Genomic DNA, 57,118 nt, shown 5'->3' on the forward strand with positions numbered 1-57,118 from the left:
AAAGGCCGGAGCCCCCATGCCTGCGGTCGCAAGAATGCTTGAAATCATCGCGTAGTGCCGGATCATAATCGCCTCACCTCATAGAGTTGCGACAAATCCTATGCCCGCCCCGCCCCGGTGGAAAGGGAGGGGCGCGGCCATCCGCGAAGCTCCGCCTGTTTGCCGCCTCAGCGGCGGGTGCGGGTCACTTTGCGCTTGATCTTGTCCTTCTTGCGCTTGGCCTTCACGGCCTTGCCGCGCGGATTGCGGCCTGCCGGGCTGCGCCGACTGCCACCCCCGCCTTGCTTGACCTTTTTATCTTCGATCTCAAGCAGTTCCAGTGCGATGCCCCCGGTGACGGGCACCGCCTCGGCCAGCCGTACGGTCACCCGTTGGCCGATGCCGATGATCATGCCGGTATCGGACCCCATCAGCGTCTGCGCCTCTGGATCATGGTGAAAGTACTCGCGCCCCAAAGACCGCATCGGCACCAGCCCATCCGCTCCAGTCTCGTCCAGCTTCACGAAGGCCCCGAACCGGGCGATGCCGCTGATCCGACCGGTGAACTCGTTGCCCACACGCTCTGACAAGAAGGCGGCGAGGTAGCGGTCGGTCGTGTCGCGCTCTGCCACCATTGAGCGCCGCTCGGTGTCCGAGATATGCGCGCCGGTCTGTTCCAGCCCTTCGATCTCTTCCGGGGTCAGACCGTCCTTGCCCCAGCCATGCGCCGTGATCAGGGCGCGGTGCACAATCAGGTCGGCATAGCGCCGGATCGGCGAGGTAAAATGCGCATAGGACCGCAGGGCGAGGCCAAAGTGCCCGATATGCGCGGGCCCGTAATAGGCCTGCGTCATCGACCGCAGGGTGCTGAGGTTGATCAGTTCCGCATCATTCGTCCCCGCCGCCTGATCCAGCAGGCGGTTGAGATGCGCGGTTTGTAGCACCTGCCCCTTGGCCAGGGTAAAGCCTGCCGCCTGCGCCGTTTCGCGCAAGGACTCAAGCTTCTCCGGCGAGGGTTCCTCGTGGATACGGAACAGCAGCGGGGTTTTCTTTTTCAGCAGTGTCTCGGCGGCGGCGACATTGGCCAGCACCATGAACTCTTCGATCAGCTTATGCGCGTCGAGCCGTTCGCGGAAGTTGACCGATTTCACTTTGCCATCGTCACCCAACTCAATCCGGCGTTCCGGTAGGTCCAACTCAAGCGGCTGCCGCTCGGCCCGCGCGGTTTTCAGCGCGCCGTAGGCGGCATAAAGCGGTTTCAGCACAGGCTCCAACAGCGGGCCAGTGCGGTCGTTCGGGTTGCCGTCAATGGCGTCCTGCACCTCTTCGTAATGCAAGGATGCGGGCGAACGCATCAGCCCGCGATGGAACGTATGGCCGGTCTTGTTGCCCTTGGCATCCAGCACCATACGCACGGCGATACAGGCGCGCGGGACACCTTCGTGCAATGAGCACAGATCGCCCGACAGGCGATCCGGCAGCATCGGCACCACCCGGTCGGGGAAATAGGTCGAGTTACCCCGTTTGCGCGCCTCGATATCCAACGCCGAACCGGGGGTCACATAGGCAGCGACATCCGCGATGGCGACCCAGACAACATGGCCGCCTTCGTTCTTGGGGTCCTCATCCGCATGGGCATAGCAGGCGTCATCATGGTCGCGTGCATCGGACGGGTCGATGGTGACCAATGGCAGATCACGCAGGTCTTCGCGGCCCTTAAGACCCTGCGGTTTGGCGGCATCGGCCTGTTCGACCACCTTATCGGGGAAATTATCGGGAATGCCGTGCTGGTGGATCGCGATCAGCGACACCGCGCGCGGCTCGGACGGGTCGCCCAACCGCTCGACGATGCGGGCACGGGGGAGCCCATGCGCCCCTTTGGCCCGGCCTGCTCGGCTTCGACCAGTTCACCGTCTTTGGCCCCGTGGGTATGGTCCGCCCCGACGCGCCATTCACGGTCAGCGCCCTTGTCGATTGGCACGATCCGCCCGCCCTCGGCAGCCTTGCGGAAGATGCCCAAGACCTTTTTCGGATTGCTGCCAATGCGGCGGATCAGCCGCGCCTCATAATGGTGGTCTTCGCCTTTCACCAGCGTCAGCCGTGCCAGAATGCGGTCGCCTTCGCCAAGGGCGGGATCACTGTCGCGCGGGATCAACAGCACGACGGGCTCTTTCCCCTCGCCATGCCATTCCATCGGCTTGGCAAACAGATCACCATCCTTGTCCGGCCCGGTGACCAGCAGCACCGAGACAGGCGGCAAGCGATCCGGATCCTGATAGCTGCGCTGGCGCTTTTCCAGATGGCCCTCGGCCTCCAGTTCTTTCAACACGCGCTTCAGGTCGATCCGCGCCGCACCTTTGATGCCAAAGGCTTTGGCGATGTCGCGCTTGGCGGTCAGCGTGGGGTTCTGTTCGATCCAGTCGAGGATCTCGGATTTGCTGGGTATCTTGCTCATACCTCAGCAGGTAGCACGCAGCCCCCTGTCGTCATGGCAAATCGTGAATTTCGTCCACGTCGCGCAGGGTTGAGACTTCGGCGATGCGGTAGCCCGGCAGGGTCGCGCGGCTGTCGGCCAGCGCCTGCGGGCCGGACCAGCGCACAGCGTCGAACAGGCTAGGCGGTGCGCGGCGGGGGTGTTTCAACCCCACCAGCCAGTAGCCCCCATCGGGCGCGGGGCCAAAGACCGCGTCATGTCGTTCGAGCGCATCGAAGGCCCGCGCAAGTTCCTTGCGATTAATGCCGGGAATATCCGCCCCGATCACACAGGCCGGGCCGGGTGCGGCGCGTAGCATCCGTGCCATTCGGTCGCCCAGATTGCCCCTGCCCTGCGGCCAGCGGGCAAATGCGCAGGCCAAACCCGACTTTGCAGCCCTTCGACATCCGGCGCGACAGCCAGCACCACCTGCCAACGTGGATCTTCAATGCGGCGCAGCAGGCGGCGCGTCTGGTGGCGAAACCACCATGCCGCGCCCACCATGCCAAGGTCACGGCCCAGCCGGGTTTTCACCCGACCGGGATGCGGTTCTTTTACCATAACGATGAGCGTTGGTTTCACGTAAAATAATTCCGCAGCACACGGGTGTAGATGGATTTGAGCTGTTCGATATGCTCAACCCGCACATGCTCATCAACTTGGTGCATGGACTGGCCGACCAAACCGAACTCGACCACCGGGCAATGCGCTTTGACAAAACGCGCGTCCGATGTCCCGCCGGTGGTCGAGAGTTCCGGCTTCACCCCAGTCTCCGCCTCCACCGCGCCCGAAACCAGATCGGACAGAGCGCCCGGCGGGGTGATAAAGCTCTCGCCGGAGATCTTGATCTCCACCTCCACCTGTAGGCCGAATTCCTCGGCGATTTTGTCCGCTTCGCCGCGCAGCCAATCGCTGAGGCTTGCGCCTGAATGGTGGTCGTTGAACCGGATATTCACCGCGCCGCGGCACTGCGCCGGGATCACGTTGGTGGCTTTGTTGCCAGTGTCGACCGTGACAACCGCCAGTGTCGACGGATCGAAATGATCGCTGCCCTGATCCAACTCATAGCTGGCCAAACGGTCCATCAGCCGCATCATCGCGGGCAGCGGGTTGTTGGCCCGGTGCGGATAGGCCGCGTGGCCCTGTTTGCCCGTCACCTTGAAATGCGCGTTCATCGACCCGCGCCGCCCGATCTTGATCATGTCGCCCATGGTTTCGGGGCAAGTCGGCTCACCCACAAGGCAGACATCCATCCGCTCGCCGTTCTCGGCCATGTAGTCCAACAGCGCCGTGGTCCCGTCGAGCGCGTCGCCCTCTTCGTCCCCGGTGATCGCCAGCACGATGGAACCATCGGGCGGTGTGTCTTTGACGAAATCAACCGCCGCCGCGACAAAGGCTGCCACGCCGGATTTCATGTCGGTGGTGCCGCGGCCATACATGATGCCGTCTTTGATCTCGGCTCCGAAGGGGGAATCGACCAGTCGGCCTCATCCCCGATGGGGACCACATCGGTGTGACCGTTAAAGCCGAAAGACTTGGTGTTGCCCTTGTTGCCCCAGCGGGCAAAAGGTTGCAAATGCCGCCCCGGTCCACGCGCGTACAGTCGAACCCAGCCGCGCCCAGTACCTCTTCCAGCACTTCCAACGCACCATCGTTGACGGGGGTGACAGAGGCGCAGCGCACCAGTTTTGCGGTGAGATCAACAGGGTCGAGACCGGACATATCGGCTCCTTTTCAGGGGTTATCGCTTGTCCGGTAACTTGTGTGGGCAAATCGCGCCGATGCCAAGGGGGCGCACTGCAATTCCCCGTGTGGGACCGTGGTCAGTCGAAAAACGGGGTCATTTGGGCGACGATGACCGAGTTTTCCTCTAGTGCGCGCTGCATCAACTCACGCTCTTCGCCGTCGATCTCTTGGCCCTCGGCCTCGCGCTCTTCCAGAGTGCCATAGCCGGTCACGTCCAGCGGGTTGGTGTCGGCCTGTTTGAGGATCGCCACGGTCTCTCGCACGGCTTCGGCCTCGTCGATACCAGAGGCGAAACACATCAGCGCGGCCCCGGTGGCCTTGTCGGGCAGGCCATCGCCATCCTTGCGACCGATCTGAACCAAAAGGGTAAAGACCTGCTGGCGCGAAGGTTTCTTGGTTTTCTTGGGTTCAGACATGATAAGGGCCGCCGATTGCTTTCGGCAGCCCTAACCTTTTCGCTCAGATTTGGAAAGGGGCCGCGCCCCTGCCCTTAGGTCTTGGCAATCAAGTCTTGCCGCGGACCAACCGTGTGACCCAGATCAGCAGGCAGGCACCGATAATACCGACCACCAACTGACCGAACCAACCGCCCAGCGTGCTGCCAACGATCAGCATCAACAGCCAGTTCGCGACCAAGGCACCAACGATGCCGAGGATGATGTTCATGATCAGACCCATGTCCGATTTCATGATTTTTTCTGCGATCCAGCCTGCAAGGCCACCCACGATGATTGCGGCAAACCAACCGATACCCGTCATGTCGTTAATCTCCTTTGAATTCAGGTCTCAACGCTATGAAGGGGCATTTGGTTCCCTCAGTCGCGCAGCAACTCGTTGATCGAGGTTTTGGAGCGGGTCTTGGCGTCCACCCGTTTCACGATCACGGCGCAGTAAAGGTTCACGTTGTTCTTCGATGGCATGGTGCCTGCGACGACGACCGACCCTGCGGGCACTTCGCCATACATGATCTCACCAGTTTCGCGGTCGACGATCTTGGTCGACTGGCCGATGAAGACACCCATGCCCAGCACCGAACCTTCGCGCACGATGCAGCCTTCGACGACTTCCGACCGCGCCCCGATAAAGCAGTTGTCTTCGATGATAGTCGGGCCTGCCTGCATCGGTTCCAACACACCGCCGATGCCGACGCCGCCCGAGAGGTGCACGTTTTTGCCAATCTGCGCGCAGGAGCCGACGGTGGCCCATGTATCAACCATGGTGCCGCTGTCGACATAGGCGCCGATGTTCACGAAAGACGGCATCAGCACCACGCCGGGCGCGATATAGGCCGAGCGGCGCGCGACGCAGTTGGGCACGGCGCGGAAACCGGCCTCTTTCCATTCGGCATCGCCCCAGCCTTTGAATTTGCTGTCGACCTTGTCCCACCAGCCAGCGCCCTGCGGGCCGCCTTCTTGATGTTCCATATCCTTGATGCGGAAGCCCAGCAGCACGGCCTTTTTGGCCCACTGATTGACATGCCACTGACCGTCGTCCTGCTTTTCCGCCACGCGCAGCTTGCCGCTGTCGAGCGCGTTCAGCGTCTCTTCGATGGCGTCGCGGGTCTCTCCGGTGGTGGCGGATGTGATCTGGTCGCGGGTATCCCAAGCGGCTTCGATGGCGGTTTCAAGTTGGGCGTTGGACATGGGGCAAGTCTCCGAATGATGAAAAGGCCTTTTGAGGGCTATAGCCTTGCACCGCCAAGGGTGCAATTGCCGGGCGATGAGGGGCGTGGTCATTCTGTGATCAACAATGCATGTTGACCTGAGCGGCCATCGCGCCACCTGAGCCAAGCCCTAGACCAAGGAAAGACCCGAGGATGACCGAGGAACACCGCCACCCCCTGCGCCGCGCCAATGTTGACCGCGCCAAGGCCCAAGACGCCCCCGACACGCCGCAAACCCGCGCGCCCGCCTACCGTCTGGCCTTTACCGACGACGACTTCATGTGCCGCGATGAGCTGCGCCCGGTGCGCCTGCAACTGGAATTGCTCAAGCCCGAACTGCTGCTCGATGCCCACGGCATCCAATCGACCATCGTGCTCTTTGGCGGCGCGCGCATTCCTGCACCAGCCGAGAAACACACCGCCCGCACCAAAACGTTGGCCGATCTGTCGCGTTTTTATGACGAGACGCGCACCTTTGCCCGGCTGATGACTGAAAAGTCGATGGAAACCGGCGGCGTGGAGAACGTCATCGTCACCGGCGGTGGGCCGGGTGTGATGGAGGCAGGCAACCGGGGCGCGCTGGACGCGGGCGGCCATTCCATCGGCCTGAATATCGTGCTGCCGTTTGAGCAGGCGCCCAATGAGTATGTCACGCCAGAGCTTTGCTTTAACTTCCACTATTTCGCGATCCGCAAGATGCATTTCCTGATGCGCGCCCGCGCGATCTGCGTCTTCCCCGGTGGTTTCGGCACCATGGACGAGCTCTTTGAGGCCCTGACGCTGATCCAGACCGGCCGCATGAACCGCGTGCCCTTCCTCCTGTTCGGGCGTGAGTTCTGGGAAAAGATCATCAACTGGGACGCGCTGGCCGATGCTGGGACGATCTCTGCCGAAGACCTCGACCTGTTCCGCTTTGTCGAAAGCGCGGATGAGGCGATGGAGGTGATCGAGAATTGGGAGACCGCCCCCGCCCGCGAACATGTGCCGGGCCGGGAAGAGGTCGAAGATCACGGCTGATCGGGCTTTGCCCGGCCCCGTCACCGGGTAAAGGTCTGGCCCAAGGCCACTTTGGCCCCTTGGACAATATCGCGCAGGATATCGGCGGCGGGTTTGACCGCGCCGATCAACCCTGCGACCTCTCCGACAAAGGCGTTGGCGGTGCGAGCATCGCCCTCTGCCACCGCCGCCTGCCAACGTGGCAACTCCTGCGCCAGCGCGGCGCGCAGCCCGTCGGGGTCATCATGCCAACGGTCGGTGAACTCATTGCGCAGCACGCGGCCCGTGTAGCGTTTGGGCCAGTCATAGCCGCGCATGATGTCGGTCACGGTGCTGCGCAGCGTATCATCGCCACTGGCCTCAATCGCGGCCTTTAGCATCGCGGGATGCACCAGCGCCTCTTCCGAGGCCCAGAAGCGCGAGCCGACGACCACCCCATCGGCCCCGAGCATCAGCGCCGCCGCCAACCCGCGCCCGTCACCCACACCGCCCGCCGCACAAAGCAGCACTTCAGGCGCATGGCGGGCGATGTGATCGGCAATTTCGGGCACAAGGGTAAAGGTCGCGCGTTTTTCGCCGTGGCCGCCAGCCTCGGCCCCTTGGGCGACGATGATCTCGGCCCCCAGATCGATCGCATGGGCGGCATCGCGCAGGGTTTGCACCTGACAGATCAGCGGCACTTTGGCCGCTCGGATCGCGGGGACGAACTCTGCCGGATCGCCGAACGAAAGAAAGACCGCCGCCGGGTCGCGGGCGAGAACCTGCTCCAACGCCTGCGGATGCTCCCGCAGTTTCCAAGTGATAAAGCCGCAGCCGACCGATTGGTTGCCCGCCAGATCTTGCTGCTCAGCGATCCATTCGCCGGAATCGTAGGCCCCGCCGATCATGCCCAAGCCCCCGCGCTTGAGACCGCCGCCGCCAGCCGCCCGCCCGCGGCGAAAGCCATGGGCGCTTGGATGATCGGATGGCTGATCCCCAGCCGTTTGGTCAAACGCGTGGTCAGCATCCCCTACCGCCCCGCCAGAATGGCGTCAGCGGCCTTTTCGGCAATCATCACCGTCGGCGATGCCGTGTTGCCCGAGACGATCTTGGGCATGATCGAGGCATCAATCACCCGCAGTCCCTGCAACCCATGCACCCGCAGATCGGCATCGACCACGGCCATCGGATCACTGCCCATCTTGCAGGTGCCAACGGGGTGAAAGATCGTCGTGGCAATATCGCGCGCCTTGTCGAGCAGGTCTTCATCGCTCTGCACGACGGGGCCGGGCAAGATTTCCTCGGGCTGATAAGGGTGCAGCGCCTTGGCCGTCATGATGTGTCGCGCCTGTTTCATGGCCGCGACCGCGACACGCTTGTCGCTCTCAGCGGAAAGATAGTTCAGACGGATGTCGGGCTGCACCGCGCTGTCGCGGCTGGTCAGATGGCAAGAGCCGATACTCTCGGGCCGCAGGTTGCAGACCGAAACGGTAATCGCCGGGAACGGGTGCAACGGATCGCCCAGCTTGTCGGTCGACAGGGGCTGCACGTGGTATTCCAGATCGGGCGTCTCAAGCGCCGGATCGGACTTGGTGAACATGCCGAACTGGCTGGGCGCCATCGCCAAGGGGCCGCTGCGCCGCATGAGATATTCCAGACCCATCCGCCCCTTCCCCCAAAGCGAATGGGTCATCGTGTTGAGCGTCTTGGTGTTTTGCACTTTATAGACGGTGCGGATCTGCAAATGGTCCTGAAGGTTCTCCCCCACGCCGGGCAGTTCATGCAGCGTGGTGATACCCATGCCGCTCAAAAGCTCGCTCTGCCCGATGCCCGAGAGTTCGAGGATCTTGGGTGAGTTGATTGCCCCCGCCGACAACAGCACTTCGCCCTCGGCCACGGCCCGCAGGGCGCGGCCTTCGTGGGTAAAGCGCACGCCGGTCACGCGCTTGCCCTCTAGGATCAGCCCATTGGTATGGGCATGGGTCATCACCCGCAGGTTGGGCCGCTGCATCGCGGGGCGCAGGAAACCGCGCGCCGTGTTCCAGCGCACACCGCCATGTTGGTTCACCTCGAAAAAGCCCGAGCCTTCGTTATCGCCATCGTTGAAATCGGCACGCGGTTCGATCCCGAACTCCCGCGCGCCGTCCTGCACGGCCTCCAAAATGTCCCACCGCAGGCGCTGTTTGCTGACCTTCCACTCGCCTCCGGCGCTGTGCATGTCATTGCCGCCCGCGTGGTGATCCTCGGACTTGAGGAAATAGGGCAGCACGTCGTCCCAGCTCCACCCGGCGTTGCCAAGCTGCCGCCAATGGTCATAGTCCGCCGCCTGCCCGCGCATGTAGATCATGCCGTTGATGGAGCTACAGCCGCCCAGCATCTTGCCGCGCGGGTAGGTCAGAGAGCGCCCGTTCAACCCCGGCTCGGGCGCAGTTTTCATCATCCAATCGGTGCGCGGATTGCCGATGCAATAGAGATACCCCACCGGCACCTTGACCCAGTGGTAGTTGTCATCCCCCCAGCCTCGAGCAGCAGGACGTTATTGGCTGGATCAGCGCTGAGACGGTTGGCCAAAACACAGCCCGCGGTGCCAGCGCCGACAATGATATAGTCATAGCGACCCTCTAGCTGTGTCTCGTCGTGCATGGTGATCTCTCCCGATATTCTGGCCCGCCTCCCCGGCGCGTTATTGGTAGAGCGCCCGGCGACAGGTCACAATCCCTGCCGTAAGTCGCCCGCCCACCGCGGCATTTACCGCAAAGCCACATTCCTCGCGCTTTGCCCGCGCAGCGCATCCGTTTGTTGATTTTTTCGGCTCTTAGGTGAATATGGCCGAACTGGATATATTGCCCCGATGCGTTAGGTTTTGCCTTGGGGTTAAAATTTCGCCGCCTTCTGGTGGCCAGAGACAAGGGCTATAATTAGTGCGGCGACCCGAATTTATACTGTTTCTCGGATGTCTCGCCATCACCTTTGGGGTGTTTCTTTATAGCAATCGCAGCAATGATCTCGCCACCGAACGGGCCTTTGACCGGATCGCCGAGGAAAGCCTGCAAAGCCTCGACGCGCGGATGCACACCTATTTGCAGAGCCTCAACGGCATCGCCGCCTTCATGAACGCCTCTGACGAAGTGACCGCCAGCGATTTCGCGCATTACGTCAATACGCTGGAGATCGACACCTTTCTGCCCGGCATCAACGGCATCGGCTTTGTCGCCCCGGTCGCCCGAGGGACCGAAGAGGCTTTCATCGAAGAGGTAACCGCCCTCGGGATAGAAGATTTCCGGATCCACCCCAACACCGGCAACGCCGAGAAGATGGTGATCCAATATATCTACCCCCAAGGGCCGAATGCAGAGGCCGTGGGCCTTGATATCAGCTTTAACGAGGACCGCCGCCGCGCCGCCCTGCGGGCCCGCGAGACCAGAGAGCCGCAACTGACACCGCGCATTCTGCTGGTGCAGGACAAATCCCGTCAGCCCGGTTTTCTGTTGCTACGTCCAGTCTATGCCGCCGGCAACCGTCCGGCGCAGGATACGGCAGGCTTTATCGGTTGGGTCTATGCGCCCTTTGTCGGTGCAAACCTGCTGAACGCGCTGACCCCGGCTCAGGGGGAGGCCTATGAAATCAAAGTCTTCGATGGGCTGACCACCGCCCCGGAGAACCGGATTTTCGACAGCACGCCCGAAGGTGTCGAAAGCGGGCATCACAGCATTACCCAAACGATCGAACGCTTTGGCCGCCCTTGGACCGTGGTCCATGTCAGCACGATCAGTTTCGACAGCGCCACGCACAGTGCCGTGCCGGAGATCCTGTTGATTTCCGGCATATTGCTGGCGATCCTTTTCTTCGTCGCCTTCCGCAGCCTGCGCCAGCGCAGCGCGGCCCTGAGCGAGCTTGCCGTGCTGCGCGAACGCCAGATCGACGCCCATGAAGAGGAAAACCGCGCCGTCATCGATAACGCTGTGACGCCTGTATTCCTGCTTGACGGCGAGGACCGCGTGCTTTTCGCCAACCAAGCGGCGCTGGTCTGCTTTGGCTATGGGCATGAGGCGCTCAAGGGGATGGATTTCCGCAATCTCGTCACCGACTTGATCGAAGACCATGACCACGAGCAGGTCAACGCGGCAGGCAAGACCTGCTTTGGCCAAGACCTGAAGCTTGATCTGCAACGCAACAGTTGGACCACCCATACCGGCGAGCGGCGCGTGACGGCAATCGTGCGCGATCTGACCTCGGAACTTGCGGTGCAGGATGAACTGGCGAAGAACAAAGCGCTCTATGACCTCGCCCTCGAAGGCGCGCAGATCGGCGTTTTTAACATCGACCTGCGCACCGGGAAATCCGAGGTGTCCGACACATGGCGGCGCATTCTGGGGATGGCCGATTTCGAGCGGTTGACCGATCCGCAGGCGGAATTCCTCAAGCGGGTCCATACCGAAGACCTGCCGCTGCTGAACCAGACCGATCAGGCCTGCATCTCAGGGCAGCAACAACGTTCCGTCACCGAATACCGGCTGAAGATTGGCACCGGGGAATGGCGCTGGATGCGCTCGGACGCGGTGGTGACCGAACGCGATGAAAACGGCACTGCCTTGCGGATGGTGGGCACCCAAACCGATGTGACCGACATCGTCCATGCCCGCAATGCGCTTGAAACCAGCGAGCGGCGGTTTCGGCAGGTGCTGGCAGCGGCCCCCGTGGGCATGGCGATTCTGGGCGAAGGGGGCGTGTTCAACAGCGTCAACAGCGCGCTTTGCACGCTCTGCGGCTATAGCGAAGAAGAACTGCTGTCGAATACCAAACTGGGCGATCTGATGCCCGAGGGCGATTTGCAAAAGCTCTATGGTGAGGTTCGCGGGCTCGTCGATTCGCGCAGTTCACAAAACTATCAGGCCGAATACCGCATCACCCACAAGCTGGGCTATGAACGCTGGGGCCTGTTCAACGTCTCGTGGACCTTTGACAAGAACACGCGCGGCTATGTCTTTATCGTTCAGATCAACGACATCACCGATCAAAAGAAGCTTGAGCAGATCAAGAGCGAATTCGTCTCGACCGTCAGCCATGAGCTGCGCACACCGCTGACCTCGATCAAAGGGGCCTTGGGTCTGATCGACACCACGGACAACAGCCGCTTCCTGCCGGCGCATATCCGGCTGATCGACATCGCGCGCAGCAATGCCGACCGGCTGTCGCATATCGTGAACGATATTCTGGACCTCGAAAAGATTTCGTCGGGCGAGGTGCAGTTCGATTTCCACGATGTCGATCTGAACAAGGTGATCAACGACTCGGTCAACGAAATGTCGCCCTTCGCGATCACTCATAACAACACCTTGGGCGTGCAACTGCCCGACAAACCGCTGACGGTTCGGGTGGATGAAAGCCGCACGCGGCAGGTCTTGGCCAATCTTATCTCAAACGCCTGCAAATATTCCGATGCCGAGAGCGAGGTGCAAATTCGCGCCGAGCGGCTGGGGGACCGGGCGATTGTCTTTATCCAGAACACCGGCCCCGGCGTGCCGGAAAACTTCCGCCCGCGCATCTTTCAGGCGTTCTCTCAGGCCGATGGGTCCGACACACGCGCCAAGGGCGGCACCGGGCTGGGGCTGAACATCACCCGGCAGATCATCAAACGTCAGGGCGGTACCATCGGATTCGAAAGCATCCCGAAAGGCGTCACCGTCTTTTGGTTCACCTGCCCCATCGCCGAGGCCGAAACCGTGCAATCGCCCGCCGCCCCCGACGCGGAAATCGGGGAGCGGGACACGAAGCTGCGCGTGCTGCATATCGAAGACGATATCGACTTTGCAGAGGTGATCCGCACCGGTTTGGACAGCGTGGCAGAGGTGACCAATGTCACCAACCTCGCTCAAGCGCAGAAGTTGATCGGCCAAGAAGAGCTTGATGTGGTGATCCTTGATTGGTCCCTGCCAGACGGCGATGCCCGCTCTTTGTTGGAGGACATCATCCGTCTGCACCCAGAGGCCAAGATCATCAGCCTATCCGCCGACAACAACCGAGAGCCCGATCCCCGCGTCGGGATCAACCTTGTCAAATCACGGAGCGGGATCAGCTCGGTGGTCAACTCAATTACGGGAACAACCGCACGCGCATCTTAACCTGTCGCACCACGGCGAAGTGACGCTAAAGTGCGACACGCCATATTATTGCCAATATGCTCTGGCATTTTGTTTAAATTACAACGCACATGTCATGCTATAGTTCGAGCATGTCCGCTTCGGGGCGAGGAATTACGAGTGTCTTCAAAGCCATTTACCAAGCGTACCGCCGCCACATTTTTTCTGGGCACTGCCATTTCCGGCAGTTGGTACACCGCAACCTCCGCGCTTTTCGCGGGTCAAATGGGGGAGGTTATCCCCGTCGTCGGCGCGATCATTCTGGCGGGGCTAACGCCCTTCGCCGCGAACGCGCTCCAGTCAAGCCCTGAGAGGGGTACTGATAGTTTCGATATGGAACAAAGGCTTAGGGCATTTGATAGCCACGCCATTGTGAATATCGTCGATACCGGCGGAATGCTGGAACAGGTTAATGACCGTTTCATCGAACTGACGGGCTATACCCGCGATCAGTTGATCGGCCAGCCTGTGTCGATGCTTTACCAAGATGAGTTTCGCGAACTTCTGGCAGAAATCCGGGCCACCTTGATGGCCGGCAAGACATGGCAGGGAGAGACCCCGCTGCGCTGCGCCGATGGTCGGGTGATACAGACGCAATGCACCGTGATGCCCCTTTTCGACAACAAAGGGGCATGGTCCGGGTCGATCTCAGCCCGTACCGATGTGACCCACGCTAAGGAACTTCTGGCCGAACGCGACACGGCGGAAACGCTTTATGAACTGCGCGATGACATTTGGATCGTCGATGCCGAGACCGAGCGTTTCAGCTATATGAACCGCGTCGCCATGAGCCGAAGCGGCTGGTGTACCGACACCTATACCGAGCAAACGCTCGAAACCTTGGCAGAAAAATGCGACAATCCAGCCCTTCTTGAGGCCTGCCGGGATCTGAAAAAGTCGGGCAAGGCGATGACGCAGTTCGACACGCAACTGTTTGGCAATCATTTCCAAGTCACCATCAAACTTCTGCCCACCGGCGGCGCGGCAGGGCGATTCCTGGTCATGTTGCACGACGTTTCGGATATTATCAGCGAAGAGCGGATGAAGTCGGAATTCATCTCTATGGTCAGCCATGAACTGCGCTCGCCCCTGACCTCGATCAAGGGCTCTATGGGGCTGCTTTTGTCGCGGGCGGCGGGTGAATTGCCGAGCAAAGCGCGGGCGTTGCTAGAAATCTCCCACCGCAATGCCGACCGGCTTGTGCTGATCATCAATGACATCCTCGATCTGGAAAAGATCGCGAACGGGCGGCTGGAGTTCAACCTTGAAGAGGTTGATATCGCAGAACTTCTGCATGAGACCAGCGCCGCGAACGCCTCGCTTGAACAGCGCCACGGCGTGCGCATTCAAGTGGAAGGCACGGATGACCTGAACAAAGTGACCACAGATCCGAACCGGGTCATTCAGGTGCTGACGAACTTCTTATCCAATGCGTCCAAATTCTCCAAACCCGGAGAGCGCGTTACCATTCGCGCCGAAGAGAATGAGAACGAATTGCGCATCTCTGTAGCGGACCGCGGCCCGGGTATCCCGGCCTCTGAGCAGCACAAGGTGTTCCAGCGGTTTGCCGATCTGTCCAACTCCAACCGGGCCGACAATGGCGGCACCGGGCTGGGCCTCAGCGTCTGCAAAGCCATCGTCGAGAATCTTGGCGGTAAAATAGGTTTTGACAGCCGCGAGGGATTTGGTACGACATTTTACTTTACCCTGCCGAAGAAAAATTCTCAGGTAGCGGCAGAGGAACCGGCTGCGTTGCTGCGCGAAGCCTCCTAGAGAGAGTATGGAATGATCAAACTGCTGCACGTCGAGGATGACGCCGATATTCGTGAAATCGCGCTGATGGCGCTTGAGCTAAGCGGCGATTTCGACGTCGTCCAATGCGAGACCGGGGAAGCGGCGCTGAATCAGGTTCAGTCCTATACGCCCGATGTGATCCTGCTCGATATGATGATGCCCGGCATGACCGGCCGCCAGACCCTTGAGAAGATGCGCGAAATGGATAGCCTGCGTGACGTTCCGGCGATCTTCATGACCGCCCGCGCCCAGCATAACGAGATCGAAGAGCTGCGCGATTTGGGGGCCGCTGACGTGATCAGCAAACCCTTCGACCCCATTGCTCTCGCGGATCAGGTCAAGGCGGCGATGCAGGCCAACTAGGCCAGCGACCACTTGGCCTGCCCTATTGGGCAGCTTTTTGATAAATTGTCTGTAGGAATGGGGTCGGCGCAAAGCACGGCCACCGTGTCCTTAGGCTTGGGCGTCGATTTGCTGCCTGCAATGCGCGACGAAACCATCCAGTTCCGAGATGATCTCGATCGGGCAATCCGCGCGTTCAGCGCGAGGTCCGGCGAGATGCTCGACGATTTGGGTTTCGCACTGACGCGCCAGCCGGCCAAGCTCTTCAAAGCCGAGCGACCCGGCGCTGCCTGCGATCTGGTGCAGAATGGCCTGCGCGCTGGCCAGATTGCCTTTGATCTCATCCACGGTCGTCCCGTCCCAAGCGGCCAAGCCATGGGTTGCGATCAGCGTCTGGCGTTCGTCCAGCATTTCGACAAAGCGCTTGCGAATGCGCTCTATGCCGGGAAGTTCAGCTAACATTTTAGTCATGCCTGTTGATCATTCTGCCAAAAGTCATTGAGCGATTTCGTATGTGCCTCACTGGCGGCTTCTGCGCTTGCATGAGCCTGCGCCAGCGCATCCATGACGGAATTGCCGCTCTTCCAGATCAGCCGCACGGCCTCCCCGCGCTGACACGCGGGTGAACACGTTCGCCATTATTGTCGAACAATTCGGTTTGAGACAACTCCAAGTTAACCGCATCCATCAAACCGCCCATATTCGGACGCCATCCGCTTTCCGTAACGCACACGAAAGTGCCATTGCCCGCGTAGGACATGAGCACCTGATGGTCGACAAGCGTATCAGACAGGATCTCGGCCACATCGGACACAAGGCTATAGAACTCGAAAGAGGTCATCGTCGCGTGGAAGGCGTCAACCTCGCGGATGGTAAAGGCAAAGGCGGTGGAGCCGAAAAGCGCGCTGCGCGACAGCTGCGCGACGTAGTTTTCCATCGCGGTGTAGTCGATCACATTGTCCACGTCGTAGATCGGGACCGGCTCGAACAACTCCATATGGGTGGCCTGATCGGCGATGGTCTTGGCGGCGAAAATCTTCTTGGTCCGCTGCTGACGCTCTTTCACCATGCCTTCGACCAGCCCGATGCGAGATTTCAGCTCGGCAATCTCAAAAGGCTTGGTCACATAGTCGGTTGCCCCGGCGGCAAAGGCCGCATCGATATAGCGTTTGTCGGACATCGCGGTGAGCATCAAAATTGGCGTATCGGCATGGCGCGCCGAGTTGCGAATGTGCTGCGCCAGTTCGATCCCGTCCATGCCCGGCATCTGAATATCAAGCATGAAGCAATCAATCGGACCGAGGTCGGGATCCCCCAACATATCGACCGCATGCAGAGCAGATGGGGCGGTCGTTAGTTCATGCGCACCGATAATCTCTACAAATTGCCCGAGCAATTCGAGGATAATCGGGTCGTCATCCACCGCCAGAATTTTCATTACATCTCTCCACAGATCAAAATCTTAGGGGCCCAAACTGGACGGACCGCTGCTTTGTCCTAATTTCTCTGGGAACTGTGGCCTAATTTTGACGAATTCTTAGTAAATAGGCGACAAACCGGGGCACTGTTTCCATATCGAGAGAATTTGACCCGAAAAACGGCCATCTTTACCGCATTTTCATTTGTGATCGGACGACTCGCCACTTCGCGTCCAAGGGTGATTCCCCTCAACGCAAACGGCCCGACGTTTCCGCCGGGCCGCTCTATCCTCATCCCCTTAGGTCTTAGCCCAAGCTTGCCTTGATCGCCTCGGCGGTGGCGCCCACGACCTTATCCGCTTCTTCGCGGGTCAGGCAGAAGGGCGGCGCAAAGCCGATGATGTCGCCTTGGGGCATGGCGCGGGCAATGACCCCGGCCTTGAGCATATCGCCGACGATGGTCGGCACCACTTTGCGCGCCGGATCAAACTGCGTGCGGCCATCGCGGTCTTCGACCAATTCCACGGCGCAGAGCATCCCTTCGCCGCGAATGTCGCCCACCTTGGGGTGGTCGCCCAATGCGGCCTTCATCTGCGCATTCAGATAGCCGCCCACGTCCGAGGCATTCTCGATCAGCTTCAGATCGTCGATCAGCTTGAGGTTCGCGATCCCCGCAGCCGCGCCGATGGGGTGGGCCGAATAGGTCCAGCCGTGGCCGATGGGACCGTTTTCATCGGTTCCCTGCTCCAGCACCTTCCACATCTTGTCACCCACAATGGAGCCCGACAGCGGCGCATAGGCCGAGGTCAAACCCTTGGCGATGGTGATCAGATCAGGTTTCATACCGTAGTGATCCGAGCCGAACATCGAGCCCAGACGGCCAAAGCCGGTAACGACCTCATCCGCGACCAGCAGAATGTCGTGCTTGTTCAGCACCTCCTGCACGGCGGCCCAATAGCCTTCGGGCGGCGGCACGATGCCCCCGGTGCCCAGAACCGGCTCCCCGATGAAAGCGGCGATGGTGTCGGCACCTTCGCGTTCGATCAGCGCCTCAAGCTCACCTACCAGATGCGCGGTGAACTCCGCTTCGCTCATGTTCGCGTCGGGGCGGCGGTAGTAATAGGGCGCGTCGGTGTGGACCACCTGTGCCAGCGGCAGGTCGAACTTCTTGTGGAACAGCTCCAGCCCAGTCAGCGAGCCCGTCACCAGACCAGACCCATGATAGCCACGCCAGCGCGAGATGATCTTTTTCTTCTCGGGGCGGCCAAGGATGTTGTTGTAATACCAGATCAGCTTGACGTTGGTCTCATTCGCGTCCGAGCCACCAAGGCCGAAATAAACCTTGCTCATGCCTTCGGGCGCGCGGTCGAGGATCATCTTGCTGAGCGTGATGCTCGCCTCGGTGCCGTGGCCGACGTAAGAATGGTAATAGGCCAGTTCATGCGCCTGCTCGGCAATCGCCTCGGCGATCTCGGTCCGGCCATAGCCCACGTTCACGCAATAGAGACCGGCAAAAGCGTCGAGCATCTGGTTGCCGTCGCGGTCGGTGATATGGCTGCCTTTGGCGGTCTTGATCACACGGGTCGGGCTTTCGCCGCGCGCGTGCTGCGCCAGATGGGTGGAGGGGTGAAAGAAATTTTCACGGTCCCATTGTTCGAGCATATCGTTCTTCAACATTGGTCTTTCCTTTCTTCCGACGCGCCTTTGCGCCGTATCTTCAAATCTTAGGCCCAGTCACGGCAGACGTATTTGACTTCCGTAAAGGCTTCGAGCCCCAGCCGCGACCCTTCGCGTCCGATGCCCGATTGTTTCGTCCCGCCAAAGGGGATCGGCGCGCCGGTCACCTTGGTGCGGTTCACCGCCACCATGCCGAAACACAGCGCCCGGCTGGCGCGGTAGATGCGGCGTGGGTCTTGGCTGTGGACATAGGCCACCAGCCCGTATTCCGTGTCATTGGCCCGTGTGATCGCCTCATCCTCACTGTCGAAGGCCGCGATGGCGGCCACGGGGCCAAAGGTCTCTTCGCGCATGATCAGCGCGTCGGCAGGCACATCCGCCAGCACCGTCGGTTCAAAGAACAGCGGCCCCGCCGCGTGCCGCTTGCCACCACTAAGCAGCCGCGCCCCACGGTCAAGCGCATCTTTGACGTGCTCTTCTTGTTTGGCGACGGCTTTCTCGTTCATCAACGGCCCGATGTCGGGATCATCCGCGCCGACGCCCACGGTCAGCGCCTGCGTCGCTGCGGTGAATCGCGCGCAGAAGGTCGCATAGCTGTCGCGGGCAATAAAGAAGCGGTTGGCACCGAGGCAGTCTTGTCCGGAGGTGGCGAACTTGGCCTTGATCGCCTCTTCGACCGCGCGGTCCATATCGGCATCATCGAACATGATGAAAGGCGCATGGCCGCCGAGTTCGAGCACCAAGCGTTTCACACTGTCGGATGCCTGACGATACAGCAGCTTGCCGATCTCGGTAGACCCGGTAAAAGAGATGGCGCGGACGCGGTTGTCCTCCATCCAGGGCTTCACGATCTCCGGCGCTTCGCCAGTGACGACGTTGAACACGCCTTTGGGCAGCCCCGCCTGTTCGCCCAATTCGGCCAGTGCCAGCGCCGAGAATGGCGTCTCTGCCGACGGGTGCGCCACCACGGTGCAGCCTGCCGCCAGCGCCGCACCTGCCTTGCGGGTCAGCATGGCAGAGGGGAAGTTCCACGGGGTGATCAGTGCGGCCACGCCCACCGGCTCGCGCCAGATTTCCACCTCTGCATCCGGCAGATGCGAGGTGACGCCTTCGATGTTGGGGCGGCGCGCCTCTTCGGAATAGAACTCAAAGAAAGACGCGGCATAGTCGATCTCTCCGCGCGACTCGGAGATGGGTTTGCCCTGTTCGGCGGTCATGATCCGCGCCAGATCCTCGCGGTTTTCCAGCATCAGATCGCGCCAGCGGCGCAGGATGGCACCACGCTCTTGCGGCAACAGCCCGGCCCAATGGGGGAAGGCGGCATGGGCGGCATCCACCGCGGCGCGGCTGTCGTCGGCGTTAAGCTTGGCAACCGACCCCAAGACCGCACCGCTTGCCGGGTCAGTCACCTTGAAGTCATCGCTCTGCGCGCCAGCGACCCATGCGCCGCCGACATAGGCGAAATGGCGGGCCAGCTCGCCCCGCGTCAGCGCGGGCAGACCATCGGCAGGGGTTGGGATCATCTTGGTCATCGGGCACCTCCTTGGGATGAATTGCCCCGAAGGTAACGCAGGATGTGGCGCGGGTTTGACCGAATATCAGCCCATCGGCAGGAGGTTTTGCGGCGCAGCACCCTGCCCGCCGCAAAAACTACGGCGGCTCAGCTTTCGTCTTCGGGCAAGAGCAGCGACAGCGGCAGCGGCGCCGATTTGACCGATTTGGTGACCACATAGGTGAAATAGCGCGTCAGCCCGGCCTGCTGATCCAGCAGCGCATCCATCAGACGTTGGTAACTGTCGATGTCGCGGGTGACGACCTGTAGCAGATAGTCAAAGCCGCCGCCCAAGGCCCAGCACTGGACGATCTCATCATGCTGCGCGATTACGGCTTCGAACCGTTGAAACGCCTCGGCACGATGATTGCCCAGTTCGGCCTGCACAAAGACGGTGACATGCGGGGCAATGCGGCGCAGGGCGACATGAGCCTGATAGCCGGTGATGATGCCCGCAGACTCCAACCGCGCCAGCCGTTCACCGCAGGCGGTGGGGCTTAGATTAACCTTGTCGGCAAGCGCAGATTTGGCGATGCGCCCCTCGCGAGAGAGGATCGACAGCACCGCGATATCGCGTTTATCCAGTTTGACAAAGCTCATGCCAGTTTCATGCGAGCGCAGGTCAGACTTGTCAATTGTCATGATTGTGGTGATCATCCAGATCATGACAAAATGGCGCCCAGACCCCGGATCCCTGACCCGACCTGCCTATCGATCACTGGTTCAGGCGATTGAAACAGCGATTCAGCATGGGGCGCTCAAACCCGGAGACCGGATGCCGACGCAGCGCCAAATGGCCTTTGACCTGTCGCTCAGCGTCCAGACCGTCAGCCGAGCTTATGACAAGCTGGTCGAGGCGGGCAAAATCGTCGGCGAGGTCGGGCGCGGCACTTTTGTGCGCGCGGCGAGCGATGATATCTCCATGCCCTTTGTCAGCCGCAAGGCCGCCGGGCGGTTGCTGGATATGTCGATCCTGAAGCCGGTGCTCGACCACGCCCATGAAGAAGCGATGCAAAAGACCCTCCGCGCGATGGCGCGCTCTTTGCCCCGCGCCGTGATGGGGGACTTTCGGCAAGACCTGCGTGCCGGTGACGGCAGCAGTTCGGTGCGGCGCTGGCTGTCGCTTTGCGGCCTTGATCTGGAAGGTATGGCGGTGATCCCCACCAACGGCAGCACCAGCGCCATGACCGTCGCGATCATGACAGCCGCCCAGCCCGGCGATCTGATCGTCAGCGAAGACATCGGCCATCACACCCTGCGCCCACTGGCGCGCTTCCTTGGTATTCGACTGCAAGGTGTCACCGTCGACGCGGGCGGCATCTGCCCCGAGGCGCTAGAACGGGTCTGCGCGAAAGAGCCCGTCAAGGCCGTCTACCTTATCCCCAACGGGGCCAACCCACTCGCCTTTACCATGACCGAAAGCCGCCGCGCCGCCGTGATTGAGGTCGCGCGGCGCCATGATGTGCTGATCATCGAAAATCAGTCATGGGGCCCGCTGCAAGACGCCCCGCCCCCTCCTATGGCGATGATGGCGCCCGAACGGGTGCTCTATTTTACCAGCCTTACCAAATGTCTGATGCCGGGGCTGCGGGTCGGCTATCTGGTGGTGCCTGATCATCTAAGCGCCTCTGCTGGGAACCGGCATATGGCGACTAACTGGATGGCAACCAACCTCATGACAGAAATCGCATCCCATTGGATCGAAGACGGGACCGCCAATACCCTCTTGAACCGCCAACAGCTTGCCCTGCGCGACCGGGCCGATTTTGCCGCCAATGTCTTTCGCGGCCTCGACATGCGGACCAGCCCCAATGGCCTGCACCTTTGGTTGCCCTGTAGCGATATCTATGAGGAAGCCGCACTGGTCAAATCGCTGCACGAAATCGGGATTGCTGTGGCGAGTGGCGCCAGTTTTGCCATCGGTCCACCGGACCGACATCCGGGACTGCGCTTGGCCATTGGGGGGCAATCCTTTCCTGAATTTGCCCGCGGGATTCGCATGATCGATGCAAATTTACGCAACAGGGCCAGACGCGCGGGACTGTAAGAGCGGCGCAAATTGTCATGGATCAATATTCACATTGACATGATTGGGATCGGTTTAAATGATCTAACAGTCAGGACATTAGTTTCGCTGCGGCCTTTGGGCTGCGCGGACAATAAATGAAAGGGAGTAATATGGCTATTTTCAAAACTGTTATCACCGGGGGTATCCTCGCAGCCGTGACGAGTGTCGCAGGCGCGGCCTCGGCAGACACATGGCGCTATGCTTTCGAAGAAGCGCTCGACGAAGTGCAGGGCAAATACGCCCAAAAGTTCAAAGAAGAAGTCGAAGCGAACTCCGACCACGAAGTTCAGCTCTTCCCATACGGCACCTTGGGTGAATCCGTAGACACGATGGAGCAAGCGCAGGCTGGCATCCTGCAGTTCGTCGACCAGTCGCCCGGCTTTACCGGCGCGCTGATCCCCGAGGCGCAGGTGTTCTTCGTGCCCTACCTGCTGCCGCAGGACGGTGAGCAACTCAACGAGTTTTTCCGCACCTCCAAGGCCATCAACGAGATGTTCCCCGCGCTCTATGCAGAGCAAGGTCTGGAACTGCTCAAGATGTTCCCCGAAGGCGAGGTCTGCATGACCACGCAAGAGCCGGTCAAAACGCCCGAAGACCTTAACGAGGTCAAGTTCCGCGTGATGACCAACCCGCTCTTGGTGGAAAGCTACAAAGCCTTTGGTGCCACGCCAACACCGCTGCCATGGGGCGAAGTCTATGGCGCGATGCAGACCGGTATCATCCAAGGTCAGGAAAACCCCGGCTTCTATCTGGAATCCACCAAGATGTACGAGGTGACAGACGTCATCACCTGCATCGGCCACAACAACTTCACCACTGCTGTGATGGCCAACAAGGATTTCTATGACGGCCTGTCCGATGAGGACAAAGAGGTTGTGCAGAACGCTTCTGACGCGGCATTCGATTATATTCTCGAATACCAGTCCGGCCTGCAGGAAAAGTCGCTGGAAAACATCGCAGCGGCGAAGCCTGACATGCAGATCAACATCCTGTCCGAAGAAGAGCGCCAGCCCTTCAAAGACAAGGCTGCATCGGTCGAAGAAGCCTTCATCGAGATGACAGGCGACAGCGGCAAAGAGATCCTTGAGCAATTCAAGGCCGACCTCGAAGCCGTTAAGTAAACGCATCCTTTCACCCTCCGGCACTGTCCGGGGGTGACCTTATTTTGACGCGATCCATTTTGAACCATTCACGGGATGACGCCGGTGACGGAAGACAACCACAGTTCGCAACTGCAATCGCAGACAGACACCACCGGCACTGATGACGCCCCCGTTGGCACCTACAAATCCACCCTACCCGGCCCGTTGGGCACAATCGACAACGCGATCAGCTGGCTTGAGTCTGTGATGCTCGCCGCTGGTGTTTTGTTGATGGCCGCCAATACGATTGCCAATGTGGTAGGTCGTTTCGTCTTTCAAAGCTCGATCTTCTTTTCCGAAGAATTGAACAGCATCCTGATCATTCTCATCACTTTCGCAGGCATTTCCTATGCCGCGCGGCACGGGCGGCATATCCGCATGTCTGCGATTTTCGACGCCCTGCCCCCGCGCCCCCGTAAAGTGCTGATGATCTTCATCGCCTTCGTCACCGCCGTCTTCATGTTCGGCCTCGCGTGGTATGCGCTGCAATATATCATGACCCAAGCCGGGCGTGGCCGCCTGTTGCCTGCCCTGCAGGTTCCGGTCTGGTGGACGCTGGTCTGGGTGCCCTTCGGCTTTTTCATGACGGGGCTGCAATACCTGCTAACCGCCATCAAAAACATTATCGAGCCTGACATTTACCTGTCGACCAGCGTGCTGGAAGGCTACGACGACAACGAGCGGGAGGTCTAAGCGATGGCCCTTACCATTTTCTCCATCATGGTTGTCCTGCTGCTGCTGGGCTTTCCCATGATGATCCCGCTGATCGTCGGTGCGTTTGTCGGTTTCTATTCGCTCTTCGGCGGCTTCGGCCAGCTAGAGACGATGGTGCAACAGATGATGGCGGGCGTCCGGCCCGCTTCGCTGATCGCCGTGCCGATGTTCATCTTTGCGGCTGACATCATGACGCGGGGCCAATCTGCGGGGCGTTTGATCGACATGGTGATGTCCTTCGTGGGTCATATGAAAGGCGGGCTTGCGGTTGCCACGGCGGCGGCCTGTACCATGTTCGGCGCGGTCTCGGGCTCTACGCAGGCCACGGTGGTCGCGGTCGGCTCCCCTCTGCGGCCCCGGATGCTGAAAGCCGGCTACAAAGACAGCTTTGTGCTGGCGCTGATCGTCAACTCTTCTGACATCGCCTTCCTGATCCCGCCTTCCATCGGCATGATCATCTACGGCGTCGTCTCCAATACCTCGATTGCTGAGTTGTTCATCGCGGGTATCGGGCCGGGGCTGCTGATCCTCGCGCTGTTTTCGGTCTATTCGGTGATCTACGCCTACCGCCACAACGTCCCCACCGAAGAGAAAGCCACATGGGGCGAGCGTGCCCGCGCGGTACAACAAGCGCTTTGGCCGCTTGGGTTTCCGGCGATCATCATCGGCGGCATCTACGGCGGGGTCTTCTCTCCGACCGAGGCGGCAGCGGCCTGTGTGCTCTATGCCATCTTCCTTGAGATGATCGTCTTTCGTGAGATCGACTTTGCGGGCATCTATGAGACGGCGAAATCCACCGGGCTTATCACTGCCGTGGTCTTCATCCTTGTTGCGGCAGGCGCGGCCTTTTCTTGGGTGATCTCTTTCGCGCAGATCCCGCAGGCGATCTTGGCGGGCATCGGCATCGACAGCATGGGGCCGATTGGCGTTCTTTTCGTGATCTCCATCGCCTTCTTCATCGGCTGTATGTTCGTGGACCCGATCGTGGTGATCCTCGTCTTCGTGCCGATCTTTGCACCGGTGGTCGACTCGGTCGGCCTTGATCCCGTGCTGGTCGGGACAGTCATCACGCTGCAAGTCGCCATCGGTTCGGCCACGCCGCCCTTTGGTTGTGACATCTTCACCGCCATCGCGGTCTTCAAACGACCCTATATGGAGGTTATCCGCGGCACCCCGCCCTTCATCGTCATGCTGCTCAGCGTGTCTGTCGCGTTGATTTTCTTCCCACAGATCGCCCTATTCCTGCGCGATCTGGCCTTTTCGAAATAAGAGGACAGCGTCATGTTCACCCATATCCTCGCCCCCTATGACGGCTCGGTGAATGCCGACCGCGCGCTGATGAAGGCGGCAGAGATGGCCAATCTGACCGGGGCGAAGGTAACGCTGCTGACGATCTACCGGCATCATTCGATGCTAGAGGCGTCGCTGTCGATGGTGCGGGTGAACGACCCCGGCAATATCGACGACGCGATGCAAGCCCATGCGACCGAGATCATCAGCCACGGCAAACAGTTGATGAAAGACGCAGGCGTCGAAAATGTCCGTGCATTTGTCCGCTCGGGCCGGCCTGCACGGGCGGTGACCGAATTTGCCAAGAAACATGATGCCGACCTCATCGTCATCGGCTCGCGCGGGTTGGGCGCGACAGGCGATAGCTATCTGCTGGGATCGGTGTCACACAAAGTCACGGGGCTTGCGAAATGTCCTGTGCTTGTCGTCTAGATCAAAGGAATATTCAGGTGACACCCCCTGTGCAAAGCGAAACGCTTGAGTGCCGTTTGCGTGAAGATGATCCCGTGCGCCTTGGCGCGATGCTGCTGTCGACCGACATGACCTTTGAGCGTGACGCGGCTCGGTTGATCGACCCCGCGCAGGCCGCACTGCATGTGGCGCGGATCGCTTTTGAGAACCCCACCACCCCCGAACGCCTGCGCGCCATGACCCCCGATATGGCCCGCACCGCGGCGCTGCTGGTGCCGGGGATCAAGCTTTCGGCCATCGCTTTTTGCTGCACCTCGGCCTCTGTCGCCATCGGCAACCCGGCGGTGCGTGAAGCCATCGGCGAAGGGCTCCCCGGCGTGCCGGTCATCACCCCCGCCTCTGCCGCCATCGCAGGCTTTGCAGCACTTGGCGTGAAACGTGTGGCAATGCTCACCCCTATCTGCCCGAAACCGCCGCGCCCCTCGCCGCCTATTTCGAGGAACAGGGCCTTCAGGTCATGCGCAACGGCGCCTTCGGGCTGGAAGACGACCGCGACATGGCGCGGATCGACGACGAAAGCATCATCAACGGCGCCGCAGCACTGGACGGAGCGGAAGTAGAGGCATTTTTCCTCTCCTGCACGTCCCTGCGCGGTGTCGACGTAATCGACCGGATCGAAGCCGCCTTGGGCAAACCGGTCGTGACCTCTAACCAAGCGCTATGCTGGGCATTGCAACGGATGGGCGGGCTGTCGGGCCGTCCCGATGGCTATGGCCGTCTGTTCGACTGCGACATGCCAAGCGCCCATGCACAAGGCATCATTCCGTGATCCCGGCCCCTCTGGCCGGATCGCAATATTCGGGTAACCAGACATGAAAGGGGCTGGCCTATGACCACGTATGAGGCGAATTTTACCAACAGCGAGTACCAGCGCCGGGTTGACCGAACGCGCAAGGTCATGGCCGCGCGCAACATGGATGCGATCGTGGTCAGCGACCCGTCGAACATGTCGTGGCTGTCGGGCTATGATGGCTGGTCGTTCTACGTCTACCAAGCGGTAATCCTGACCCAAGAGGGCGAGCCGATGTGGTGGGGCCGCGGCATGGACGCGCTTGGCGCACGACGCACCGTGTTTATGGAGGACGACCGCATCCGGGGCTACGACGACAGCTATGTCCAAAACCCCGAGAAGCATCCGATGGAAGACCTCTCAAGCCTCTTGAGCGAAATGGGCCTCGAGAACGCGCGCATCGGCGTGGAGATGGACAACTACTATTACTCCGCCCGCGCCCATGACACGCTAAAGACCAAACTGCCCAAGGCGACCTTTATGGACGCGACGGCATTGGTGAACTGGGAACGCGCTGTCAAATCCGAGCGCGAGATCGAATATATGGAGCGCGCCGCGCGGATCGTCGAAGAGATGCACGTCCGCATCCTCGAAGTCGCTGTGCCGGGGATGCGCAAGAACGATCTGGTGGCCGAGATCTATGCCACCGGCATTCGCGGTGCGCAGGGCTTCTGGGGCGACTATCCGGCCATCGTGCCTATGGCCCCCTCCGGCATGGACGCCACCGCCCCGCATCTGACGTGGGACGACCGGCCCATGCAGCCCAACGAGGCGACCTTCTTTGAAATCGCAGGTGCCCACCGGCGCTATCAATGCCCGCAGTCGCGCACGCTGTTTTTCGGGGATGTGCCCCAGAAATACCGCGACGCCGAACAGGCCGTGCTAGAGGCCATCGACGCGGGGCTGGAGCAGGCCAAACCGGGGAATAAGGCCGAGGACATCGCCAACGCTTTCAACAAGACGCTCAACAAGGCCGGGTTCGAAAAGGACAGCCGCTGCGGCTATGCGATCGGTATCAGCTATCCCCCCGACTGGGGCGAGCGCACGATCTCTTTCCGTCGGGGCGACACGACGATCCTTGAGCCGAACATGACCTTCCATTTCATGCCCGCGCTCTGGCTGGATGATGGCGGGCTCGAGATCACCGAGCCGATCCGCATCACCGAGACCGGCCATGAATGTTTCTGCACCACACCGCGAAAGTTGTTTGTTTCCGCATGACCAGCAATCCCATCACCCCGACCATCCCGCTCGACGCGCCCGGCGCGCATCACGGGTTTCTCCGCCTGCCCTACAGCCGCGATGACAGCGCTTGGGGCTCTGTCATGGTACCGATCACCGTCATCAATGGCGGCGACGGCCCCACGGCGCTGCTGACAGGCGGCAACCACGGCGATGAATACGAAGGGCCGATTGCCTTGCAAGAACTGGCGGCCACGCTGGATCCTGCGCAAATCAAAGGCCGCGTTATTATCCTGCCGATGATGAACCAACCCGCCTTCGCCGCTGGCCGCCGCTGTTCACCCATCGACGGCGTCAATATGAACCGCAGCTTTCCGGGGAGCCCAGGCGGCACGGTAACCCAAAAAATCGCACATTACATCGCGACCGAACTGGTGCCGCTGGCGGACATCGTGCTGGATTACCACTCTGGCGGGCGCACGTTGGATTTCCTGCCCTTTGCCGCCGCGCATATCTTGCCGGACAAGAAACAAGAGGCCGCCTGTATGTCCGCGATGGAGGCGTTCAACGCGCCCTATTCGATGAAGATGCTGGAGATCGACAGTCGCGGCATGTTCGACACGGAAGTGGAGGAACAGGGCAAGGTCTTTGTCACCACCGAGCTCGGCGGCGCGGGCACGTCGACGGCCAAGAGCGTTGCCGTCGCCCGCAAAGGCGCGCGCAATCTGTTGATCTATGCAGGGATTTTGGCGGGCGAGCCCGAGATGGCCGAGACCGTGATGCTCGACATGCCCGATGGGCGCTGTTTCACCTTTAGCGAGACAAACGCCCTGCTAGAGCCGCTGGTCGATCTGGGAGATGAGGTGACCGAAGGCCAACCGATTGCGCGGCTTTGGCCGAGTGACCGCAGCGGTCAAGCCGCGATCATGGCCCATGCGCAGCTTGGCGGCATCCTGACCGCCCGGCATGTGCCGGGGCTGGTCAAGATGGGCGATTGCATCGGTGTGGTGGCGCAGGTGGTCTGAACTACCTGCAACGCTTCACTCGTCGACGGGGAAGTAGCAGGCTGCCGGATGCGGCGCGCCCTCAAGCACGGGGCGCTCTTTCCGGCAGACATCCTGCACCTTCCAGCAGCGCGGGGCAAAGGGGCAGCCCTCAGGGATCGCCAGGGGCGAGGGCAATTCGCCCTGTAGCTTGATCCGCTCTTTGCCGCCTTCGGGGTCGGCGCGTGGGGTCGCGGAGAGCAGCGCCGCCGTATAGGGATGGCGCGGGTTCTCAAAGACCTCGTCTTTCGGCCCCTTCTCAACCGCGCGGCCCAGATACATGACGATCACATCGTCAGCCACATGGCGCACGACAGAAAGGTCATGGCTAATGAACAGATACGCCAGCTGCATCTTCTCCTGAAGGTCCACCAACAGGTTCAGGATCGCCGACTGGATCGACAGATCCAAAGCCGAGACCGGCTCGTCCAACACCAGCACCTTCGGATCCAACATCAACGCCCGCGCCACTGCGATCCGCTGGCGCTGACCGCCTGAGAACATATGCGGGTAGCGGTCGTAATGTTCGGGCCGCAGGCCGACGAGGCGCAGCATCTCGCGCGCCTTCTCCTCCCGCTCTTTCTTCGACATGTCCTTGCGGTTAATGACCAGCGGCTCTTGCAGGATCGTGCCGATCTGCTGGCGCGGGTTCAGCGAGCCGTAAGGGTCTTGGAACACGATCTGAACATGCTGGCGCAGGTCGGCCCAATCCTCGGGCCGGACCGCTTTGCCGTCGAGCGTCAGCGAGCCTGCGGTCGGCTCTTCGATCATCGTGACCATGCGCGCCAGCGTGGACTTGCCACAGCCGCTTTCGCCCACCACGGCCAGCGTCTTACCGGGGTGCAGTTGGAAATCGAGGCCCGCGACGGCCTTCAAAGTCTGGGTCTTGCGCAGGAAGCCGCCACCAACCTGATAGTGACGCTCTAGCGCGTCGGCGGTCATTACGGGGGCAGTCATGACGCGACCCTTTCATCGGTATTGAGCGGATAGAAACAACGCGCCTTGCCCAGATCCTCGCCCAAGGGCGGCGGATTCTGGTTGCGGCATTTGTCATTGGCGAACTTGCAGCGCGGCGAGAACAGGCACCCCGCAGGCCGGTCGAACTGGCCCGGCACCACGCCGGGGATTGTCGGCAGGCGTTTCTCAGTGGCACGCTCCGGCAAGGCATCGAGCAGCGCCGCTGTGTAAGGGTGGTGCGGCTCACGGAAAAGCGGCAGCACCTGCTGCTCTTCGATCTTTTGGCCGGCATATTGCACGCTTACACGCTCGGCGGTTTCGGCCACTACGCCCATATCGTGGGTGATCAGCACCAGCCCCATGCCGGTCTCTTCGCGCAGCGAGGTCAGCAGGTCGAGGATCTGCGCCTGAATGGTCACGTCGAGCGCGGTCGTCGGTTCATCCGCGATCAAGAGCTTGGGTTTGCAGGCGATCGCCATGGCGATCATCACACGCTGGTTCATCCCGCCCGACATCTGGTGCGGAAAGACCGACAGACGCTTTTCCGGGTCCGGGATGCCAACCTGTTCAAACAGCTCAATCGCCCGCTTGTGCCGCTCGGCCCGGTTCAGGCCAAGGTGAAAGCGCAGGGATTCCTTGATCTGCCAGCCCACCGGGAAACAGGGGTTGAGCGAGGACATCGGCTCTTGAAAGATCATCGCAAGGTCATTGCCGACAATCTTGCGCCGGGCGCGCTTGTCCATTTTCAGCAGGTCATGACCGTCGAAGGTCAGCTCATCGGCGGTGACGGTGGCGGTCCAAGGCAACAGGCCCATCAGTGCCAACATCGACACCGACTTGCCCGAGCCACTTTCGCCGACAATGGCGAGGATTTCGCCGGTGTCGACATCTTGGTCAACCGAGTCCACGGCGCGGAACTTGCCCGAGGCGGTGGCGAAATCGACCGAGAGGTTGCGGATACGCAGAAGAGACATCAATCAGCTCCGCTTTAGTTTCGGGTCAAGGGCGTCGCGCAGCCCGTCCCCCATGAGGTTGATCGCCAACACGGTGACGAGGATCGCAAGGCCGGGGAAGGTCACAACCCACCACGCCCGCAAGATAAACTCGCGCGCTTCGGCCAGCATGGTGCCCCATTCCGGCGTGGGCGGCTGTGCGCCCATGCCCAGAAAGCCAAGCGCGGCGGCATCAAGGATCGCGGTCGAAAACGACAGCGCGGCCTGCACGATGATCGGCGCAAGGCAGTTCGGCAGCACGGTCACGACCATCAGCCGCAGCGTGCCAGCACCGACAACACGGGCCGAGGTGACATAGTCCTTCTGCCGCTCAGACAGCACGCTCGCACGGGTCAGACGCACGTAATGCGGCTGCAACACAATCGCGATGGCGATCATCGCATTGGTCAGCGACGGCCCAAGGATGGCCACGAGCACCAGCGCCAGCAGCAGCGACGGGAAGGCCAGAATGATGTCCATGATCCGCATGATGATCGTGTCGAGCCACTTGGGCGCGAAGCCCGAGATCAACCCGATGATGATCCCGCCAGAAGCGGCGATAGACACCACGACGATGCCAACGAAGAAGGAGTAGCGCGCACCAACAATCAGACGCGACAGCATATCGCGACCGAGCGGGTCGGTGCCGAGGATATGGCTCCACGTGCCGCCATCTTGCCAAACAGGCGGTTGCAACGTCGCAGCGCGGAACTGTTGGGTCGCGTCATGCGGTGCGATCCACGGGCCGAACAGTGCCAGAAAGGCGAAGACGGCAAAAATCCACAGGCCAATCACGGCCCCACGGTTTTCGCGGAAATAGAACCAGAATTCGCGCAGGCGTCCGGGGCGCGCGTGGACCATTTCGGCTTCGGCGGAGAGTGCGTCGTCCATTAGCGTTTCCTGATCTTGGGGTTGATGATGCCATAGAGCATGTCAACGGTGAGGTTCACGACCATGACCATGACGGCGATCAGCAGCAGGCCACCCTGCACCACCGGGTAGTCGCGGCGGAAAATGCTGTCGACCATCCACTTGCCGATGCCCGGCCAGCTAAAGATCGTTTCGGTCAGAATGGCGCCCGCCAGCAGCGTGCCGACCGACAGGCCGATCACGGTGATGACGGGAATAAGCGCGTTGCGCAGGGCGTGGATACCATTGATCCGGCCCGGGGACATGCCCTTGGCCCGCGCGGTGCGGATGTAGTCTTCGCCCAGCACTTCGAGCATCGCCGAACGGGTCTGCCGTGCGATCACCGCCAGTGGGATGGTGCCCAGCACGATGGTCGGCAGCAGCAGGTGCCGCAGCGCCGAGGTAAACGCCCCGTCCTGCCCCGAGGCAATACTGTCGATTAGCATGAAGCCCGTGGCATTGGGGAAGTAATAAAGCAGATCAATCCGGCCCGAGACTGGCGTCCAGCCCAAGTTGCCCGAGAACACGATGATCAGCAGCAGCGCCCACCAGAAAATCGGCATCGAATAACCCACAAGTGCTGTCGACATCAGCGCCCGGTCAAAGAACTTGCCCCGGTTCACCGCAGCAATCACCCCCGCCGGCAGGCCCAAGGCCACGGCAAAGATCATCGCGCAGACCGACAGTTCCAACGTCGCCGGGAAGAGCGAGAAGAACTCATCCCAGACAGGCCGTTTGGTCACGAAAGAGTTGCCCAGATCGCCTTGTAGAACGCCGGTGAAGTAGTCCCAGAACTGCACATAGATCGGCCTGTCAAAGCCGAACTGCTGCTGCAGTTCCAAGTAGCGTTCTTCGGAAATGCCCCGTTCGCCCGCCATGACGACGATCGGGTCGCCCGGCAGCATGCGGATGAAGGCAAATGAAATCAGCGTGACGCCGATAAAGGTCGGGATGAAGGTCGCAAGGCGCGACAAGACATATTTCAGCACGGGAGCACCATCAGTTCCTTCGGAAAGTTGGTCAGGGATTTGTAGCCATCTTCGGTGATCAGCACGTCATCTTCGATGCGCACGCCAAAGTTGCCGATCTCATAGAGGCCGGGTTCATTGGTGTACACCGTTCCGGCGGGTAAAGTCATATGGTTGCCGCGCATGATATAGGGCGCTTCATGCACATCGCGGCCAAGGCCGTGGCCGGTCTTGGTGCGGATGCGGTCGGCGTAGGGCGAGGCTTCGAGCACGCCTGTCACCACATCATCGATCTCATGCGCGGTGACACCGGCGCGGGTGGCGTCCAGCCCGGCGAGGTTGGCGCGCAACACGGTGTCATAAACCTCGCGCCCCTCGTCGCTGACATGGCCAAGGAAAACGGTGCGGGTGATGTCAGCGGCAAAGCCGTTCTTGCGCGCGCCGAAATCAATCAGCAGCGCATCGCCTGCTTTGACGCGGTAATCTTCGCGCGCTTTGGCATGGGGGCGGGCCGAGCCGTCACCGGCGGCGACGATAGGGGCAAAGGACAGATCATCCGCGCCTTCAGCAAAGACCATCTGCACCAGTTTCTGTTCGATCTCTTTCTCGGTCTGGCCGAGCTTCACGGAATCGAGCGTGGCCCGCAGGGCGCGTTCGGATATGTTGATCGCCTCTTGCAAGGCGGCGACCTCGGCCTCTGTTTTGATCATGCGCGGGGCGGAAATTTCACGCTCGGCGTCGATGATCCGCAGGTCGGGCTGCGCTTTCTTAAGCGCGTGATGCACAAAGACGCGCATCACTTGGCCCTCAACGGCCAGCGAGGTGATGTTCAGATGCTCGGTCAGCGCGGCAAAGGCATCGTCATAGCCTGTTTGATCGCGCCAATCGAAAACGGCACCGTCAAAGCCAACCAATTCCCAGCTGCCCAGTTCAAGGTTCGGCACCAAAGCGGCGGCGGGGCCGCGGGCCGGGATCACCAGAACAAAGGGGCGCTCGTGGCTCATGAAGGCATGGTCGACAGCGCGGGTGAAATTCGGGCCGGGCACCAGCGCCACGGCGTCCACCGATAGGTCGGCGGCGATATCGGCATAGGCCGACAGGCGATCATTCAGTGAATTGGACAAGGTAAGGCTTCCCGGCGGTAGAGGTTAATAAAATGGGGACGGCACGAATGCCGCCCCCTTTGGTCGTAGCGGCAGGGTTACTGCTTCAGGCCAACTTGGTTGAAGATGTGGCCACCCAGCGGGTGAACGACATAGTTTTCAACTTCGGGGCGCATGGTCATGTAGACGACCGAGTGCGCGATGGTGGCCCAAGGTGCTTGATCCTTGAAGATCTGCTGCGCTTCTTCGTACAGCGGCGCACGCTCTTCTTGGGTCGGCAGAACCTTGGCTTTCTGGATCAGCGCGTCGAATTCCTCGTTGCACCACTGGGCGCGGTTGGATTTCTCGACACCGTCACAGCCCAGCAGAACCGCGAGGAAGTTGTCTGGATCGCCGTTGTCACCGGTCCAACCCAGCAGCACCGCGCCATCACGGTCTTTCGACTTGGAGCGCTCAAGGTACTCACCCCATTCGTAGGAGACGATTTCGACATCGACGCCAACTTTGGAGAAGTCTTCTTGCATCAGCTCGGCCATACGGCGGGCGTTGGGGTTGTAGGGACGCTGAACCGGCATCGCCCAGATCTTCATGGACAGGTCGGTGACGCCTGCTTCCTCGAGCATCGCCTTGGCGGCCTCGGGGTCATAGTTGTCGTCTTCGATGGCGTCGTTGTAGGACCACATGGTCGGCGGCAGCGGGTTCTTGGCGATTTCGCCGGAGCCCTGGAACACCACGTCGATGATCGCCTGCTTGTCGATCGCCATGTTCAGCGCCTTGCGGACATCGGCGTTGTCGAAGGGCGCGACCTGCGTGTTGTAAGCCAGATAGCCGACGTTCAGACCTTCCTGCTCCATCACGACGATGTCTTCGGCGTCTTTCATCGCCTGAACATCGGCAGGGTTCGGATATGCCGTCACGTGGCACTCACCCGCCTGCACCTTCTGGTAGCGGACCGAGGCGTCAGGCGTGATCGCGAAGATCAGGCTTTCGACTTTGGCCGGGTCACCCCAGTATTCGTCGTTACGCAGGTAACGGATGACCGCGTCTTTCTGGTAGGCTTGGAACTGGAACGGGCCTGTGCCGATGGGCGCTTGGTTCACCATTTCGGGCGTGCCAGCTTCCATCATCGCGTCGGCATATTCCTTGGACACGATCGAGGCGAAATCCATTGCCATGTTGGCGATGAAAGGCGCTTCGGGGCGGGTCAGGTTGAAGACGACGGTGTAATCGTCGACCTTTTCGATGCTCTCGATCAGATCGGGCATGGACATGCCGCCGTAGTATTCCCATGTGCCGCCGGAAACGGTGTGATAGGGATTTTCTTCGTTGCCCTGACGGTCAAAGCTAAAGACCACGTCGTCGGCGTTGAAATCGCGGCTTGGCGTGAACTGGTCGTTGGAGTGGAACTTCACCCCTTCGCGCAGCTTGAAGGTCACCTTCATGCCGTCTTCGCTGACTTCCCAGCTTTCAGCCAGCGCGGGGATGACTTCGGTCGTGCCGACTTTGAACTCGGCCAGACGGTTGTAGATCGGGTGGCTGGAGGCGTCGAAGGTGGTGCCAGCGGTGTAAAGCGCGGGGTCAAAACCCTCGGGCGAGCCTTCGGAGCAATAGACCAGCGCTTGGGCCGATGCGGCTGTGGCACCCAGTGCCGCCAGCATGGCGCCGGTGGCCAATTTCGTTGTAAAAGACATAATATTCACTCTCCTGATTGGTTTGTTTTTTGGCAGCGGTTTGTCCGCCGCAGGTGATACGCCCTTACGGGCGAGACGACGCGAATGCGGTGGCTAATGCCCCTTCATTCGGACGTATTCTATTGGCGCCAGCGGCCTGTTCGTATTGCATCCGGCCCACCCAAAGGACGCGGGCGGGCTTGTCGGTTTTGTTGGACCAAGAATGCGGGCTGCTGCCGAGGTAATGCAGGCTGTCGCCGGGCCGCATGATATGCTCCCCCATCGACGACCTGCGCGATCTCACCCTCAAGGATATAGATCACCTCTTCGCCCTCATGCACGACCTCTTCCGAGGCATAGCCCGGTGGCACGTTCATGATATAGGATGACAGCTCATGGCCGGGAAAATCCGCGCCGATCTTCTCATATTCGATGGAAGACCCCGACACGGCAAAGCGTGGACGCTCATCCGCGCGGGTCAGGCTGTCTTGGGTCTTGGGGGTATGGATGAAAAAGCTGACTTCGACCTGAAGCGCGACGGCAATCTGCGACAGGGTGCCCAGCGACGGCGTGGCCCGGCCCCGCTCAACTTGGCTCAGATAACCGACCGACACGCCCGAAGCTTCGCCCAACTGCTGCAAGGTCAGGGACAAACGATGACGTTGCTTGCGCATACGTGCGCCAAGCGTAGATACACTATCGCCATTGGCAGTTGGCAAATTCACCCTCCCCGTGAACAGCGGCCCGATCTTGCGCCGGGCGCAGCCTTTTCGTCTCCCGTTGTGTGAGATTAAAAAAGTTGAGGGTCAACAAAAATTTTTTTACTGCGGCGCAGCATGGGGCTCATGGCGACGACTGTGCGCGGCGGATGTCGTTCTATTCAAAGGATTTTAGCTGCTCACGATCAATCCGCGCCAATTCACGCGCCGTCGGGTCAAGCGGAGCGAAAGAAACACTCAGCCCGCTGGGATGCCATTCGCAGATCCCGATCCGGTGCCCTCAACGATGCGCAAATCGCGGGTTTCGGTCAGATCGATGGTAGAATGCAGCCCGTTGGAGATCACCACCGGGATGCCGTTCCAATGGCTCACCCGGTTCACATGCACATGGCCCGAAAGGATCCCCGCCACATGCTGTCCCTCGAGCATTTCGGCCAAACGCGCGCTGCTGGCCTCATCCAAACTGCCCCACGCCAGCGCTTCGGGATCAATGCGGGGCGGGTGGTGAATGACCAAGAGTTTCGCCAGTTCGGGGTGACGCTGCAGCGCTGCCTTTAGAAACTCGAACTGCGCGTCATCCAGCGCCCCGGCCACCTTGCCCGGTACACTGCTGTCCAGCGCAATAACATGCAGATCACCCTGCGGCGCGTCGTGGAAATAGGGCGCATCAGCCAGCCCCGGCGCAAAGACCGCGTTAAAACCGGCGCGTTTGTCGTGGTTGCCAAGGGCCATCACCAGCGGCGCTTTCAGCGGGGTCGTGATCTCGCGCACCAGCGCATAGCTTTCCCGGTCGCCCTGATTGGTCAGATCGCCGCTGGCCACGACAAAGGCGGGCTGCGGATCCATCGCGTTGATCACCGCCACCACGCGGCGCAGGGTGGCGGGCGTGTCGCTTTGCAGATGCGGGTCGGCCAAATCGGGGTGCGAGATATGCAGGTCGGTCAGGTGGACGAAACGGGTCATGGGCGTACTCCTGCGGCTGTCAGCAGGGTTTTCGTATAAGGGTGCTTGGGCGCGCGCAACACATCAGCGGCCACACCGCTCTCAAGCGTTTTACCGTGCTGCAGCACCAGCACCCGGTCACAGACCGCCCCCACCACCGCGAGGTCATGGCTGATGAACACCATCCCGAGGCCCAGATCATCTTGCAGGTCCATCAGAAGATTAAGGATTTGCGCCTGAACCGAGACATCAAGGGCCGAGACCGCCTCATCCGCGACCAAAAGCGCGGGGCGGGTGATGATGGCGCGGGCGATGGCGATGCGCTGGCGCTGCCCGCCCGAGAATTCATGCGGATATTTGCCTGCGTCGGCTGGATGCAGCCCGACCTGCGCCAAGGCTTCGGCGACACGGTGGCTGATATTCTCAATCTCGCCATTGGCGCGCAGCGGCTCGGCGATGGACCAGCCAACGCGGCGGCGCGGGTTGAGCGAGCCGAAAGGGTCTTGAAACACCATCTGAAAACCGCGCCGCAGCCGGCGCAACTCTTCGCCCCGAAGCTCATGCAGATCGCGCCCTTGAAACAGCACCTCCCCCGCGTCCGGACGCTCAAACGCCATGATGAGCCGCGCCAATGTCGATTTGCCCGAACCGCTTTCGCCGACCACGCCCAAGGTCTCGCCCGCGTGCAGCGAAAACGCCGCCCCCTCCAGCGCGGTCAGCACCGGCGGGGCGCGCAGCAGGCTTTGACGCGGCAGCTTGTAGCGGCGGGTCAGGTTGCGGACCTCCAAGAGCGGCACGTCAGTCATGTCGCGGCTCCGTCAGCAGATGACAGGCCGCGCCGCGCCCCGTTTCGGTCTGCGCAAAGGCCGGGCGCTGCGTGGCACAATGGGGCAGCTCAGCCGGGCAGCGCCCCGAGAAACGGCAGCCCAACGGCAGCGCATGCAGCGGCGGCACGGTGCCGGGAATGGTCGGCAGCCTGCGGCGCTTTCCTTGGGCATCCCGCCCTGCCACACCGGCATCGGGCCGCGCGCCCAACAGCCCCTTGGTATAGGGATGCGCGGGCGCGCCAAGCACCTTTGCCGTGTGGCCCCGCTCAACCATATCGCCCGCATACATCACCACAATGTCTTCGGTGGCGCGCGCCACGGCAGCAAGGTCATGGCTGATGAAAACCAGCGCCATTTGCCGCTCCCGCGCGAGCCGTTGCAGCAGGTCGGTGATCCGCAGCGCTACATTGGCATCCAGCGCCGTGGTCGGCTCATCCGCGATCAGCAGCATCGGATTGCAGGCCAAGGCCAGCGCGATCAGCACCCGCTGGCGCTGCCCGCCCGACATCTCATGCGGGAATTGCCGCAGGCGTCGATCTGGGTCGGGAATGCCCACCTCTTCGAACAGGCTCAGCGCGCGGGCGCGGGCCGCGCGGCGCGTCAGCCCGTCGTGCAGCAGCATCGGCTCCATCACCGTATCGCCCACCCGCCGCAGCGGGTTGAGCGCCGCCATCGGCTCCTGAAACACCATCGCGACGCGGCGGCTGCGCAGCCTCTGCCAATCCCGCTCTGCCGCGCGGGCCATATCCTGCCCGTCGATGCGAAGCTGTCCGGTCAGGCGCGCGCTGTCGGGGGCCATGCCCATCAGGCACAGGGCCAGAAGCGTCTTGCCCGAACCGCTTTCACCCACGACACCCAAGCGGTCGCCGCGCTCGATCACCAGATTGGCATCACGCAGCGCCGCCGCATGGCCGAAATGGACCGAGAGATTGCTAAGATCGATCATCGCGCCCGCACCAGTCTCGGGTCGGTGATATCACGCAGCCCGTCGCCCAGAAGGCCGAACCCCAGCACCGCCACGACGATGCAAAGGCCGGGATAGATTGCCAGTTGCGGGGCGAGATACATCAACGTCTGCGCCTCCGACAACATCCGCCCCCAGCTTGACGCAGGCGGCTGCGCGCCGAGGCCAAGATAGCTCAGCGCCGCTTCGGCGAGGATTGCCACGGCAAATTCGATGGTGGCCTGCACGATGATGGCCGCCGCGATATTGGGCAGGATGTGATCGCGGCTGATCGCAAAGCGCCCCCGCCCCGCCGCGCGTGCCGCGGCGACATAATCGCGCGTCCAGATTTGGTTGGCAGAGGCACGGGTGACGCGGGCGAAGATGGGGATGTTGATAAATGAGATCGCCAGCACCGCATTGGTCAGCGACGGCCCAAATACCGCCGCCAGCATGATCGCAAAGAGCAGCGCGGGAAAGGCGAAGCCCAGATCGGCCAGCCGCATCACCGCATCCTCGACCCAGCCGCCGAGTGCCGAGGCGAGCAGGCCAAGCACCACACCGATGCTGCCGCCCAGCAGCACCGCCACCAGCGCCACGGTCATCGAATTACGCGCCGCCGCCATCAGTTGCGCCACCACGTCGCGGCCCAACTGATCGGTGCCCAGCCAATGCTCTGCCGAAGGCGGCGCGAATTTGGTCGAGATCGACATCGTCTGCGGGTCATGCGGGGTCCAGATCAGCGACAGAGCCGCCACCCCAACCACGAGGCTGACCAGCACCGCGCCCAGCAGAAAATTCGCCGGAAGCGGCCTCATGCTCGGGCCTTCAGCCGGGGGTCGATGACCACGTAAAGTAGGTCGACCACGAAATTCGCCGTGACCACGATGGCGGCAAAAAGCATCACCAGCGCCTGCACCGTGGGCAGGTCACGGTTGGCGATGGACTGAAAGATCAGCCGCCCCAGCCCCGGCAGGTAAAAGACGTTCTCAATCACGATGGTGCCAGTGACCAACGCGGCGAATTGCATGCCCACGATGGTCACGATCGGCACCAGCGCATTGGGCAGCACATGCCGCCAAAGCACCCGCCGCCGCGACAACCCACTGGCCCGCGCGGTGCGCACGAAATCCAGCCGCATCACCTCCAGCGCCGAAGACCGCGTGACCCGCGCCAGCACCGCCGATTGCACCAGCGCCAGCGCCACCGTGGGCAGGATGAGCGACCGCACCGCCGCGCCCGGATCGTCCCAGCCCGCAAAGCCCCCGGGCGGCAGCCAACGCAGCTTCACCGCAAAGAGCATCACCAGCAGGATCGACAGCCAGAAGGCGGGCACCGCAATGCCGAGCTGGCTGAGAAACATCACCCCCAGTCACCCGCCCGCCCATGCTGCGCCGCCGCCGTGATGCCAAGAACCAGCGCCAGCACCAGCGTCACCAGCATCCCCGCCACGGCGAGGGATATCGTCATCGGCAGCCGCTCGGCGATCAGGTCAGAGACCGGCACGCGGAAGGAATGGCTGATCCCGAAATCCCCTGCAGCGCGTTCCAGACCCAACTGAAATAGCGCGTTGTCAGGGGGTCATTCAGCCCCAACTGCGCGCGCAGCGCCGCCAAAGCGTCTTCGCTGGCGTCCATGCCAAGGATGGTCAGCGCCGGATCGCCCGGCAGCACGTTCATCACGGCAAAGACCACGAGTGAGACGGCGAGCAAGGTTAGCACGAAACCAAGCGTGCGGCGAAAGAGGAAATAGGCCACGAAGTCAGGTCCAAAGGCCGCGGCACAAGGGCGCCGCGGCCGTTTCAAGTTAGTTGGCGACGCGCACGTTCTTCAGCGGCATGTAGAGCACAGGCGAGGAAGCCCAGTAGCCTTCGACCTCCTGCCGGAAGACGCCCAGCAGCGGCAGCTGGAACAGGAAGCCATGCACCGATTGGTCGGACAGCATCTGCTGGCCCTGCTTGAGCAATTCGTCGCGGGCCTCGGCATCGACCTCAGTCGTGATCTTTTCCCACAGGGCGGTCATCTCGGCATTGTCGTAGCCGTAGAAATAGTCAGGCCCGCGGGCGAAATTGCCCATGTCATTGGGGCTGGTGTGGGCGATGATCGTCATGTCATAGTTCTTTTTCTTGTAGACCTCATCGATCCAGAAGCCCCATTCGACATTCTCAACTTTGGCATCGATCCCAGCCTCGGAAAGTTGGTTCTGGATGATCTCGGCCGAGCGCGTCGCGTAGGGGAAGGGCGGCACGCGCAGGGTCATGGTGGCGCCGGCCACGCCTGCCGCCTCAAACATTTCCTCGGCCTTGGCGCTGTCATGCGGATAGGCGTCCGTCAGGTCGACATAGGCGGTGCCATGCGGCGGGTAGAAGCTGCCGATGGGAACGGCTTGGCCATACATCGCGCCCTCAATGATCTCGGCGCGGTCGATGGCGGTGGCCACGGCGCGGCGCACCTCGACATTGTCGAAGGGTGGTTTCGCGTTGTTCATGGCGAGGATCACTTCGCCCTCGGTCGAGCCGACGTTGACGCGGAAGCGCGGATCGGCTTCGAACTGCGGCAGCAGTTCCGGCGCGGGGAATCCGGGGAAGGCGTCAAGCTCTTCGGCCATCATCGCAGCGGTCGCGGCAGCGGGGTCAGAGATGAAGCGAAAGACCACCTTGTCGAGTGCCACATCAGCCGCATCGCGGTGATCGGTGTTCTTGACCAACGTCAGGCGGTCGCCCCTTGTCCAACTGTCGAACTTGAAGGGGCCGGAGCCGACCGGGTTGGCGTTGTTGCCCTCGGCGCTTTCGGCGGCCACGATGGCGCTGTCGCCCTGCCCCATGTTGAAGAGGAAAAAGGCGTCTTTGCCCGAAAGCGTGATCTCGACCGTCTGCGAGTCGACCGCTTTGACGCTCTCGATCGGCTCGAAGATGTCCTTGGAGGGATTCACGCTGTCTTCGCCCATGGCCCGCTCGAAGGAATAGACCACATCCTCGGCGTCGAGCGTGCTGCCATCGTGGAAGGTCACGCCTTCGGCCAAGGTGAACGTATAGGTCAGCCCGTCTTCAGACACCTCCCAAGAGGCCGCGAGGTTGGGCTGCACCTCGCCGTTTTCCGCCACGGTGGTCAGCGATTCAAAGACGTTTTGCGTCATCATGCTGTCGATGGAGGCGGTCGCATCCGCCGTCGGGTCAAGCGACGTGGGCTCCTGCTGCATGCCGATGACAAGCTCGGCAGCGGCAGAGACCGAGGCCATCAGGCCAAAGGCCAGCGTCAGCGCAGGAAGGGTTTTGGTAAGGGGCAAATGAGACATGGGGCAGCACTCCTGTGGGGAGGGGCGTGTTCGGCCCTGCCGCGCGCCCCTTTGCGACAGATTGCGCCGGGCGGGGGCGTTCGGTCAACGGCTTTGGCGCAAAACAAGAAAACTTCATGCAATTGCAATAATATGGCGGATTTTACCGAGTGGCCTCGACAGCGGAAAGGGACCGGGGGATCGGCCCTTTTGTGCGGCAGTCGTCGGTGCTAGCCTCCGCGCAGAGAGGGCAGATTATGGATATTTCTACGGCAGGTTTCGATTGCATTGTCATTGGCGCGGGCATCGCGGGCGCTTCTGTCGCTGCTGAACTGTCCAGCGACCGCCGGGTGCTGCTGTTGGAACGAGAAAGCCAGCCGGGCTATCACACCACGGGCCGCTCTGCCGCCCTGTTTACCGTGACCTATGGGCCGGAGGTGATCCGCGCCCTTTCCCGCGCTTCTGCCGCTTTCTTTCACACCCCCGCCAGCCCCCATCTGGAGCATCCGCTGCTGGAACCACGCGGCGCGGTGTTCGTCGCGCGGCAGGATCAGAAGGCGGCGCTGGCGCGCACCGCCGAGGAACTGGGGCCCCATGTCACCCCGCTGACCGGGGCCGAAATCGAGACACTCGTGCCGCTGCTGCGCAAGGGCTATGCCAGCGCCGGGCTGCGCGATGCTTCGGCGGCCGATATCGACGTGAACGGGCTGCATCAGCATTACCTCAAGACCTTCCGCGCCGCGGGCGGTGTCTTGCAAACCAAGGCCGAGGTGCGGGCGCTTCGCAAAGAAGGGGCTGGCAGGTCGACACGAACCAAGGCACCTTCCACGCGCCGGTCATCGTCAATGCCGCAGGGGCTTGGGCCGATGAGATCGCCACGCTGGCAGGGCTTGCGCCTGCGGGTCTCACCCCGAAACGCCGCACCGCGCTGACGGTGGCACCGCCCGATGGCATGGAACCGGACCGTTGGCCGATGGTGGTGGATATCGATGAGCAGTTCTACCTCAAGGCCGATGCGGGCAAGCTGCTGATTTCACCTGCGGACGCCACGCCCTCGCCCCCTTGTGACGCCCAGCCCGAGGAATTGGATATCGCGATCTGTATCGACCGGATCGAAACCGCATTCGACCTTCACCGCCCCCGCATTGAAAGCCGGTGGGCAGGGCTGCGCAGTTTCCTGGCCGACGGTGACCCGGTGGCGGGCTATGATCCCGAGGGGGAGGGGTTCTTCTGGCTGGCGGGGCAAGGCGGTTATGGCATTCAAACCGCGCCCGCTCTGGCCCGCGCTGCCGCCGCTCTGGTGCGGGGAGAAGATATCCCCGGCGACATTGCCGCCGAGGGTGTCACTGCAAAGGCGCTTGCACGAAGGCGTCCGGGGCTGGCTTAGCCGCCCATCCCGGCGTCAGCTTCGATCTGCTTGCGCGACTTGCGTGCGCGTTCGGTGGCCGATTTCAACTGACCACAGGCCGCCATAATGTCTTCGCCACGGGGCTTGCGCACGGGCGAGGCATAGCCCGCGTTATAGACGATATCGGCAAAGGCGCGGATGCGATTGTTGGACGACCGCTCATAGGGCGAACCGGGCCATTCGTTGAAGGGAATGAGGTTGATTTTGGCCGGGATGCCCTTAATCAACTCGACCAAGCGATGCGCGTCTTCGTCGCTGTCGTTCACGCCCTTCAGCATCACATATTCAAACGTGATCCGCTCGGAGTTGCTGACCTTGGGATAGGCGCGTAGGGCGTCGAGCAGTTCTTCGATGTTCCAACGCTTGTTGATCGGCACCAGCTTGTTGCGCACCTCATCGGTGGTGGCGTGGAAAGACACGGCAAGTTGGCAGCCGATTTCGGCGGCGGTGCGGTGGATCTCGGGCACAACGCCGGAGGTCGAGAGCGTAATGCGGCGGCGCGAAAGCTGAATGCCCTCAGGGTCCATCGCGATCTTCATCGCGTCGCGCACGTTCTCAAAATTGTACAGCGGCTCGCCCATACCCATCAGCACGATATTGCTCAAAAGACGGGCCTCTTCGGTCCGAGTGCCAGTCTCGGGCCATTCATCCAGATCATCGCGCGCCACCATGACCTGACCGATAATCTCAGCAGCGGTAAGATTACGCACCAGTTTCTGCGTGCCCGTGTGGCAGAAGGAACAGGTCAGCGTGCAGCCCACTTGGCTGGACACACAAAGCGTGCCGCGGCCCTCTTCAGGGATATAGACCACCTCAACTTCATGACCGCCTGCGATCCGCACCAGATACTTTCGCGTGCCGTCTTCGCTTTCCTGCCGGGTCACAACCTCAGGCACTTCGATCACAAATTTCTCTGCCAGTTCAGCGCGGTAGCCTTTGGCGAGGTTGGTCATGGAGTCGAAATCACGCACACCCCACTGATAAATCCACTGCCAGATTTGCCCCACACGCATCTTTGCCTGTTTCTCAGGCGTGCCGTTTGCGATCAACACGTCACGCATGGCGTCACGGGTCAGACCGACAAGGTTAATCGGCCCCTCGGGCAACTTGCGGGGAAGGGTCATCACGTCTTGGGTGATGGGCGCGGAAGCGGACATTGCAAAGACTCACAGGCTAGGGATGGGTCTCTATATAGGGAATGACGCGATTTGCAAAAGGGTTTGGCTGCCCGCGCTTTTAAGGTCAACCTTAATAGGTCTTCTTGCTCATCCGCAATTCACCGGTCGCCAGAACCGGCGCGGCATCCAGACTGTCTACATTCAGCATCGCCGCCACACGCTCCAACGAAGACACCAACTGCGCCTGCTCCCAATCGGCGAGATCGGCAAAGGCGCGGACGTAGCGCTGTTGCAACGCATCGGGGGCTTCCTCCAACACATCCTCACCTTGGGTGGTCAGGGTGATGTTGGTTTGCCGACGGTCCTGCGCCGAGGGCTGCCGCGAGACCAAACTGCGCGCCACCAACTTATCGACCAACGCGGTTACGGTCGCTTGGCTCACGCCCATCTGATTGGCGAGGGTCTTGGCTGTGGGGTCTTTCTTCTCTCCGACGATCTGCAAAACCCGCAGTTGCGCCGGGGTTACCCCTGCGGCCTGCGCCAAATCGCGGGCATAGAGTTCGGTAGCGCGCAAAATGCGGCGTAAAGCGATCAGACTCTCGTCGACCCGGTCGGGATGTTTTTGCGTCATGGTGCATCATTGCACAATGGGGACGATTTCAGCAATCGCTCTCAACTGCCCTGAACGCTTAGTATAGCTAAGCGAAACGCCTCAATTTCGTTAGCCTTACGAAACAAATATGCACATGAGCATGGCGCTGAAACAACGCTATAAGCGTATTTTGAGGTATTTTGCTTTGAATGTTGAAGTATGACCGCACATGCCCTACTTAGCTTATCGAAACAATAAGGGAGCCCCGAACGGATGCAGAATGAACTCGACATGAAAAAAGCCCGCACACCCAAACTGCGCAAGCCCAATGCCGAGGACGGAGCTGCCATTTGGCAGTTGATTCGCGACTGCAAGCCGCTCGACGAGAACTCGCTTTACGCGAACCTGATCCAGGCCGACCACTTCCGCGACACTTGTGTTGTGGCTGAGATGGACGGTGACATCGTTGGATGGATCTCCGGCCATATGATCCCTGCACAAGACGCCTTCTTTGTCTGGCAGGTTGCCGTTAGCACCAAGGCCCGTGGCCTTGGTCTGGGTAAGACCATGCTGATGGAACTCGTGAACCGCGATGAAACTGAGGACGCCAAAACCCTCAAGACTACGATCACCCGGGACAATGACGCCTCCTGGGGGCTGTTCCGCAGCTTTGCGAACCACGTCGGCGGCGACCTTTCGGATGCGCCCCACTTTACCAAAGACGCCCATTTCGATGGCGCGCACGACACCGAACATATGGTGACGATCACGCTGCCCGAGACTGCGCCGCTAAAACGCGCCGCGTAAACCGCAGCTGACAATTCACACGACAGACTCTCTTGAAGAGAAAGGATATTCCTATGCCCAAAGACATGGCACAGAACACAACGATCTTTACCCGCCGCGAGAGCGAAGCACGCTCCTATTGCCGTGGCATGAACGCCGTTTTCACCCGCGCCAGCGGGTCGGAGATGTTCGACGGCGAAGGCAACCGCTACATCGATTTCCTCGCCGGTTGCTCCTCGTTGAACTATGGCCACAACGACCCTGACATGAAGGCCGCGCTGGTGGAGCACATCACCAATGACGGCATCGCCCACGGTCTCGACTTTCACAGCAACACCAAGGCGGCGTTCCTGAACGCCTATGAGGAAAACATCCTCAAGCCGCGCGGCATGGACTACAAAGTCATGATGACCGGCCCGACCGGCACCAACGCCGTTGAGGCTGCGATCAAGCTTGCACGCAAGGTGACGGGGCGCACGAATGTGATCTCCTTCACCAACGGTTTCCATGGCATGACCATGGGCGCGCTGGCACTGACCGGCAACAAAGGCAAACGCAGCGGTGCGGGCGGTGGCTCGCTGGCCGACGTGACGCATATGCCGTTCGAGGGATCGCTCGGTGAAGACGTTGATACGCTGGCGATGATAGATGCGATGTTGTCGAACCCGTCGTCGGGCATCGACGCGCCTGCGGCATTCATCTTTGAGCCGATCCAAGGCGAAGGCGGTCTGAACGCGGCCTCCGACGCATGGATGCAGGGCATCGAGAAAATCGCCCGCAAGCATGGCGCGCTGCTGATCATCGACGACATTCAGGCGGGCTGTGGCCGTTCGGGCAGCTTCTTCTCGTTTGAGGCGTCCGGCATCAAGCCCGACATGGTGACCCAAGCGAAATCGCTTTCCGGTTTCGGTTTGCCCTTCGCAGCCCTGCTGATCGCGCCTGAGCATGACATCTGGAAGCCCGCTGAGCACAACGGCACCTTCCGTGGCAACACCCACGCCTTCGTCACCGCCCGCGTCGCGATTGAGAAGTTCTGGTCCGACGATCAGTTCGAAAAGTCGCTGGCCGAAAAAGCCATGGTGCTGACCACCGCACTCAATGACGTGGCCGAACTGGTCGACGGCGCCACGCTGAAAGGCCGCGGTCTGATGCAAGGTGTCGATGTAGGTTCTGGCGAACTGGCTAGCGCAATCTGCGCGCGTGCCTATGAATTGGGCCTCGTGATCGAAACATCGGGCGCGCACGACGAAATCGTTAAATATCTCGCCCCGCTCACCACGTCGCAGGAGGTTATGCGCGAAGGGTTTGATATCCTTTTGCAGGCCACCCGTGACGTGACTGGAAACCTGAAAATGGCAGCGGAGTAACTGACATGATTGTACGCGATTTTAATAAACTTCAGAACACCGACCGCCACGTTGGTGATGCAAAATGGACCTCGACCCGGCTGCTGCTGGCCGATGATGGGATGGGCTTTTCCTTCCACATCACCGTGCTGGAAGCGGGCTCTGAGCATACGTTCCATTACAAGCATCACTTCGAAAGCGTCTATTGCATGAAGGGTAAGGGCTCGATCACCGATCTCGCTACTGGCGAGACTCATGAGATCACCCCCGGCGTGATGTATGCGCTGAACCTGAACGACAAACACATCCTGCGCGCAGAGGAAGAACTGCACATGGCGTGCTGCTTCAACCCGCCTGTCACGGGCAAGGAAGTACACCGTGAAGACGGCTCCTATGCGCCTGCCGAGGAGGTAGCGTAAGTTATATGGCCCAACCGTCCCACACTGTCGAAAAAATCGGAGGGACATCCATGTCCCGCGTGAACCAGCTCAAGGATACGCTCTTTGTCGGTGACCGTAAGGGCGCGGACATCTACGGGCGCGTCTTCGTGGTCTCCGCCTTTGGCGGGATCACGAACCTGCTGCTGGAGCATAAAAAATCCGGCGAGCCGGGCGTCTATGCGCATCTTGCCAACGCCAGCAATGATCACGGCTGGCACGAAGCGCTGACCCGCGTGTCCGCAGAGATGCAGCGCGTGCACCGCGAAGTGCTGGAGCATCCCGGTGACATTGAGCAGGCCGACGCCTTTGTGTCCGAGCGCACCCACGGCGCCCGCAACTGCTTGATCGATCTGCAGCGTCTGTGCGCCTACGGCCACTTCCGCCTGTCGGAACACATGTTGCAGATCCGCGAGCTGCTGTCCGGTCTGGGCGAGGCGCATTCCGCTTTCGTCACCACAATCATGCTGCAACGCGCTGGTGTGAACGCCCGTTTCGTTGACCTGTCCGGTTGGCGCGATGAGGGCAATGTCACGCTGGATGAGCGCATCGCGCAGGCGATGGAGGGCATCGACCCGCATACGGAAATGCCCATCGTCACTGGCTATGCGCAATGCGCCGAAGGGCTGATGCGTGAGTTTGACCGCGGTTATTCAGAGGTGACCTTCTCCAAGCTCGCTGCCCTGACGGGCGCGCGTGAGGCGATCATTCACAAGGAATTCCACCTGTCGTCCTGCGATCCGAAACTGGTCGGCGAACATGCCGTCAAAAAGATCGGGCGCACGAACTATGACGTGGCGGATCAGCTGTCGAACATGGGGATGGAGGCGATCCACCCCAAGGCAGCCAAGACCCTGCGTCAGGCCGATGTGCCGCTGCGCGTGACCAACGCCTTTGAGCCCGAAGACCCCGGCACGCTGATCGACGACCGCAAAGCAGAAACGCCTGCGGTGGAGATCGTCACGGGTTTGGACATTGTCGCGTTTGAGCTGTTCGAACAGGACATGGTCGGCGTGAAAGGCTACGACACCGCGATTCTCGACGTGCTGACACGGCACAATGTACGGATCGTCTCGAAGGTGTCGAACGCCAATACGATCACGCACTACCTTGATGCGTCGCTCAAGACGATGCGCCGGGTTGAGAAGGATCTGGCACAGATCTATTCCGCTGCCGAGATCACGACGAAAACGCTGTCGATGGCCTCGGTCATCGGGCGTGACCTGAACGGGCTGTCGGTGCTGCAACGCGGTCTGGTGGCCATTGCCGAGGCCGGTCAGACGGCAATCGGTGCGAGCCAAGGGCCGCGCAACGTCGACGTGCAGTTCATCGTCGAGCGCGAGAGCCTGCAGCCGGTGATCAAAGCGCTGCACGGCGCGTTCATCGAGGAAGAGGCTGCGACACCGCTTTCGCGGGCGGCCTGACGCTGACATAGCTGATGCACTATGAGCCGCGGCTTCCGAAAGGAGGCCGCGGCTTTTTCATGTGAGGGCCATCGCCTGCCTGCGGGTCGGCGATCCAACATACTTTCGATACCACTTTGTAGCTCAACCATGATGTGCGCCCGCGAAGTCACACCCAGCCTCACTAAATCGCTACCCGGTCGCACCATAGGTGCGCCCATCAAATTCTGGCACGCCTTTGGCGTGACGGGCGGGCAGGCGATGGCCCGGCGCCAGCGGCTATCCCAGGCCCGGGTGGCAACCTAGACCCGCAAACGAAAACGGCCCCGCAATTGCGAGGCCGTTCTTAAAAACATTCTGGCGGTTATCAACCGCCGCAGCGCTTCGCCGCATCTTCGACCGCCGCGGTAAAGCCCAGCAGCGAGAATGTGTCCTTGGTCTGCGTCCCGCGCGAGGACCGCGCTGTCAGCGTCGCATCCGCGCCGCGCTTCATTGCCGCGATGATCTTAGCATCATCCGCCGTGGTTGCCGGCCAGGCCCACTCGCCTTCGGTGAACAGCTCGAACTCATTGCCGGAAATGTTCATATTGACCGTCGATCCCGAGGCAAAAGGATACCCGCCGGTGAAGGCGACCTGACCCTTGGCCTCAGCCGAGGGGCGGTAGAATACCATCAGCAATGTCTGACCCCGGTTCACCGCCACCACACGCCCATCGCGCGTGTTGACGACTTCCTTGGGCGTTGAAACGCCCCAGCATTCTGTCGGGTTATCTTCTACAAAGACGCTCCAGTCGGTCTTGGCAGCCACCCGGTTGGTGCTCTGCTCCTGCGCCACAGCGCTGCTTGCCACAAGGGCGAGCGCCCCAAGTGCAAGACCACATGTCTTCATCATTCCCATCTGTCCAGCCTCCAGCCGTCCTTGACCTCAACACGTCCACAGACCCCGTCCGGGCAACCTTGGGCGGGTTGCTCTCTTGCGGGTGTCTGCTATCTGTTCGACACCAACCACAATAACGGCAAACGCGCGACCGACGAAACCCTGATTGGCAGGATTTCGCCCAGAAACAGGATGAACCTCATGACCAAAGCAGCCCCATTTGCGGAAATCTGGCGCGGACCCTTTCTGGAAAGCTTTCATTCCGGTCATGCCGTGATCTGCGATGCGAGCGGCCAGATCGTTGAAGCATGGGGCGATCCGGAAAAGGTGATCCTGCCGCGTTCGTCTTCCAAGATGATCCAAGCGCTGCCGCTGATCAATTCCGGCGCGGCCGACAAAGCGGGACTGAGCACCGAACAGCTGGCCCTCGCCTGTGCCTCGCACCAAGGTGCCGCCATCCACACCGACCGGGTGGGCGTATGGCTCGACACGCTGGGGCTGAGTGACGACGACTTCCGCTGCGGCGCGCAAGAACCCAATGACCGCGACGCGATGGAGGGGCTGATCCGCGCGCATGAGAAACCCTGCCAGATCCACAACAACTGCTCAGGCAAACACGCGGGATTCCTCACGCTGAACAAGCACCTCGGCGGGGGGCGGATTACGAAAAGCCCGATCACGCGGTGCAAAAAGCCTGCCTTGAAGCGTTTGAAACGGTCACCCAAGAAACCTCGCCCGGCTATGGCATCGACGGCTGTTCGGCCCCCAACCCGGCCTGCACCCTGCACGGCATGGCCCGCGCGATGGCCCATTTCGCCGCCGCCCCCGAAGGCTCTGCCGAGGCGCGCCTGCACAAAGCCATGCGCCTGCACCCCGAACTGGTCGCCGGCGAAGGCCGCGCCTGCACCGAATTGATGCGGGCAATGGACGGTAAGGTCGCGCTGAAAACCGGGGCCGAAGGCTTCTTCATCGCGATCTGGCCCGAGCGCAAGCTGGGCATCGCGCTCAAAGCCGCCTGCGGCACCACTCGCGCCGCCGAATGCGCGATCACCGCGCTGTTGGTCAAATTGGGGGCGCTGGACGCCAGTCACCCGGCGGCGATCAAGCGGATGAACACGCCGATCACCAACTGGCGTGGGCTAGAAACCGGGATGCTGAAACCAGCGGCGGGACTGCTGTAAGACTATCGCACTGCCACTTTGCTCTGACGAAGCGGCAGTGCCACGCGGGCAGTCTCAGCCCGCAAATTCGGCACGCGCATAGCCCTGTACGAACAGCAGCGCGGTCAAATCGCCAAAATTGATCCGGATGTCGCATTCCGCCGCGACAGAAGGCTTTGCATGCAGCGCCACGCCCATGCCAGCCCGCCCCAACATGCCCAGATCATTGGCCCCGTCGCCCACGGCAATGACCTGATCCTCAGTAATCCCCAGCTTCGCGGTGATCTCTTCCAGCGCGGCGACTTTGGCCTCGCGCCCCAAGATCGGCAGGCCCACATCGCCGGTCAGCGCGGCCCCATCGACCAGCAGCGTATTGGCGCGGTTCTCATCAAAGCCCAGCATCTCGGCCACTTTGGCAGTAAAGGCAGTGAACCCGCCCGAAACCAACGCGGCATAGCCGCCGTTGGCCTTCATCGTGCCCACCAAGGCACCGCCGCCGGGCATCAGGGTGATCCGCTCGGCCAAAACCTTGTCGATGACAGCGGCCTCCAGCCCTTTCAACAGACCGACACGTTCGCGCAGCGCGCCGTCGAAGTCCAACTCACCGTTCATGGCGCGGGCGGTGATCTCTTTCACATGCGCGCCAACGCCTGCTTCTTCGGCCAATTCGTCGATGCATTCCTGCTGGATCATCGTGCTGTCCATATCGGCCAGCAGCATCTTCTTGCGGCGGCCTTCGCTGGGCACGATCACCAGATCGACGCCCATGGACTGGCAGCTTTCCCAAACATCCCAACGGTTTTCCGGCGTCTGGGCCAGCGAGAACTCCGCCGCCTCATCCGGGGCCAGCCAAAGCGCGTCGCCCCCGCCCCAAGCGTTGCGCAGGCTTTCAACCAGCGCCGCATCGAGGGAGGGGTTGGAGGGGAGGTCAACAAGATTGCCGTGAACATAAGTTTCCGATCCGCATCATTCGCGCCGCGCAAAGCGACATGACCGGCGTCCTAGCGCCATTTTGCGACTTGCGCCAGTCCAGCCTCCCCGCGTATGCCGACAAGTGGGACACCCTTCCCCAACGAAGGGCGATTATCTGAGAGGGTAGCATAAATGGCTATTACACAACCGGCATCGCGCCCGGACACGAAACCTGTTGCCGTACCGGCAAATCCGCGTTTCTCTTCCGGCCCCTGCGCCAAAATCCCCACATTCGATCTGACCAAGCTGGCGGACGCACCATTGGGCCGCAGCCACCGTGCCGCACCCGGCAAGGCCAAACTGCTTGAGGCAATCGAGACCACCCGCGAGGTGCTGGGCGTGCCTGCGGATTACCGCATCGGCATCGTGCCCGCCTCTGACACCGGCGCATTCGAGATGGCCATGTGGTCGCTCTTGGGCGAACGCCCAGCTGAGATGGTCGCATGGGAATCCTTCGGCGCAGGCTGGGTCACCGATGTGGTCAAACAGCTGAAAATTGAAGCGCAGGTTCACACCGCCGAATACGGCGAGATCGTAGACATGGCCGCGCTGAACTATGACAACGACGTCTGCTTCACATGGAACGGCACCACCTCCGGCGTGCGCATGGCGAACGGCGACGCGATCCCTGCGGACCGCGCGGGTCTGACGCTCTGCGATGCCACCTCGGCGGCCTTCGCGATGGACCTGCCCTGGGACAAGCTGGATGTGACGACCTTCTCTTGGCAGAAGGTGCTGGGCGGCGAAGCGGCGCATGGCATGCTGATCCTCAGCCCTCGCGCAGTTGAGCGGCTGGAAAGCTACACCCCCGCATGGCCCCTGCCGAAAATCTTCCGCCTGACCAAAGGCGGCAAGCTGAACGAGGGCATCTTTAAGGGTGAGACGATCAACACGCCCTCCATGCTCTGCGTCGAAGATTACCTGCTGGCACTTGACTGGGCGAAATCCGTGGGCGGCCTCAAGGGGCTGATCGCACGGGCCGATGCCAATACGGCGGCCATCGCCGAATTCGTGGAGGCGCATGACTGGATCGACTTCCTCGCCACCGATCCGGCGACACGTTCCAACACCTCGGTCTGCCTCAAGTTCACTGATGACCGCATTCAGGACGGTGCAGCCTTTGCCAAAGCCGTGGCGAAACGGCTTGCGGACGAGGGTGCGGCGCTCGACATTGGCGCCTACCGCGATGCCCCTCCGGGCCTGCGCATCTGGTGCGGCGGCACGGTTGAAACGGCTGATATCGATGCGATGCTGCCGTGGCTCGAATGGGCCTTTGAAGCCGAAATCAACGCCTAAAGCATTCCGGCGGGCGCGTGATCCCACGCGCCGCCCCTGCCCCCATATTTTTGAAAAGGACCACAAAAATGGCTCCCAAAGTACTCATCTCCGACAGCCTGTCGGAAGCCGCCGTTCAAATCTTTCGCGACCGTGGCATCGACGTTGATTTCCAGCCCGATCTGGGCAAGGACAAAGACAAACTGGCCGAAGTTATCGGCAACTATGACGGCCTCGCGATCCGCTCCGCCACCAAGGTGACGGAAAAGATCCTCGCCAACGCGCCGAACCTCAAGGTGGTCGGCCGCGCGGGCATCGGCACCGACAATATCGACAAGGAAGCCGCGTCGAAACAGGGTGTGATCGTGATGAACACGCCCTTCGGCAACATGATCACCACTGCTGAACATGCCATCGCGATGATGTTCGCCGTGGCACGTCAAATCCCCGAAGCGTCGGCCTCCACCCACGCGGGCAAATGGGAAAAGTCTAAGTTTATGGGCGTCGAGCTCACCGGCAAGACGCTGGGCGTCATCGGCGCGGGCAACATCGGCGGCATCGTTTGCGACCGCGCGCGGGGCCTCAAGATGAAAGTCGTGGCCTATGACCCCTTCTTGGGCGAGGAAAAGGCCGAGAAGATGGGTGTCGAAAAGGTCGAGTTGGACGAGCTGCTGACTCGCGCCGATTTCATCACCCTCCATGTTCCCTTCACCGAGCAGACGGCGAATATCCTCAGCCGCGAGAACCTTGAAAAGACCAAGCCCGGCGTGCGTATCATCAACTGTGCCCGCGGCGGTCTGGTTGACGAAGAAGCACTCGCCGACCTGCTGAAATCCGGCCATGTGGCGGGCGCGGGTTTCGATGTCTTCGCCGAGGAACCAGCCAAGGAGAACCCGCTGTTCAACCTGCCCAACGTGGTCTGCACGCCGCACCTTGGTGCCGCGACCACCGAAGCGCAGGAAAACGTGGCGCTGCAAGTGGCCGAGCAGATGTCGGACTACCTGCTGACGGGCGCCGTGACCAACGCGCTGAACATGCCATCGGTCACCGCCGAAGAAGCCAAAGTCATGGGCCCATGGGTCAAGCTGGCTGGTCACCTCGGCGCGTTCATCGGCCAGATGACCGACGAGCCGATCAAAGCGATCAACATCCTTTATGACGGCTCCGTCGCACAGATGAACCTCAAGGCGCTGAACTGCGGCGTCGTGGCGGGCATCATGAAACGCGCCAACCCGGATGTGAACATGGTTTCCGCCCCCGTGGTCGCCCGCGAAAAGGGCATTCAGATCAGCACCACCAACCAAGACAAATCCGGCGTCTTCGACGGCTATGTCAAAGTGACCGTGGTGACCGAAAAGCGCGAGCGCTCCATCGCGGGCACCGTGTTCTCGGACGGCAAGCCGCGCTTTATCCAGATCAAAGGCATCACCATCGACGCCGAGATCGGGGAGCACATGCTCTACACAACCAACGAAGACGTGCCGGGCATCATCGGCACCTTGGGCCAGACCATGGGCGAAAACGGCGTGAACATCGCCAACTTCACCTTGGGCCGCCACACCGCCAAGGGCGAGGCGATTGCCCTGCTCTATGTCGACGATCAGGTGCCAGAAACCGTGATCGGCAAGCTGCGCGACACCGGCATGTTCCGGCAGATCAAGCCGCTGCAATTCGACGTGGCCTGAGACCTCCCCCTGCACAAACTTAAAGCGCCCCCTCGCGGGGCGCTTTTGCTTTCGGGCGCATCCTTTGACTGAGCCTTTCCTTCGCGGTGGCTTTGCGGCATCACGAGGGGGTGCAGAAGGATAGGAACGAATATGCCCAGCCCCATCTACGCCATCGGAGACATCCACGGTTACGCCGCCGAGCTTGAGCGCGTGTTAACCTTGATCGAAGAAGACGGCGGGCCGGACGCGCGCATCGTCTTCCTTGGCGATTACACCGACCGCGGCCCCGACAGCAAAGCGGTGATCGAACGGCTGGCACAGGGCAAGGCCGAGGGCCGCAACTGGACCTTCCTCATGGGCAATCATGACCGCATGTTCAGCTGGTTCATGGAGGATTTCCCCCGCCATGATCCGCTCTTGCTCGTTGAACTTAACTGGCTGAACCCGCGTTTGGGCGGCGACACGACGCTTGGCTCTTACGGTGTACCCGTCAGCGGCCGCGACCGGATGTCAGAGGTGCACGAGAAAGCCCGCGAAGCGGTGCCGCAGGCGCATGTGGACTTCCTGAAAACCCTCGCCCTGTCGCATCAGACACCCGACCTGTTCTTTGCCCATGCGGGCATCCGCCCCGAAGTGCCGCTGGACGCGCAGCGCGAGGATGATCTGCTGTGGATCCGCAAGGAGTTTCACGAATTCACCGCGCCCCATCCCAAGCTGGTCGTCCACGGCCACACGCCGGTGGACAGCGCCATGCATTACGGCAACCGGGTGAACCTCGACACCGGCGCGGGCTACGGCAAACCGCTTTGTGCGGCGGTGTTCGAGGGGATGAGGTTTGGGTGCTGACCCAGCAGGGGCGCAATCGCCTGCGCCCCTGAGTGGCTTAGCTCCAGTCAAGCACGACCTTGCCCGACTGGCCCGATTTCATCGCGGCAAAGCCCTGCTCGAAATCATCGACCCCGAAGCGATGGGTGATGATGGCAGAGACATCGAGCCCGTTCTCCAGCATGGCGATCATCTTGTACCAGGTCTCGAAAATCTCGCGGCCATAGACGCCCTTGATGGTGATCGCCTTGAAAACGATACGGCTCCAATCCACCGGCGATTTGCCCGGCGGGATGCCCAGCATCGCGATGCGCCCGCCCATGGTCATGGCCTCAACCATCTGATCCAGCGCCTGCTGGTTGCCCGACATTTCAAGGCCCACGTCAAAGCCCTGTTTCATCTTCAGCCGGGGGATCACGTCGGCCAAATCCTCTTCGGCCACGTTCACTGTCACCACGTCGGCGACCTTTTCCGCCAGCGCCAGCCTGTCGGGGTTCACATCCGTGATCACCACATGCCGCGCGCCGACATGCCGCGCCACCGCCGCCGCCATGATGCCGATGGGCCCCGCGCCAGTGATCAACACATCCTCACCCACCAGATCAAAACTTAACGCTGTGTGCACCGCATTGCCCAAGGGATCGAGGATCGCGCCGATGTCGTCTGAAATCTCATCCGGCAGCGGCACCACGTTAAAGGCGGGCAGCCGCAGATATTGCGCAAAGGCCCCCTGTTCGTTTACCCCGATGCCCCGCGTCGCGGGATCAAGGTGGAACTTCCCCGCACGGCTTTGGCGTGACTGTTTGCCAATCAGATGCCCCTCGCCCGAGCAACGCTGCCCGATCTCAAGGCCTTCGACATTGCGGCCCAACTCGACGATCTCGCCCGCGAACTCATGGCCCGTGATCAGCCCCACCGGCACCGTCCCGGCAGCCCAATCGTCCCAGTTCCAGATGTGGATATCGGTGCCACAGATTCCGGTCTTGTTGATCTTGATCAGCACGTCCTCGGGGCCGATCTCGGGCACTGGCGCATGGGTCATCCACAGCCCCTCGCGGGGGTGCAGCTTGGCCAGCGCTTTCATTTCATTCGTGGTCATTCGATCACCCCACAGGCTTTGCCCGCGACTTCGAATGCCGTCAACGCGCGGTCAAGTTGCTCGCGGGTCAGTGCCGCGTTCATCTGCGTGCGGATGCGCGCCTGACCGCGCGGCACCACCGGGAAGAAGAAGCCCGAGACATAGACCCCCTCCTCGAAAAGCCGTGCGGCCATGTCCTGCGCCAACTGCGCCTCGCCCAGCATGACGGGCACGATGGGGTGTTCACCGGGCAGCAGGTCAAAGCCCAACTTCTCCAGCCCCGCGCGCCAGTATTTCGTATTCTCGAAAAGGCGTGCACGCAGATCATCGCCGTCTTCGACCAGTTCCAGCGCCCGGATGCCGGCGCGCACGATCGACGACGGCAGGGAGTTGGAAAACAGATAGGGCCGCG

At 61.3% G+C, this 57,118-nt stretch carries 47 protein-coding genes and 10 pseudogenes (2 of these 57 only partly in view); 21 read left to right on the plus strand and 36 right to left on the minus strand.

Features of this window, described 5'->3' with window-relative positions; genetic code table 11:
* From ACFQAU_RS07240 to dapD, 7 genes and pseudogenes are all read right to left on the minus strand, one after another.
* Positions 1-66, minus strand: partial view of a lytic murein transglycosylase gene (locus ACFQAU_RS07240; RefSeq protein ID WP_132443889.1) — the beginning only. 1,230 nt of this gene lie to the left of the window's left edge; the window shows 66 of its 1,296 coding nt (coding positions 1-66); it begins with the start codon at positions 64-66; its stop codon lies beyond the left edge, outside the window.
* A 101-nt stretch (positions 67-167) separates the two neighbouring features.
* Positions 168-2,434, minus strand: a pseudogene (rnr, locus tag ACFQAU_RS07245) (ribonuclease R).
* Between the two features lie 31 nt (positions 2,435-2,465).
* Positions 2,466-3,034: pseudogene (locus tag ACFQAU_RS07250) on the minus strand (TIGR04282 family arsenosugar biosynthesis glycosyltransferase).
* Positions 3,031-4,174: pseudogene (dapE, locus tag ACFQAU_RS07255) on the minus strand (succinyl-diaminopimelate desuccinylase). Before dapE ends, ACFQAU_RS07250 begins: the two co-directional pseudogenes overlap by 4 nt.
* 101 nt (positions 4,175-4,275) lie before the next feature.
* Positions 4,276-4,614, minus strand: a complete 339-nt coding sequence (locus tag ACFQAU_RS07260) for a hypothetical protein (protein ID WP_067622327.1) — start codon at positions 4,612-4,614, stop codon at positions 4,276-4,278.
* Between the two features lie 88 nt (positions 4,615-4,702).
* Complete coding sequence (locus ACFQAU_RS07265) at positions 4,703-4,957, minus strand: GlsB/YeaQ/YmgE family stress response membrane protein (RefSeq protein ID WP_067622328.1); 255 nt, start codon at positions 4,955-4,957, stop codon at positions 4,703-4,705.
* Positions 4,958-5,013: 56 nt separating this feature from the next.
* Positions 5,014-5,841: a 2,3,4,5-tetrahydropyridine-2,6-dicarboxylate N-succinyltransferase gene (dapD, locus tag ACFQAU_RS07270; RefSeq protein ID WP_132443893.1), complete on the minus strand. Its 828-nt coding sequence runs from the start codon at positions 5,839-5,841 to the stop codon at positions 5,014-5,016.
* 173 nt (positions 5,842-6,014) lie between these two features.
* Here dapD and ACFQAU_RS07275 point away from each other — a divergent pair, with 173 nt between their 5' ends.
* A complete protein-coding gene (locus ACFQAU_RS07275; protein WP_067622333.1) occupies positions 6,015-6,878 on the plus strand; it encodes an LOG family protein in 864 nt (287 codons plus the stop codon).
* Positions 6,879-6,898: 20 nt separating this feature from the next.
* Here ACFQAU_RS07275 and ACFQAU_RS07280 read toward each other — a convergent pair whose 3' ends face one another.
* From ACFQAU_RS07280 to ACFQAU_RS07290, 3 genes and pseudogenes are all read right to left on the minus strand, one after another.
* Positions 6,899-7,744: an NAD(P)H-dependent flavin oxidoreductase gene (locus ACFQAU_RS07280; RefSeq protein ID WP_386281426.1), complete on the minus strand. Its 846-nt coding sequence runs from the start codon at positions 7,742-7,744 to the stop codon at positions 6,899-6,901.
* Entirely contained in the window at positions 7,741-7,863 is a 123-nt protein-coding gene (locus ACFQAU_RS07285; protein ID WP_386281429.1) for a hypothetical protein, read from the minus strand. Before ACFQAU_RS07285 ends, ACFQAU_RS07280 begins: the two co-directional genes overlap by 4 nt.
* A gap of 3 nt (positions 7,864-7,866) precedes the next feature.
* Positions 7,867-9,479: pseudogene (locus ACFQAU_RS07290) on the minus strand (GMC family oxidoreductase).
* Between the two features lie 278 nt (positions 9,480-9,757).
* Here ACFQAU_RS07290 and ACFQAU_RS07295 point away from each other — a divergent pair.
* The 3 genes from ACFQAU_RS07295 to ACFQAU_RS07305 all read left to right on the plus strand — a co-directional run bounded on the left by ACFQAU_RS07295 (position 9,758) and on the right by ACFQAU_RS07305 (position 15,133).
* The gene (locus tag ACFQAU_RS07295; RefSeq protein WP_240791551.1) at positions 9,758-12,958 is read left to right on the plus strand and encodes a CHASE domain-containing protein; all 3,201 of its coding nucleotides are present in this window, start codon (positions 9,758-9,760) and stop codon (positions 12,956-12,958) included.
* A gap of 138 nt (positions 12,959-13,096) precedes the next feature.
* Positions 13,097-14,749, plus strand: coding sequence for a PAS domain-containing sensor histidine kinase (locus ACFQAU_RS07300; RefSeq protein ID WP_206054274.1), 1,653 nt, complete (start codon positions 13,097-13,099; stop codon positions 14,747-14,749).
* A 12-nt stretch (positions 14,750-14,761) separates the two neighbouring features.
* Entirely contained in the window at positions 14,762-15,133 is a 372-nt protein-coding gene (locus ACFQAU_RS07305; RefSeq protein WP_067622348.1) for a response regulator, read from the plus strand.
* A gap of 90 nt (positions 15,134-15,223) precedes the next feature.
* Here the strand turns inward: ACFQAU_RS07305 and ACFQAU_RS07310 are convergent, their stop codons facing one another.
* The 6 genes from ACFQAU_RS07310 to ACFQAU_RS07335 all read right to left on the minus strand — a co-directional run bounded on the left by ACFQAU_RS07310 (position 15,224) and on the right by ACFQAU_RS07335 (position 20,401).
* On the minus strand, positions 15,224-15,583 hold the full coding sequence (locus tag ACFQAU_RS07310) for an Hpt domain-containing protein (protein WP_067940935.1): 360 nt from the start codon (positions 15,581-15,583) through the stop codon (positions 15,224-15,226).
* Entirely contained in the window at positions 15,580-15,711 is a 132-nt protein-coding gene (locus ACFQAU_RS07315; protein ID WP_386281436.1) for a hypothetical protein, read from the minus strand. The genes ACFQAU_RS07310 and ACFQAU_RS07315 overlap by 4 nt, the downstream gene beginning before the upstream one ends.
* Positions 15,702-16,550, minus strand: coding sequence for a response regulator (locus ACFQAU_RS07320; protein WP_386281439.1), 849 nt, complete (start codon positions 16,548-16,550; stop codon positions 15,702-15,704). Before ACFQAU_RS07320 ends, ACFQAU_RS07315 begins: the two co-directional genes overlap by 10 nt.
* A gap of 286 nt (positions 16,551-16,836) precedes the next feature.
* Positions 16,837-18,207, minus strand: a complete 1,371-nt coding sequence (locus ACFQAU_RS07325) for an aspartate aminotransferase family protein (RefSeq protein ID WP_132443896.1) — start codon at positions 18,205-18,207, stop codon at positions 16,837-16,839.
* 47 nt (positions 18,208-18,254) lie between these two features.
* The gene (locus ACFQAU_RS07330; protein ID WP_206054275.1) at positions 18,255-19,739 is read right to left on the minus strand and encodes an NAD-dependent succinate-semialdehyde dehydrogenase; all 1,485 of its coding nucleotides are present in this window, start codon (positions 19,737-19,739) and stop codon (positions 18,255-18,257) included.
* A gap of 128 nt (positions 19,740-19,867) precedes the next feature.
* Positions 19,868-20,401: an Lrp/AsnC family transcriptional regulator gene (locus ACFQAU_RS07335; RefSeq protein ID WP_240791552.1), complete on the minus strand. Its 534-nt coding sequence runs from the start codon at positions 20,399-20,401 to the stop codon at positions 19,868-19,870.
* Between the two features lie 22 nt (positions 20,402-20,423).
* Here ACFQAU_RS07335 and ehuR point away from each other — a divergent pair, with 22 nt between their 5' ends.
* The 8 genes from ehuR (at position 20,424) to doeB (ending at position 28,441) form a co-directional block, all read left to right on the plus strand.
* Positions 20,424-21,806: a MocR-like ectoine utilization transcription factor EhuR gene (ehuR, locus tag ACFQAU_RS07340; RefSeq protein WP_240791553.1), complete on the plus strand. Its 1,383-nt coding sequence runs from the start codon at positions 20,424-20,426 to the stop codon at positions 21,804-21,806.
* Positions 21,807-21,937: 131 nt separating this feature from the next.
* Positions 21,938-22,948 carry a TRAP transporter substrate-binding protein gene (locus tag ACFQAU_RS07345; RefSeq protein WP_132443897.1) on the plus strand — a complete coding sequence of 337 codons (1,011 nt, stop codon included), beginning with the start codon at positions 21,938-21,940 and terminating at the stop codon, positions 22,946-22,948.
* A 75-nt stretch (positions 22,949-23,023) separates the two neighbouring features.
* Positions 23,024-23,662, plus strand: a complete 639-nt coding sequence (locus ACFQAU_RS07350; protein WP_206054276.1) for a TRAP transporter small permease — start codon at positions 23,024-23,026, stop codon at positions 23,660-23,662.
* A gap of 3 nt (positions 23,663-23,665) precedes the next feature.
* Positions 23,666-24,952, plus strand: coding sequence for a TRAP transporter large permease (locus ACFQAU_RS07355; protein ID WP_132443898.1), 1,287 nt, complete (start codon positions 23,666-23,668; stop codon positions 24,950-24,952).
* A 12-nt stretch (positions 24,953-24,964) separates the two neighbouring features.
* Entirely contained in the window at positions 24,965-25,405 is a 441-nt protein-coding gene (locus tag ACFQAU_RS07360; protein ID WP_132443899.1) for a universal stress protein, read from the plus strand.
* A 439-nt stretch (positions 25,406-25,844) separates the two neighbouring features.
* Positions 25,845-26,213, plus strand: a complete 369-nt coding sequence (locus ACFQAU_RS07365) for an aspartate racemase/maleate isomerase family protein (RefSeq protein WP_386283840.1) — start codon at positions 25,845-25,847, stop codon at positions 26,211-26,213.
* A 60-nt stretch (positions 26,214-26,273) separates the two neighbouring features.
* Complete coding sequence (gene doeA / locus ACFQAU_RS07370; RefSeq protein ID WP_120352068.1) at positions 26,274-27,455, plus strand: ectoine hydrolase DoeA; 1,182 nt, start codon at positions 26,274-26,276, stop codon at positions 27,453-27,455.
* Positions 27,452-28,441 carry a N(2)-acetyl-L-2,4-diaminobutanoate deacetylase DoeB gene (doeB, locus tag ACFQAU_RS07375; protein WP_132443901.1) on the plus strand — a complete coding sequence of 330 codons (990 nt, stop codon included), beginning with the start codon at positions 27,452-27,454 and terminating at the stop codon, positions 28,439-28,441. Before doeA ends, doeB begins: the two co-directional genes overlap by 4 nt.
* Before the next feature lie 15 nt (positions 28,442-28,456).
* Here doeB and ACFQAU_RS07380 read toward each other — a convergent pair whose 3' ends face one another.
* The 14 genes and pseudogenes from ACFQAU_RS07380 to ACFQAU_RS07445 all read right to left on the minus strand — a co-directional run bounded on the left by ACFQAU_RS07380 (position 28,457) and on the right by ACFQAU_RS07445 (position 41,783).
* Positions 28,457-29,416, minus strand: coding sequence for an ABC transporter ATP-binding protein (locus ACFQAU_RS07380; protein ID WP_067626369.1), 960 nt, complete (start codon positions 29,414-29,416; stop codon positions 28,457-28,459).
* On the minus strand, positions 29,413-30,390 hold the full coding sequence (locus ACFQAU_RS07385) for an ABC transporter ATP-binding protein (protein WP_120352071.1): 978 nt from the start codon (positions 30,388-30,390) through the stop codon (positions 29,413-29,415). Before ACFQAU_RS07385 ends, ACFQAU_RS07380 begins: the two co-directional genes overlap by 4 nt.
* 3 nt (positions 30,391-30,393) lie before the next feature.
* Positions 30,394-31,299, minus strand: coding sequence for an ABC transporter permease subunit (locus ACFQAU_RS07390; RefSeq protein WP_067938852.1), 906 nt, complete (start codon positions 31,297-31,299; stop codon positions 30,394-30,396).
* A complete protein-coding gene (locus ACFQAU_RS07395) occupies positions 31,299-32,306 on the minus strand; it encodes an ABC transporter permease subunit (protein WP_067626363.1) in 1,008 nt (335 codons plus the stop codon). Before ACFQAU_RS07395 ends, ACFQAU_RS07390 begins: the two co-directional genes overlap by 1 nt.
* Positions 32,300-33,409, minus strand: coding sequence for a M24 family metallopeptidase (locus tag ACFQAU_RS07400; RefSeq protein WP_132443902.1), 1,110 nt, complete (start codon positions 33,407-33,409; stop codon positions 32,300-32,302). The genes ACFQAU_RS07395 and ACFQAU_RS07400 overlap by 7 nt, the downstream gene beginning before the upstream one ends.
* A 77-nt stretch (positions 33,410-33,486) precedes the next feature.
* The gene (locus ACFQAU_RS07405; RefSeq protein ID WP_120352074.1) at positions 33,487-35,079 is read right to left on the minus strand and encodes an ABC transporter substrate-binding protein; all 1,593 of its coding nucleotides are present in this window, start codon (positions 35,077-35,079) and stop codon (positions 33,487-33,489) included.
* A 64-nt stretch (positions 35,080-35,143) separates the two neighbouring features.
* A pseudogene (locus ACFQAU_RS07410) lies at positions 35,144-35,435 on the minus strand (cupin domain-containing protein).
* A gap of 195 nt (positions 35,436-35,630) precedes the next feature.
* Positions 35,631-35,732, minus strand: a pseudogene (locus tag ACFQAU_RS07415) (helix-turn-helix domain-containing protein); the annotation flags it as partial.
* Between the two features lie 282 nt (positions 35,733-36,014).
* Positions 36,015-36,740 carry a metallophosphoesterase family protein gene (locus ACFQAU_RS07420; RefSeq protein ID WP_386281464.1) on the minus strand — a complete coding sequence of 242 codons (726 nt, stop codon included), beginning with the start codon at positions 36,738-36,740 and terminating at the stop codon, positions 36,015-36,017.
* Positions 36,737-37,525, minus strand: a complete 789-nt coding sequence (locus tag ACFQAU_RS07425; protein WP_132443904.1) for an ATP-binding cassette domain-containing protein — start codon at positions 37,523-37,525, stop codon at positions 36,737-36,739. Before ACFQAU_RS07425 ends, ACFQAU_RS07420 begins: the two co-directional genes overlap by 4 nt.
* Entirely contained in the window at positions 37,518-38,492 is a 975-nt protein-coding gene (locus ACFQAU_RS07430) for an ABC transporter ATP-binding protein (protein ID WP_132443905.1), read from the minus strand. The genes ACFQAU_RS07425 and ACFQAU_RS07430 overlap by 8 nt, the downstream gene beginning before the upstream one ends.
* Entirely contained in the window at positions 38,489-39,307 is an 819-nt protein-coding gene (locus ACFQAU_RS07435) for an ABC transporter permease (protein WP_132443906.1), read from the minus strand. The genes ACFQAU_RS07430 and ACFQAU_RS07435 overlap by 4 nt, the downstream gene beginning before the upstream one ends.
* A pseudogene (locus ACFQAU_RS07440) lies at positions 39,304-40,246 on the minus strand (ABC transporter permease). Before ACFQAU_RS07440 ends, ACFQAU_RS07435 begins: the two are co-directional and overlap by 4 nt.
* 49 nt (positions 40,247-40,295) lie before the next feature.
* A complete protein-coding gene (locus ACFQAU_RS07445; protein ID WP_132443908.1) occupies positions 40,296-41,783 on the minus strand; it encodes an ABC transporter substrate-binding protein in 1,488 nt (495 codons plus the stop codon).
* Positions 41,784-42,019: 236 nt separating this feature from the next.
* Between ACFQAU_RS07445 and ACFQAU_RS07450 the strand changes: the two are divergent.
* Positions 42,020-43,149: pseudogene (locus tag ACFQAU_RS07450) on the plus strand (NAD(P)/FAD-dependent oxidoreductase).
* On the opposite strand, the gene rlmN reads toward ACFQAU_RS07450, so the two are convergent.
* The gene (rlmN, locus tag ACFQAU_RS07455) at positions 43,146-44,327 is read right to left on the minus strand and encodes a dual-specificity RNA methyltransferase RlmN (protein WP_067625034.1); all 1,182 of its coding nucleotides are present in this window, start codon (positions 44,325-44,327) and stop codon (positions 43,146-43,148) included. The pseudogene ACFQAU_RS07450 and the gene rlmN overlap by 4 nt on opposite strands.
* Positions 44,328-44,418: 91 nt before the next feature.
* Positions 44,419-44,919 (minus strand): MarR family winged helix-turn-helix transcriptional regulator, encoded by a 501-nt coding sequence (locus tag ACFQAU_RS07460; RefSeq protein WP_120352082.1) that lies wholly within the window; start codon positions 44,917-44,919, stop codon positions 44,419-44,421.
* Positions 44,920-45,153: 234 nt separating this feature from the next.
* Between ACFQAU_RS07460 and ectA the strand changes: the two genes are divergently transcribed.
* The 4 genes from ectA to ACFQAU_RS07480 are packed head-to-tail and all read left to right on the plus strand — an operon-like array spanning position 45,154 to position 48,873.
* Complete coding sequence (gene ectA, locus ACFQAU_RS07465; RefSeq protein ID WP_132443910.1) at positions 45,154-45,687, plus strand: diaminobutyrate acetyltransferase; 534 nt, start codon at positions 45,154-45,156, stop codon at positions 45,685-45,687.
* Positions 45,688-45,740: 53 nt separating this feature from the next.
* Entirely contained in the window at positions 45,741-47,033 is a 1,293-nt protein-coding gene (gene ectB / locus ACFQAU_RS07470; protein ID WP_132443911.1) for a diaminobutyrate--2-oxoglutarate transaminase, read from the plus strand.
* A 5-nt stretch (positions 47,034-47,038) separates the two neighbouring features.
* Complete coding sequence (locus tag ACFQAU_RS07475; RefSeq protein WP_007118313.1) at positions 47,039-47,431, plus strand: ectoine synthase; 393 nt, start codon at positions 47,039-47,041, stop codon at positions 47,429-47,431.
* A gap of 5 nt (positions 47,432-47,436) precedes the next feature.
* Complete coding sequence (locus ACFQAU_RS07480; RefSeq protein ID WP_132443912.1) at positions 47,437-48,873, plus strand: aspartate kinase; 1,437 nt, start codon at positions 47,437-47,439, stop codon at positions 48,871-48,873.
* A 346-nt stretch (positions 48,874-49,219) separates the two neighbouring features.
* On the opposite strand, the gene ACFQAU_RS07485 is transcribed toward ACFQAU_RS07480, so the two are convergent.
* Positions 49,220-49,750 (minus strand): invasion associated locus B family protein, encoded by a 531-nt coding sequence (locus tag ACFQAU_RS07485; RefSeq protein ID WP_120352087.1) that lies wholly within the window; start codon positions 49,748-49,750, stop codon positions 49,220-49,222.
* Between the two features lie 180 nt (positions 49,751-49,930).
* On the opposite strand from ACFQAU_RS07485, the pseudogene ACFQAU_RS07490 reads away from it, so the two are divergent.
* A pseudogene (locus ACFQAU_RS07490) lies at positions 49,931-50,910 on the plus strand (asparaginase).
* A gap of 54 nt (positions 50,911-50,964) precedes the next feature.
* Here ACFQAU_RS07490 and serB read toward each other — a convergent pair.
* Positions 50,965-51,839, minus strand: a pseudogene (serB, locus tag ACFQAU_RS07495) (phosphoserine phosphatase SerB).
* Between the two features lie 154 nt (positions 51,840-51,993).
* Between serB and ACFQAU_RS07500 the strand changes: the two are divergent.
* From ACFQAU_RS07500 to ACFQAU_RS07510, 3 genes are all read left to right on the plus strand, one after another.
* On the plus strand, positions 51,994-53,157 hold the full coding sequence (locus ACFQAU_RS07500) for a phosphoserine transaminase (RefSeq protein WP_132443914.1): 1,164 nt from the start codon (positions 51,994-51,996) through the stop codon (positions 53,155-53,157).
* A 68-nt stretch (positions 53,158-53,225) separates the two neighbouring features.
* Positions 53,226-54,821 (plus strand): phosphoglycerate dehydrogenase, encoded by a 1,596-nt coding sequence (gene serA / locus ACFQAU_RS07505; protein ID WP_067622990.1) that lies wholly within the window; start codon positions 53,226-53,228, stop codon positions 54,819-54,821.
* Positions 54,822-54,953: 132 nt separating this feature from the next.
* Positions 54,954-55,649, plus strand: coding sequence for a metallophosphoesterase family protein (locus tag ACFQAU_RS07510; RefSeq protein ID WP_386281480.1), 696 nt, complete (start codon positions 54,954-54,956; stop codon positions 55,647-55,649).
* A gap of 37 nt (positions 55,650-55,686) precedes the next feature.
* Here the strand turns inward: ACFQAU_RS07510 and tdh are convergent, their stop codons facing one another.
* Entirely contained in the window at positions 55,687-56,727 is a 1,041-nt protein-coding gene (tdh, locus tag ACFQAU_RS07515) for an L-threonine 3-dehydrogenase (RefSeq protein ID WP_132443916.1), read from the minus strand.
* Positions 56,724-57,118 carry the 3' portion of a glycine C-acetyltransferase gene (locus ACFQAU_RS07520; protein WP_132443917.1) on the minus strand. 793 nt of this gene lie beyond the right edge of the window, so the window shows 395 of its 1,188 coding nt (coding positions 794-1,188); its start codon lies off the right edge, out of view; its stop codon occupies positions 56,724-56,726. The genes tdh and ACFQAU_RS07520 overlap by 4 nt, the downstream gene beginning before the upstream one ends.

Source organism: Sulfitobacter profundi, from assembly GCF_042661425.1.
Taxonomy (GTDB): Bacteria; Pseudomonadota; Alphaproteobacteria; order Rhodobacterales; family Rhodobacteraceae; genus Sulfitobacter; species Sulfitobacter profundi.

What these genes read in the sequence shown, in the direction of transcription:
- ACFQAU_RS07260 (WP_067622327.1), bottom strand. Translation starts at nt 4,614, where the DNA reads ATGTCTGAACCCAAGAAAACCAAGAAACCTTCGCGCCAGCAGGTCTTT.
- ACFQAU_RS07265 (WP_067622328.1), bottom strand. Translation starts at nt 4,957, where the DNA reads ATGACGGGTATCGGTTGGTTTGCCGCAATCATCGTGGGTGGCCTTGCA.
- dapD (WP_132443893.1), bottom strand. Translation starts at nt 5,841, where the DNA reads ATGTCCAACGCCCAACTTGAAACCGCCATCGAAGCCGCTTGGGATACC.
- ACFQAU_RS07275 (WP_067622333.1), top strand. Translation starts at nt 6,015, where the DNA reads ATGACCGAGGAACACCGCCACCCCCTGCGCCGCGCCAATGTTGACCGC.
- ACFQAU_RS07280 (WP_386281426.1), bottom strand. Translation starts at nt 7,744, where the DNA reads ATGATCGGCGGGGCCTACGATTCCGGCGAATGGATCGCTGAGCAGCAA.
- ACFQAU_RS07285 (WP_386281429.1), bottom strand. Translation starts at nt 7,863, where the DNA reads ATGCTGACCACGCGTTTGACCAAACGGCTGGGGATCAGCCATCCGATC.
- ACFQAU_RS07305 (WP_067622348.1), top strand. Translation starts at nt 14,762, where the DNA reads ATGATCAAACTGCTGCACGTCGAGGATGACGCCGATATTCGTGAAATC.
- ACFQAU_RS07310 (WP_067940935.1), bottom strand. Translation starts at nt 15,583, where the DNA reads ATGACTAAAATGTTAGCTGAACTTCCCGGCATAGAGCGCATTCGCAAG.
- ACFQAU_RS07320 (WP_386281439.1), bottom strand. Translation starts at nt 16,550, where the DNA reads ATGAAAATTCTGGCGGTGGATGACGACCCGATTATCCTCGAATTGCTC.
- ACFQAU_RS07325 (WP_132443896.1), bottom strand. Translation starts at nt 18,207, where the DNA reads ATGTTGAAGAACGATATGCTCGAACAATGGGACCGTGAAAATTTCTTT.
- ACFQAU_RS07330 (WP_206054275.1), bottom strand. Translation starts at nt 19,739, where the DNA reads ATGACCAAGATGATCCCAACCCCTGCCGATGGTCTGCCCGCGCTGACG.
- ACFQAU_RS07335 (WP_240791552.1), bottom strand. Translation starts at nt 20,401, where the DNA reads ATGACAATTGACAAGTCTGACCTGCGCTCGCATGAAACTGGCATGAGC.
- ehuR (WP_240791553.1), top strand. Translation starts at nt 20,424, where the DNA reads ATGACAAAATGGCGCCCAGACCCCGGATCCCTGACCCGACCTGCCTAT.
- ACFQAU_RS07345 (WP_132443897.1), top strand. Translation starts at nt 21,938, where the DNA reads ATGGCTATTTTCAAAACTGTTATCACCGGGGGTATCCTCGCAGCCGTG.
- ACFQAU_RS07350 (WP_206054276.1), top strand. Translation starts at nt 23,024, where the DNA reads ATGACGCCGGTGACGGAAGACAACCACAGTTCGCAACTGCAATCGCAG.
- ACFQAU_RS07355 (WP_132443898.1), top strand. Translation starts at nt 23,666, where the DNA reads ATGGCCCTTACCATTTTCTCCATCATGGTTGTCCTGCTGCTGCTGGGC.
- ACFQAU_RS07360 (WP_132443899.1), top strand. Translation starts at nt 24,965, where the DNA reads ATGTTCACCCATATCCTCGCCCCCTATGACGGCTCGGTGAATGCCGAC.
- doeA (WP_120352068.1), top strand. Translation starts at nt 26,274, where the DNA reads ATGACCACGTATGAGGCGAATTTTACCAACAGCGAGTACCAGCGCCGG.
- doeB (WP_132443901.1), top strand. Translation starts at nt 27,452, where the DNA reads ATGACCAGCAATCCCATCACCCCGACCATCCCGCTCGACGCGCCCGGC.
- ACFQAU_RS07380 (WP_067626369.1), bottom strand. Translation starts at nt 29,416, where the DNA reads ATGACTGCCCCCGTAATGACCGCCGACGCGCTAGAGCGTCACTATCAG.
- ACFQAU_RS07385 (WP_120352071.1), bottom strand. Translation starts at nt 30,390, where the DNA reads ATGTCTCTTCTGCGTATCCGCAACCTCTCGGTCGATTTCGCCACCGCC.
- ACFQAU_RS07390 (WP_067938852.1), bottom strand. Translation starts at nt 31,299, where the DNA reads ATGGACGACGCACTCTCCGCCGAAGCCGAAATGGTCCACGCGCGCCCC.
- ACFQAU_RS07405 (WP_120352074.1), bottom strand. Translation starts at nt 35,079, where the DNA reads ATGTCTTTTACAACGAAATTGGCCACCGGCGCCATGCTGGCGGCACTG.
- ACFQAU_RS07420 (WP_386281464.1), bottom strand. Translation starts at nt 36,740, where the DNA reads ATGACCCGTTTCGTCCACCTGACCGACCTGCATATCTCGCACCCCGAT.
- ACFQAU_RS07425 (WP_132443904.1), bottom strand. Translation starts at nt 37,525, where the DNA reads ATGACTGACGTGCCGCTCTTGGAGGTCCGCAACCTGACCCGCCGCTAC.
- ACFQAU_RS07430 (WP_132443905.1), bottom strand. Translation starts at nt 38,492, where the DNA reads ATGATCGATCTTAGCAATCTCTCGGTCCATTTCGGCCATGCGGCGGCG.
- ACFQAU_RS07435 (WP_132443906.1), bottom strand. Translation starts at nt 39,307, where the DNA reads ATGAGGCCGCTTCCGGCGAATTTTCTGCTGGGCGCGGTGCTGGTCAGC.
- ACFQAU_RS07445 (WP_132443908.1), bottom strand. Translation starts at nt 41,783, where the DNA reads ATGTCTCATTTGCCCCTTACCAAAACCCTTCCTGCGCTGACGCTGGCC.
- rlmN (WP_067625034.1), bottom strand. Translation starts at nt 44,327, where the DNA reads ATGTCCGCTTCCGCGCCCATCACCCAAGACGTGATGACCCTTCCCCGC.
- ACFQAU_RS07460 (WP_120352082.1), bottom strand. Translation starts at nt 44,919, where the DNA reads ATGACGCAAAAACATCCCGACCGGGTCGACGAGAGTCTGATCGCTTTA.
- ectA (WP_132443910.1), top strand. Translation starts at nt 45,154, where the DNA reads ATGCAGAATGAACTCGACATGAAAAAAGCCCGCACACCCAAACTGCGC.
- ectB (WP_132443911.1), top strand. Translation starts at nt 45,741, where the DNA reads ATGCCCAAAGACATGGCACAGAACACAACGATCTTTACCCGCCGCGAG.
- ACFQAU_RS07475 (WP_007118313.1), top strand. Translation starts at nt 47,039, where the DNA reads ATGATTGTACGCGATTTTAATAAACTTCAGAACACCGACCGCCACGTT.
- ACFQAU_RS07480 (WP_132443912.1), top strand. Translation starts at nt 47,437, where the DNA reads ATGGCCCAACCGTCCCACACTGTCGAAAAAATCGGAGGGACATCCATG.
- ACFQAU_RS07485 (WP_120352087.1), bottom strand. Translation starts at nt 49,750, where the DNA reads ATGGGAATGATGAAGACATGTGGTCTTGCACTTGGGGCGCTCGCCCTT.
- ACFQAU_RS07500 (WP_132443914.1), top strand. Translation starts at nt 51,994, where the DNA reads ATGGCTATTACACAACCGGCATCGCGCCCGGACACGAAACCTGTTGCC.
- serA (WP_067622990.1), top strand. Translation starts at nt 53,226, where the DNA reads ATGGCTCCCAAAGTACTCATCTCCGACAGCCTGTCGGAAGCCGCCGTT.
- ACFQAU_RS07510 (WP_386281480.1), top strand. Translation starts at nt 54,954, where the DNA reads ATGCCCAGCCCCATCTACGCCATCGGAGACATCCACGGTTACGCCGCC.
- tdh (WP_132443916.1), bottom strand. Translation starts at nt 56,727, where the DNA reads ATGACCACGAATGAAATGAAAGCGCTGGCCAAGCTGCACCCCCGCGAG.